Annotated in this window: 50 protein-coding genes (1 of these 50 running past the window's edge); 37 read left to right on the top strand and 13 right to left on the bottom strand. The window is 52.1% G+C overall.

From position 1 onward, the window contains the following. Window positions 1–93: 93 nt before the first annotated feature. Window positions 94–567 carry a thioredoxin family protein gene (locus ACYVHB_RS18450; protein WP_461053245.1) on the bottom strand — a complete coding sequence of 158 codons (474 nt, stop codon included), beginning with the start codon at window positions 565–567 and terminating at the stop codon, window positions 94–96. A gap of 173 nt (window positions 568–740) precedes the next feature. On the opposite strand from ACYVHB_RS18450, the gene yihA reads away from it, so the two are divergent. Together yihA and ACYVHB_RS18440 are read left to right on the top strand one after the other, a co-directional pair. Further along, window positions 741–1,355 (top strand): ribosome biogenesis GTP-binding protein YihA/YsxC, encoded by a 615-nt coding sequence (gene yihA, locus ACYVHB_RS18445; RefSeq protein WP_461053244.1) that lies wholly within the window; start codon window positions 741–743, stop codon window positions 1,353–1,355. Window positions 1,356–1,473: 118 nt separating this feature from the next. Beyond that, the gene (locus ACYVHB_RS18440; RefSeq protein WP_461053243.1) at window positions 1,474–2,001 is read left to right on the top strand and encodes a DUF5606 family protein; all 528 of its coding nucleotides are present in this window, start codon (window positions 1,474–1,476) and stop codon (window positions 1,999–2,001) included. A 118-nt stretch (window positions 2,002–2,119) separates the two neighbouring features. Here ACYVHB_RS18440 and pyk read toward each other — a convergent pair whose 3' ends face one another. Further along, window positions 2,120–3,556 (bottom strand): pyruvate kinase, encoded by a 1,437-nt coding sequence (gene pyk, locus ACYVHB_RS18435; protein WP_461053242.1) that lies wholly within the window; start codon window positions 3,554–3,556, stop codon window positions 2,120–2,122. 162 nt (window positions 3,557–3,718) lie between these two features. Here pyk and ACYVHB_RS18430 point away from each other — a divergent pair, with 162 nt between their 5' ends. From ACYVHB_RS18430 to ACYVHB_RS18285, 30 genes are all read left to right on the top strand, one after another. Beyond that, complete coding sequence (locus tag ACYVHB_RS18430; protein WP_461053254.1) at window positions 3,719–5,203, top strand: UDP-N-acetylmuramoyl-L-alanyl-D-glutamate--2,6-diaminopimelate ligase; 1,485 nt, start codon at window positions 3,719–3,721, stop codon at window positions 5,201–5,203. 109 nt (window positions 5,204–5,312) lie between these two features. Continuing rightward, window positions 5,313–6,521 (top strand): phospho-N-acetylmuramoyl-pentapeptide-transferase, encoded by a 1,209-nt coding sequence (gene mraY / locus ACYVHB_RS18425; protein WP_461053241.1) that lies wholly within the window; start codon window positions 5,313–5,315, stop codon window positions 6,519–6,521. Window positions 6,522–6,549: 28 nt separating this feature from the next. Continuing rightward, entirely contained in the window at window positions 6,550–6,741 is a 192-nt protein-coding gene (locus ACYVHB_RS18420; protein WP_461053240.1) for a hypothetical protein, read from the top strand. Beyond that, the gene (locus tag ACYVHB_RS18415) at window positions 6,719–6,958 is read left to right on the top strand and encodes a hypothetical protein (RefSeq protein WP_461053239.1); all 240 of its coding nucleotides are present in this window, start codon (window positions 6,719–6,721) and stop codon (window positions 6,956–6,958) included. The genes ACYVHB_RS18420 and ACYVHB_RS18415 overlap by 23 nt, the downstream gene beginning before the upstream one ends. 147 nt (window positions 6,959–7,105) lie before the next feature. Continuing rightward, window positions 7,106–7,549 (top strand): 50S ribosomal protein L13, encoded by a 444-nt coding sequence (gene rplM / locus ACYVHB_RS18410; RefSeq protein ID WP_461053238.1) that lies wholly within the window; start codon window positions 7,106–7,108, stop codon window positions 7,547–7,549. Window positions 7,550–7,560: 11 nt separating this feature from the next. Beyond that, a complete protein-coding gene (gene rpsI / locus ACYVHB_RS18405; protein WP_461053237.1) occupies window positions 7,561–7,947 on the top strand; it encodes a 30S ribosomal protein S9 in 387 nt (128 codons plus the stop codon). A gap of 171 nt (window positions 7,948–8,118) precedes the next feature. Further along, a complete protein-coding gene (rpsB, locus tag ACYVHB_RS18400) occupies window positions 8,119–8,961 on the top strand; it encodes a 30S ribosomal protein S2 (RefSeq protein WP_461053236.1) in 843 nt (280 codons plus the stop codon). Window positions 8,962–9,114: 153 nt separating this feature from the next. Continuing rightward, a complete protein-coding gene (tsf, locus tag ACYVHB_RS18395; protein WP_461053235.1) occupies window positions 9,115–9,948 on the top strand; it encodes a translation elongation factor Ts in 834 nt (277 codons plus the stop codon). Window positions 9,949–10,090: 142 nt separating this feature from the next. Then, a complete protein-coding gene (locus ACYVHB_RS18390) occupies window positions 10,091–10,642 on the top strand; it encodes an RNA polymerase sigma factor (RefSeq protein ID WP_461053234.1) in 552 nt (183 codons plus the stop codon). Window positions 10,643–10,797: 155 nt separating this feature from the next. Beyond that, window positions 10,798–11,409, top strand: a complete 612-nt coding sequence (locus tag ACYVHB_RS18385) for an RNA polymerase sigma factor (RefSeq protein ID WP_461053233.1) — start codon at window positions 10,798–10,800, stop codon at window positions 11,407–11,409. Window positions 11,410–11,418: 9 nt separating this feature from the next. Then, complete coding sequence (locus tag ACYVHB_RS18380) at window positions 11,419–11,613, top strand: hypothetical protein (RefSeq protein ID WP_461053232.1); 195 nt, start codon at window positions 11,419–11,421, stop codon at window positions 11,611–11,613. A gap of 15 nt (window positions 11,614–11,628) precedes the next feature. Further along, window positions 11,629–12,453, top strand: coding sequence for a mechanosensitive ion channel family protein (locus ACYVHB_RS18375; RefSeq protein WP_461053231.1), 825 nt, complete (start codon window positions 11,629–11,631; stop codon window positions 12,451–12,453). Window positions 12,454–12,499: 46 nt separating this feature from the next. Then, complete coding sequence (locus ACYVHB_RS18370; RefSeq protein WP_461053230.1) at window positions 12,500–13,450, top strand: DUF3078 domain-containing protein; 951 nt, start codon at window positions 12,500–12,502, stop codon at window positions 13,448–13,450. Between the two features lie 108 nt (window positions 13,451–13,558). After that, entirely contained in the window at window positions 13,559–13,891 is a 333-nt protein-coding gene (gene mscL / locus ACYVHB_RS18365; protein ID WP_461053229.1) for a large conductance mechanosensitive channel protein MscL, read from the top strand. 90 nt (window positions 13,892–13,981) lie between these two features. Beyond that, window positions 13,982–15,334: a UDP-N-acetylmuramoyl-L-alanine--D-glutamate ligase gene (murD, locus tag ACYVHB_RS18360; RefSeq protein ID WP_461053228.1), complete on the top strand. Its 1,353-nt coding sequence runs from the start codon at window positions 13,982–13,984 to the stop codon at window positions 15,332–15,334. A gap of 56 nt (window positions 15,335–15,390) precedes the next feature. Further along, window positions 15,391–16,512 carry an FtsW/RodA/SpoVE family cell cycle protein gene (locus ACYVHB_RS18355; protein ID WP_461053253.1) on the top strand — a complete coding sequence of 374 codons (1,122 nt, stop codon included), beginning with the start codon at window positions 15,391–15,393 and terminating at the stop codon, window positions 16,510–16,512. An 85-nt stretch (window positions 16,513–16,597) separates the two neighbouring features. Beyond that, entirely contained in the window at window positions 16,598–17,689 is a 1,092-nt protein-coding gene (gene murG / locus ACYVHB_RS18350) for an undecaprenyldiphospho-muramoylpentapeptide beta-N-acetylglucosaminyltransferase (RefSeq protein ID WP_461053227.1), read from the top strand. Window positions 17,690–17,759: 70 nt separating this feature from the next. Beyond that, a complete protein-coding gene (gene murC / locus ACYVHB_RS18345) occupies window positions 17,760–19,145 on the top strand; it encodes a UDP-N-acetylmuramate--L-alanine ligase (protein WP_461053226.1) in 1,386 nt (461 codons plus the stop codon). A 37-nt stretch (window positions 19,146–19,182) separates the two neighbouring features. After that, window positions 19,183–19,956, top strand: a complete 774-nt coding sequence (locus ACYVHB_RS18340; RefSeq protein WP_461053225.1) for a cell division protein FtsQ/DivIB — start codon at window positions 19,183–19,185, stop codon at window positions 19,954–19,956. After that, window positions 19,953–21,347 carry a cell division protein FtsA gene (ftsA, locus tag ACYVHB_RS18335; protein ID WP_461053224.1) on the top strand — a complete coding sequence of 465 codons (1,395 nt, stop codon included), beginning with the start codon at window positions 19,953–19,955 and terminating at the stop codon, window positions 21,345–21,347. The genes ACYVHB_RS18340 and ftsA overlap by 4 nt, the downstream gene beginning before the upstream one ends. Window positions 21,348–21,433: 86 nt before the next feature. Further along, complete coding sequence (gene ftsZ, locus ACYVHB_RS18330) at window positions 21,434–22,864, top strand: cell division protein FtsZ (RefSeq protein WP_461053223.1); 1,431 nt, start codon at window positions 21,434–21,436, stop codon at window positions 22,862–22,864. A 378-nt stretch (window positions 22,865–23,242) separates the two neighbouring features. Beyond that, the gene (locus ACYVHB_RS18325) at window positions 23,243–25,207 is read left to right on the top strand and encodes a response regulator (RefSeq protein ID WP_461053222.1); all 1,965 of its coding nucleotides are present in this window, start codon (window positions 23,243–23,245) and stop codon (window positions 25,205–25,207) included. A 415-nt stretch (window positions 25,208–25,622) separates the two neighbouring features. Beyond that, complete coding sequence (locus tag ACYVHB_RS18320; protein ID WP_461053221.1) at window positions 25,623–26,828, top strand: alpha/beta hydrolase family protein; 1,206 nt, start codon at window positions 25,623–25,625, stop codon at window positions 26,826–26,828. A gap of 273 nt (window positions 26,829–27,101) precedes the next feature. After that, on the top strand, window positions 27,102–27,962 hold the full coding sequence (locus tag ACYVHB_RS18315; protein ID WP_461053220.1) for an STAS domain-containing protein: 861 nt from the start codon (window positions 27,102–27,104) through the stop codon (window positions 27,960–27,962). Between the two features lie 12 nt (window positions 27,963–27,974). Beyond that, window positions 27,975–28,373: an STAS domain-containing protein gene (locus ACYVHB_RS18310; RefSeq protein ID WP_461053219.1), complete on the top strand. Its 399-nt coding sequence runs from the start codon at window positions 27,975–27,977 to the stop codon at window positions 28,371–28,373. Beyond that, window positions 28,351–28,779 carry an ATP-binding protein gene (locus ACYVHB_RS18305; RefSeq protein ID WP_461053218.1) on the top strand — a complete coding sequence of 143 codons (429 nt, stop codon included), beginning with the start codon at window positions 28,351–28,353 and terminating at the stop codon, window positions 28,777–28,779. The genes ACYVHB_RS18310 and ACYVHB_RS18305 overlap by 23 nt, the downstream gene beginning before the upstream one ends. Next, window positions 28,772–29,785, top strand: a complete 1,014-nt coding sequence (locus ACYVHB_RS18300; protein ID WP_461053217.1) for a SpoIIE family protein phosphatase — start codon at window positions 28,772–28,774, stop codon at window positions 29,783–29,785. Before ACYVHB_RS18305 ends, ACYVHB_RS18300 begins: the two co-directional genes overlap by 8 nt. 4 nt (window positions 29,786–29,789) lie before the next feature. After that, window positions 29,790–31,460 carry a sensor histidine kinase gene (locus ACYVHB_RS18295; protein WP_461053216.1) on the top strand — a complete coding sequence of 557 codons (1,671 nt, stop codon included), beginning with the start codon at window positions 29,790–29,792 and terminating at the stop codon, window positions 31,458–31,460. 321 nt (window positions 31,461–31,781) lie between these two features. Next, on the top strand, window positions 31,782–32,351 hold the full coding sequence (locus tag ACYVHB_RS18290) for a DUF4136 domain-containing protein (RefSeq protein ID WP_461053215.1): 570 nt from the start codon (window positions 31,782–31,784) through the stop codon (window positions 32,349–32,351). Window positions 32,352–32,516: 165 nt separating this feature from the next. Continuing rightward, entirely contained in the window at window positions 32,517–32,747 is a 231-nt protein-coding gene (locus ACYVHB_RS18285; RefSeq protein WP_461053214.1) for a hypothetical protein, read from the top strand. A 16-nt stretch (window positions 32,748–32,763) separates the two neighbouring features. On the opposite strand, the gene ACYVHB_RS18280 is transcribed toward ACYVHB_RS18285, so the two are convergent. Continuing rightward, a complete protein-coding gene (locus ACYVHB_RS18280) occupies window positions 32,764–34,128 on the bottom strand; it encodes a peptidoglycan DD-metalloendopeptidase family protein (protein ID WP_461053213.1) in 1,365 nt (454 codons plus the stop codon). Between the two features lie 11 nt (window positions 34,129–34,139). Then, complete coding sequence (locus ACYVHB_RS18275) at window positions 34,140–34,733, bottom strand: TMEM175 family protein (protein ID WP_461053212.1); 594 nt, start codon at window positions 34,731–34,733, stop codon at window positions 34,140–34,142. 116 nt (window positions 34,734–34,849) lie between these two features. On the opposite strand from ACYVHB_RS18275, the gene ACYVHB_RS18270 reads away from it, so the two are divergent. From ACYVHB_RS18270 to ACYVHB_RS18260, 3 genes are all read left to right on the top strand, one after another. Next, the gene (locus tag ACYVHB_RS18270) at window positions 34,850–35,608 is read left to right on the top strand and encodes a ZIP family metal transporter (RefSeq protein WP_461053211.1); all 759 of its coding nucleotides are present in this window, start codon (window positions 34,850–34,852) and stop codon (window positions 35,606–35,608) included. Window positions 35,609–35,679: 71 nt separating this feature from the next. After that, the gene (locus ACYVHB_RS18265; RefSeq protein ID WP_461053210.1) at window positions 35,680–36,228 is read left to right on the top strand and encodes a DUF2231 domain-containing protein; all 549 of its coding nucleotides are present in this window, start codon (window positions 35,680–35,682) and stop codon (window positions 36,226–36,228) included. Window positions 36,229–36,323: 95 nt separating this feature from the next. Then, window positions 36,324–37,280 carry a hypothetical protein gene (locus ACYVHB_RS18260; protein ID WP_461053209.1) on the top strand — a complete coding sequence of 319 codons (957 nt, stop codon included), beginning with the start codon at window positions 36,324–36,326 and terminating at the stop codon, window positions 37,278–37,280. 110 nt (window positions 37,281–37,390) lie between these two features. Here ACYVHB_RS18260 and ACYVHB_RS18255 read toward each other — a convergent pair whose 3' ends face one another. The 8 genes from ACYVHB_RS18255 to ACYVHB_RS18220 form a co-directional block, all read right to left on the bottom strand. Beyond that, window positions 37,391–38,842 carry an APC family permease gene (locus ACYVHB_RS18255; RefSeq protein ID WP_461053208.1) on the bottom strand — a complete coding sequence of 484 codons (1,452 nt, stop codon included), beginning with the start codon at window positions 38,840–38,842 and terminating at the stop codon, window positions 37,391–37,393. A gap of 205 nt (window positions 38,843–39,047) precedes the next feature. Beyond that, window positions 39,048–39,401 carry a hypothetical protein gene (locus ACYVHB_RS18250; protein WP_461053207.1) on the bottom strand — a complete coding sequence of 118 codons (354 nt, stop codon included), beginning with the start codon at window positions 39,399–39,401 and terminating at the stop codon, window positions 39,048–39,050. Between the two features lie 64 nt (window positions 39,402–39,465). Then, window positions 39,466–40,023 carry a hypothetical protein gene (locus tag ACYVHB_RS18245; protein WP_461053206.1) on the bottom strand — a complete coding sequence of 186 codons (558 nt, stop codon included), beginning with the start codon at window positions 40,021–40,023 and terminating at the stop codon, window positions 39,466–39,468. 30 nt (window positions 40,024–40,053) lie between these two features. Continuing rightward, a complete protein-coding gene (locus ACYVHB_RS18240) occupies window positions 40,054–40,236 on the bottom strand; it encodes a hypothetical protein (RefSeq protein WP_461053205.1) in 183 nt (60 codons plus the stop codon). A gap of 29 nt (window positions 40,237–40,265) precedes the next feature. Next, window positions 40,266–41,108 (bottom strand): hypothetical protein, encoded by an 843-nt coding sequence (locus ACYVHB_RS18235; RefSeq protein WP_461053204.1) that lies wholly within the window; start codon window positions 41,106–41,108, stop codon window positions 40,266–40,268. 53 nt (window positions 41,109–41,161) lie between these two features. Beyond that, window positions 41,162–41,764 carry a hypothetical protein gene (locus ACYVHB_RS18230; RefSeq protein WP_461053203.1) on the bottom strand — a complete coding sequence of 201 codons (603 nt, stop codon included), beginning with the start codon at window positions 41,762–41,764 and terminating at the stop codon, window positions 41,162–41,164. Between the two features lie 22 nt (window positions 41,765–41,786). Next, window positions 41,787–42,755, bottom strand: a complete 969-nt coding sequence (locus ACYVHB_RS18225; RefSeq protein WP_461053202.1) for a hypothetical protein — start codon at window positions 42,753–42,755, stop codon at window positions 41,787–41,789. Window positions 42,756–42,876: 121 nt separating this feature from the next. Then, on the bottom strand, window positions 42,877–44,367 hold the full coding sequence (locus ACYVHB_RS18220; protein ID WP_461053201.1) for a hypothetical protein: 1,491 nt from the start codon (window positions 44,365–44,367) through the stop codon (window positions 42,877–42,879). A gap of 202 nt (window positions 44,368–44,569) precedes the next feature. Between ACYVHB_RS18220 and ubiG the strand changes: the two genes are divergently transcribed. Next, complete coding sequence (gene ubiG / locus ACYVHB_RS18215; protein WP_461053200.1) at window positions 44,570–45,385, top strand: bifunctional 2-polyprenyl-6-hydroxyphenol methylase/3-demethylubiquinol 3-O-methyltransferase UbiG; 816 nt, start codon at window positions 44,570–44,572, stop codon at window positions 45,383–45,385. Here the strand turns inward: ubiG and ACYVHB_RS18210 are convergent. Next, entirely contained in the window at window positions 45,352–47,712 is a 2,361-nt protein-coding gene (locus ACYVHB_RS18210) for a glycoside hydrolase family 20 protein (RefSeq protein ID WP_461053199.1), read from the bottom strand. The genes ubiG and ACYVHB_RS18210 overlap by 34 nt on opposite strands. A gap of 119 nt (window positions 47,713–47,831) precedes the next feature. Here ACYVHB_RS18210 and ACYVHB_RS18205 point away from each other — a divergent pair, with 119 nt between their 5' ends. Next, a protein-coding gene (locus ACYVHB_RS18205; RefSeq protein ID WP_461053198.1) for a DUF6134 family protein crosses the window boundary here: on the top strand, window positions 47,832–48,127 show its 5' end (the start). Its footprint extends 304 nt past the window's final position; only the first 296 of its 600 coding nucleotides appear in the window; the start codon lies at window positions 47,832–47,834; its stop codon lies off the right edge, out of view.

Genomic DNA, 48,127 nt, shown 5'->3' with positions numbered 1-48,127 from the left:
AGGTAATCAGCTCGGCTTCAACAAGATCAATATGCTTTTCTTTGCGGCTCATGCCGCTAAAATAGTTGATCTATTCTAAATTTGCCTAATTACTTACAAGCTCCGGCGTTGGGGCTGCTTCACACTTTTTCCGATGGCAATCAGGTCTTCGGGTGTGTGCAGGCCAATGATTTTTTTCAGGACCCGGCCGTCGCTGTCGATGTAGAGCATGGTTGGATACGCTTCGAGTGGGTAAAGTTGCGACAGGGCCGGGCCTTCGCCTTTCTCCATGTCCATTTTTACGTTGATAAACCGCGCGTTGTACAGATCACCAACTGCTTTTTGAGTGAATACTTTTTTCTGAAGCGTTTTGCAGGGGCCGCACCAACTCGCATACGCATCTAAGAAGATGATTTTCTTTTCAGCTTTTGCCTTTTTCAAAATGTCCTTCCAGGCAGCGTCGGTAAATTGAATGCCGTTATCGTCGCCTTTTGTTGTTGGTTTTATGTCGCCAAAGGGAACCGCCTGAGTTGATGCAGTGGTGAATCCAACAAAGAGAATTGTCAGTAGCCAAATTGCTTTTTTCATGAGTAAACCGGCTTACCGGTGATCTTGTAGTTTTAGAGCTATAACGTATTGATAAGCCGCTTTCGTTTCTTAGCCCGGCAAGTTAGTCAACGGCTTCACGATTCACAATGGGCAGACGTGCGCCATTCTCCCGAATCTTTCCGACCTTTGCACCCGCTTTAGCCAACCATACCATGCCTGTTAAGCAAGCCGAATTTATCGTCAGCAACGCCGACCCTGCTCTTTGCCCGCGTCCCGACCGGCCTGAGTACGCCTTCATTGGCCGTTCTAACGTGGGGAAGTCATCGCTGATTAACATGCTTACCGGGCGTCATTCACTGGCCAAAATATCGGGAAAACCGGGGAAAACGCAACTTATTAACCACTTCATCATCGACAACGAATGGTATTTGGTTGATTTGCCTGGTTACGGTTATGCACAGGTGAGCAAAACTGAACGAGAAAAATTTGCGGATCTCATCAACGGCTACCTCACCAGCCGCCCTAATCTGCTTTGCATTTTCGTGCTGGTTGACTCGCGTATTCCTCCGCAAAAGATTGATCTCGACTTCATGACCAACCTCAGCGAACGGGGCCTTCCGTTCGTCATTGCCTTTACTAAAACCGAAAAACTCGGTCCAACCAAACTCCAGGCCATGCTCGACGTGTATCAGGCAACGCTGCTCGAAACGTGGGAGGAGATTCCGCAGTGGTTTATTACGTCGGCTATTACGGCAACCGGCCGCGAGGAGATTCTGGACTTCATCGGGCCGCTGAATGAAGGATTCAAGAAAAGAGCGAAAGAGTAAATGAGTGAAAGAGCGAAAACTGAAGTAGCCAGTTCGCTCTTTCACTCATTTACTCTTTCGCTTCTTAAAAGAGCAATACGTCGGCCAAAACAGGCGTTACCAATTTACTGAATTACCTATGGAAGCATTGAAACAGATTGCCAATATTGCGGGCTACAGTGGTCTATACCGAATTTTGAAACCTAGCCGAAATGGCGTTATCGTTGAATCGCTGGACGAAAAAAAGGCCAAAACCATGATGGGTCCAACGGCCCGCGTGTCGGTATTGAACGACATTTCGATTTATGTCGATGCTGAAGAGCAGTCCAAGCCGCTCGGTGATGTGCTGCTGGCCGTCAACGAAAAATACGGTGAAACGCTGACCGTCGATCCCAAAGGCTCGAACAACGAACTGGCCGATTTTATGGCCTCGGTCGTGCCCGATTATGACCGCGACCGCGTTCGACCTACCGATATAAAGAAGCTCATTGTCTGGTATGGTATCCTGCGTCAGTACGCACCAGAAGCGTTTGAAACAGCAGCTGACGATACTGTAGAACCAGCGGAAGAATTAACAAGCGACGCGCCGGTAGCTGACACGTTGGTTGATGAAGTGCCCAGCAAGCCGAAAGACGAAACGCCCGCCGACGCTTCCTCACCCGCCTAAAGTTTTTATTTTCAGTGAGAACGGAAAAGTCGCGATGACCTTTGGTTTCGCGGCTTTTTAGTATTTATCAGTTGGTCAGTTACCAATTACTCACTAACTGACCAACTCACTAACTGGATTAGTCGACCGTACTCAATTTCACTGTGTTGGTTCGGCGGGACTGCGTCAGGGGCATACTGAGCGTGTTGATGAAAATGTCGCCCGACGCTAATTTACCCTGTCCAATCAACGTCAGCTTGATATTATCAACAGTTTGGTCTACGGTCAGTTCCGGGTTTGGCTCGTAGGGCAACACCTGAACGCCCCAGTACAATCCCAGCGTATTGCGTAGTTGGGCGTCGTTCGAAAACACAAATAAATCAGCTTTGGGGCGGTGGTGCGACAGCCGAACGGCCGTGTAACCCGAGTTGGTGATGCCAATTACGGCTTTTGCTCTGGTGTCGCGGGCCAGTCGGCAGGCACTCATCACCACGTTGTCGTTGATGGCGTTTTCAGTTGGCTGCTCATTCACCTGCGCATGGTAGCGGTAATAAATTTTGTCGGTAGTGGTTTCAACCTGCCGGATGGTGTTGGCCATCGCTTCGACGGCTAAGATCGGGTATTTGCCCGACGCGGTTTCGGCGCTGAGCATCACGGCGTCGGCCCCGTCCATGACGGAGTTGGCAATGTCGTTGATTTCAGCGCGGGTAGGACGGGGGGCGTCGATCATACTTTCGAGCATCTGCGTGGCAACGATCACGGGCTTGGCCGCCCGGTTGCACTTCTCTACGAGCATTTTCTGAATCATGGGCACCTCTTCGGCGGGTAGTTCGACGCCGAGGTCGCCCCGCGCCACCATCAGCCCGTCGGTAGCGGCAATGATTTCGTCGATGTTAACGATGGCTTCGGGTTTTTCAATTTTAGCGATCACCCGGCATTTTTTGCCTTTCGATTTAATGTATTCTTTAATTTCGAGAATTTCGGAGGCTTCGCGCACGAACGACAGCGCAATCCATTCGGCGTCGTGCTCAAGCCCAAATTCGAGGTCAGCCCAGTCTTTCTCGGTTACGGCGGGCATGGATACCCTTGTGTTGGGCAGGTTGACGCCCTTCTTGGATTTCATCAGTCCGCCATAAACAACTTCCGTAACGACGTCGGTGCCTTCTTTGCCCGTTACCCGCACTTCGAGTTTACCATCGTCCATCAGAATGCGTTCGCCTGGATGCACATCGCGGTACATATCTTTATAGGGCGTACTGACGCGTTCGGCCGTACCGACGATGTCGTCGTTGGTGAATATGAGCTGGTTGCCCGCTTCCAGCAGCACCCCGTCTTTCTCGGCCACGTTACCAATTCTGATCTTGGGTCCTTGTAAATCCTGAAGGACGCACAGGTTCAGGTTAAATTCTTTATTGATTTCACGGATACGGGTGAGCCGCATCAGATGGTCTTCGTGGGTGCCGTGGGAGAAATTAAGCCGAAAGACGTTCACGCCCGCTTTGGCTAATGCCAGCAATTGCTCTTTCGTTTCGGAAGCCGGGCCAATGGTGGCCACGATCTTGGTTTTCTTGGACATGAGGGACGGGAAAAATTGGGCAAATGGCTATAGCCGGTGCAAAAATAACCGGCACGCCAAATAAACAGCGGTGTTCATGGAAAATTCACGGGGTATTAGTTAAACCCATCGCCAACCTGTTTTTTTGCGGCTACAAAAAGGTAAATGGCTGACGTGTCTGGTATGCAACTTAAAGACCTTCTCTACAAAATTCCGTTGCTGGCTACGTCCGGTAATATGGATACCGACGTCACAAACCTGACGATGGATTCGCGCAGCGCAGGACCTGGCAGTTTGTTTGTGGCCGTGCGCGGTACCGTCACCGATGGACACAGCTATATCGAAGCGGCCGTTCGGCAGGGTACAACGGCGGTTTTGTGTGAGGAGATACCTGAAAATAGGGCTAACGATGTCGCCTACGTGCAGGTGCAGGACTCGGCGCGGGCTATGGGATTGGTAGCAGCCAACTTCTACAGTCAGCCGTCGCAAAAGCTCAAACTTATCGGTGTGACGGGCACCAACGGCAAAACCTCGGTCGCGACGCTGCTGTTTCGCCTGTTTCGAATGCTCGGCTACCGCTGTGGGCTGCTCTCGACGGTGCAGAATCAGATTAACGATCAGGTCATTGCGGCTACGCACACCACGCCCGACGCTATTACGACCAACCAATTACTCGTTCAGATGCTGGCAAAGGGCTGTTCGCACGTGTTCATGGAGGTTAGTTCGCACGCGGTTGTGCAGGAGCGGATCGCGGGGCTGACGTTTGCGGGGGGCATTTTCACCAACATCACCCACGACCACCTCGATTTTCACGGCACGTTCGATAACTACATCCGGGCCAAAAAAGGATTCTTCGACCAACTCCCGGCGTCGGCTTTCGCGCTGACTAACGTGGACGATAAACGCGGCTTAGTTATGCTTCAGAATACGCCCGCCCGCAAGGAAAGCTACTCTATTCAAACGCTGGCGACCTTCAAAGGCAAGATCATTGCCGACAGTTTGTTTGGCCTGAACATGCTCGTGGACGGGCAGGAGGTGTGGTTCAAACTCATTGGCCGCTTCAATGGCTATAACCTGCTCAGCGTGTATGGCGCGGCCGTGTTGCTGGGCGAAGAACCCGCCGAGGTGCTCACGCTGCTGTCGGGTATTACGCCCCCGCCGGGTCGTTTCGAGCAGGTCGTTTCCGACAATCGGATCGTTGGCATTGTCGATTATGCCCACACGCCCGACGCCCTGCAAAATGTGCTTGAGACTATCAACGGACTGCGGCAGGCCGATGAGCAGGACCGGATGCCGCAGGTGATTACGGTCGTTGGCTGCGGGGGCAACCGCGACGCGGCCAAGCGACCCATTATGGCCGACATTGCGTGCCGGTTCAGCGACCGCGTGATGCTGACTTCGGATAACCCCCGTCATGAAGATCCGATGGTTATTCTGGAGCAGATGCAGGCCGGAGTCTCGCCCGTCGACGTTAAAAAAACGCTGGTAATCGAAGACCGGCGCGAAGCTATTCAGCGAGCGGTGTTGATGGCGCGGCCCAACGACATTATTCTGGTGGCAGGCAAAGGCCACGAGACCTACCAAGACGTTAAGGGCATTAAGTCCAGCTTTGACGACCGGGCAGTATTGCGGGAAGCGTTTTTGACAAGCAAAAGAGTGAAAGAATGACAGAGCGAATACTTTTGCGTAAACATCGTTCTTTCACTCCTGTTCTCTGCATCAACCAATACGCCGGTGCGGGTTTGATTTCGCTCATTCACTCTTTCGCTTTCTACTAATGCTCTATTACCTGTTCCAGTTTCTTGACGAACGCTACAACTTCCCCGGTGCGGGAGTTTTTCAATACATTTCATTCCGGGCACTCGGGGCGGTCGTGACCTCACTTTTAGTAGCGGCTATCTTCGGTCGGCGGATTATCGACCGGCTTCGCGCGCTTCAGATTGGCGAATCTATCCGTGATCTTGGGCTGGAAGGGCAAATGCAAAAGCGCGGTACGCCAACCATGGGCGGGTTCATCATCCTGGCGTCGTTGCTGATTCCGGCGCTGCTCTTTGCCAAACTATCCAACGTCTACGTCATTCTGGCGCTCGTCTCGACCGTTTGGACGGGCTTGATTGGGTTCTTGGACGACTACATCAAAGTCTTCAAGAAAAACAAAGAAGGGCTGGCGGGCAAATTTAAAGTCGTCGGGCAAGTCGGACTGGGGCTAATTGTCGGGCTGACTCTGTATTTTAATGAGTACGTTAAAATTCGGGTTTACGCGCCCCGCCTGCTCAACACGTCGACCGTGCCGGATGTGTATACCGACATAAAATCGACGCTAACGACGGTGCCGTTCATTAAAAACAACGACTTCGATTACAGTTCGCTGCTGTTTGGGGTTCTGCCCGACAGCTACACCTGGATTGTATACGTACTGGTTTGTATTTTCATTATCACTGCCGTCTCGAACGGGGCCAACATCACCGACGGCATCGACGGGCTGGCGGCTGGTACGTCGGTCATTATCGGTCTGACAATCGCCGTGCTGGCTTATCTGTCGAACAACAAGGTTTTCTCGCAGTACCTTAACATCATGTACATTCCTAATGCAGGCGAGCTGGTAATTTTCTGTGCCGCTTTCGTGGGGGCTTGCGTGGGATTTTTGTGGTACAATTCCTACCCGGCGCAGGTATTCATGGGAGACACGGGTAGCCTGATGCTGGGGGGCGTTATCGCCGTGCTGTCGCTGGCGATTCGCAAGGAACTGCTGATTCCGGTCATGTGCGGTATTTTTCTGATCGAGTTGGTGTCGGTCATTATGCAGGTTAGCTACTTTAAATACACCAAACGCAAGTACGGTGAGGGCAGGCGAATTTTCCTGATGTCGCCCCTGCACCACCATTTTCAGAAAAAAGGTTACCACGAAGCCAAACTCGTTACGCGCTTCTGGATCATCGGGATCATTCTGGCCGTGCTGACGCTGGCCACGCTAAAGCTGCGGTAACTGTAGTGCCTAATTTTTAGTAACTTAGATGACCGAACGTAAGAAGGCTTTATTGCTGCACCGGCAAGGATTGGTAACAATACTTGATTTTTACAACAAGCGTCGCACTGAGGAAGGACCCATCGAGCAAATCGTGAGTGCAACCGATCAGTTACTGGAATTACTACTGGAAATCGACAAGCAAATACGGGAAGAAGATGAACAAGCAACAGATGAGTGAGCAGATTCAGCGTGAACTGGCTGAGTATCAGACATTGACAAATGAGGATGAAAAAGTTCTTTTCTGGGAGCGCGTTCGTGCTTCGGATGCGCGGCTAAGTAAAGAAGATCGTTCACTTATCAATCAAGTCATTGCCGACGATGTCGAACAGATAAAACTACGAGTACTTGATTTGAAAAAGCGGGTCGATGATGAAATGTTAGTTGTAAAGTCGTAATCCCTGCGCCGACCTTACCTGCCCAAATTCCTGCCATACCGTTGCTTTTCAGGCGCATACCCCCTATATTTGCACTCCCGTTTGAGGATGGGTGCGTTTTTGCGCAGATAAAAAAGTGAAAATCAACTAATTAGTCTCCTTAATATAGTGAACACGCTCAGTTACAAAACCATCTCTGCCAACAAGGAAACGGTGCAGAAGGAATGGGTTGTGGTTGACGCACAGGGCGAAGTGCTTGGTCGGTTAGCCAGCCAGATTGCAGCCCTGATTCGCGGCAAACACAAAACCAACTTCACCCCGCACGTTGATTGCGGAGACAATGTGATCGTCATCAACGCCGACAAGATTCGCTTCACCGGCAAGAAAATGACTGACAAGATTTACGTCCGCCACACGGGATACCCCGGCGGTCAGCGCTTTACCACGCCCCGCGAGATGCTCGACAAGCACCCTGAGCGCGTTATCGAACATGCCGTGAAAGGAATGTTACCCAAGAACCGGCTCGGTCGGCGGTTGTTTACCAACCTGCACGTTTATACGGGAGACAATCACCCCCACGCGGCTCAGCAACCCACTGTTGTTAAATTTTAAGTCCCAGACGAATGGATCGTATTAATACCATTGGCCGCCGTAAAACTGCCATCTCCCGCATCTACATGTCGGCGGGCAGCGGGGCCATCACGGTAAACGGAAAAGACTACAAACAGTATTTCCCAACGGAAGTCCTGCAGATCATCTTGAACCAGCCTTTCTCGACCATCAACGGTGTGGGTGGCTACGACGTAAAAGTCAACGTTCGCGGGGGTGGGGTTGCCGGTCAGGCCGAAGCCACGCGTATGGCCATTGCCCGTGCGCTGGTTGAAATGAACGCTGAGTTCCGTCCGGCCCTCAAGAAAGAAGGATTCCTGACGCGGGATTCGCGGATGGTCGAACGCAAAAAATACGGCCGCGCGAAAGCCCGTCGGCGGTTCCAGTTCTCGAAACGCTAATCTTTATCAATGTGTAATGCACAATGGAGAATGAATAATGTCACCTAACCCCATTATTCATTTTACATTAATCATTATTCATTAAAATAGTCCAGACCGCGCTTAGATGATGCCGATGCGGGGTGCTGCATACTTGTTCATTCAAAATTTTGCATTATTCATTTTTCAAAAATGGCACAAATCGAATATAAAGACCTCCTCGACGCGGGTGTGCATTTTGGCCACCTTACGCGCAAGTGGGACCCCCGGATGGCTCCGTATATTTTCATGGAAAAGAACGGCATCCACATCATCGACCTCAACAAAACGCTGGCCTCGCTGGACGAAGCCGCCAACGCGCTCAAAGGTATTGTTCGCTCTGGCCGGAAAGTGATGTTCGTAGCCACGAAGAAACAGGCACAGGAGATCGTTTCGGAAGAAGCACGTCGCCTGAAAATGCCGTACGTCACCGACCGCTGGCAGGGTGGAATGCTGACGAACTTCGCCACGATCCGCAAGTCGCTGAAGAAAATGCAAACGCTGGACAAAATGCTGAAAGACGAGGAGACCGTCAAAAGCATTGCCAAGCGGGAGCGTTTGACCCGGAGCCGCGACAAAGAGAAGTTAGAGCGCGTTTTAGGCGGTATTGCCGACCTGACGCGTTTACCGGCCGCTCTGTTTGTGGTCGACGTGAAGCGCGAGCACATTGCTGTTTCCGAAGCACACCGCTTAGGTATCCCTGTGTTTGCCATGTGCGACACGAACTCGAATCCCGAAGAGGTTGATTTTGCTATTCCAGCCAACGATGACGCTTACAAGTCGATTGCGTTAATTACACTCGCCATCGGCAAGGCCATTGAAGAAGGCCTGATGGAGCGGAAGCAGGATAAAGACGATCAGCGCGTTCAGGAAGAGGAGGAAGCCAAGCGCGGGGTAGACCTTGTTCAATCCCGTGCCGAAGACGAAGCGAAGCTTGATGAACAGCCTGAAGCGACCGGCTCACCAGCCGCCGTTGCTGAAGATGAACAAGCGTAGTATTCGGTTTGTAGTTTGAGGGTTTTTGGCTGACGCGCAAAGGCGTTAGCCAACCACAAACCCTCAAATTACAAACCAGATTGATAGCCCGTAGCAACTGCTATGGGCTATTGTTTGATCGAGAAAATTTAACAACTGAAAACAGGTACAAACATGACAATTACTGCTGCTGATGTAAACAAACTTCGGCAAGAGACCGGAGCGGGCATGATGGACTGTAAGAAAGCCCTGACCGAAGCCGATGGTGATTTTGAAAAAGCAAAAGAGGTGCTGCGGAAGCAGGGCCAGAAAATAGCCGACAAACGGGCTGACAATGCAACGGCCGAAGGTATCGTGCTGGCGCACGTAAGCGAAGACGGAAAGAGCGGTAAGGTGATTGCACTCGCCTGCGAAACGGAGCCAGTATCAAAAGTGGCTGATTTTCAAAATATGGCGATGGCTGTCATGAGCACCGCCGTTGCCAGCAATGCCACCGATAAAGCGACATTGCTGGCAACACCCCAGGCCGATGGTCGTACCCTCCAGGACCACGTCACCGACCTGATTGGCAAAATCGGCGAAAAAGTTGAAGTGGCTTCGTTCGAGACGGTGTCCGGCGACAAAGTTGTTTCTTACATACACTCGAATGGCAAATTAGGCGTTCTGGTTGGCTTGACGAACACGAATGGCTCCGACGTAACGGAAGTAGGCCGGGACATCGCCATGCAAATTGCGGCCATGAAGCCCGTTGCGCTGGACAAGGACGGCGTTGATGCAACCATCGTAGAGCGCGAGATTGAGATTGGTAAAGAGCAGGCCCGCCAAGAAGGGAAACCCGAAGCGATGCTCGAAAAAATTGCCCTGGGTAAGCTCAATAAATTCTACAAAGAGAACACACTGCTGAACCAAGAGTTTGTTAAAGATAACTCGATGACGATTGCGCAGTTATTGAATAAAACCAGTAAAGGTCTGACAGTGTCTGCGTTCAAACGGGTTTCAATTGGATAAATCGATGTAAGTAACCTACCGCTCAGTAAATACCCGGCCTTACAGTCGGGTATTTTTATTTTGTTTAAATCGGCAACAATTATATGTTCGTACATTTAACATATAGGATCACAGTTAATGGTTTTGTCGAATATACTTTATTATGCAGAATTTTACTGACGAAGAGTTAGTCAGCCACTACCTCGAAACACGGCAAAACGACTATTTCGAACAACTCTACACCCGTTATTGTAATAAGGTCCACCGGAAGTGCCTGTCGTTTACAAAAGATACCATGCAGGCCGAAGATTTAACCCAGGACATATTCGTACGCCTGATCGCTAAATTAGACGGGTATAAGAGACAAGCTAAATTCTCTACCTGGCTCTATTCGGTCACCCGCAACTATTGTGCAGATCAGATAAAGTTACCTTACCATCGTAAAGAGGTGACGTCGGATGGAAACTGGGAAGGTTTAATCAGCCCCGTTGATGACTCCGCCGAACGGGAGGAGACGGAAGCCCGGTCGATTCAGTTTGCAATGAGTAAGCTGAGCATAGATGAGCAGGGGATACTACGTCAGAAGTATCAAAGTGAATTGACTATAAAAGAGTTGGCAACTTATTACTCAGTAAGTGAGAGTGCCGTGAAAATGCGGTTGAAACGGTCGCGGGATCATTTGCGCTATCATTACCAGCAAATACTCGCTCAGTAGCATAAACTGCGATAGTGTTTCCATAGACAGTAAACGTCCTTAATTTTACCAAAAGCCTGACCAGATCGTCAGGCTTTTTGCTTGCTTACAAAAACTGCAGCGCTTTACCGTTACTTTCTTCTTTATTTGAGTCTTATTGGCCGCTACTCCATCACATGAATAATTTCTCGGACGAAGAATTAGTCAACTTGTATATCGAAACGCAGCAGAATGCCTATTTCGAGCGGTTATACGAGCGCTATTGCGATAAAGTCTACCGAAAATGCCTGTCATTTACAAAGGACCCCGTTCGGGCTGAAGACCTGACGCACGACGTCTTTTTGAAGTTAGTGGTCAAACTGGGTAGTTTTCGGGGACAGGCTAAGTTCTCGACCTGGTTGTATTCAATAACGTATAACTACTGCACCGATCAGTTGCGATCTGCCCATGTGCACCGGGAAATGTACATGAACGAAGGCTGGGAGCGTCTGGATATCAAGGCCGATGAGGACAAGGAACTGACTGAACTTGCTGAGCTGGAATCTCAACAATTACAACGGGCGTTGGAGCAGCTCCCCGCCGATGAGCAAGCAATGCTTCTGATGAAATATCAGGACGACATAAGCATTCGTGAGATAGCCCAGTTCAATGGAATGACCGAAAGCGCCGTGAAGATGCGCCTGAAACGGTCACGCGACAAACTACGCAAATATTACCTCGAAGGTGCCGTGTTCTGGCTGTTACTCGCTATCAAGGCTGCTTTATCGTTCCGATGGCCCTTTCGATGACACAAACCTATGGAATCAACTAACCCGTTTAAACAACTGGAACCGGACGTTCCCTGTCCGCCTAATCTGAAAGGCGAAATTGTGTCGGAGATTGACCTGATCAGGAACTCGCTGCAAGTTGTCGAGGTGTATGCGTACGACATTTTTTCGGTTTTTGTCACTTTCATCAGCGAACTGATTCCCAACGAAGAAAACCGGCTTTGATTCTCGGTACACCCTATGAACAATTTACCCAACCTACAGGAAATTCTGACCAATATCGTCACTGGTCTCATCAATCAGTTAGTTAACTTCATTCCCCGGCTTATTACCGCCCTTGTTATCCTGATAGTGGGCTTACTTATCGCCAAACTTATCCGGACGATAATTAAAACGGTGCTGAGTAAAATTGGTGTTGATAAAGTTGGCGAAAAACTGAATGAAATTGACTTCGTCAAAAAGCTGAACACCGACATAAAGATCAGTTCGATACTGGCGCAGGTGATTTATTTTTTTATCGCACTTGTTTTTGCCACGGCGGCTGCTGAGATGCTGGGCGTAGCTGCCCTCACCGATCTAATGCTGGGAATCACCAACTTAATTCCTAAGCTCATAGTGGCCGGTGTGATGCTGATTGTCGGGCTGTTTATCTCCGAAGGCCTGAAGCAGTTTGTCATTAGTATCTGCAACTCATTCAACATCAGCGCGGGCCGGATGCTGGGAACGCTCGTGTTTTTCTTTTTCCTGATTATTTCGCTGATTAACGCCCTTCGTCAGGCAGGTTTGAATACGGGGCTGCTCGAATCCAGTTTCAACCTGATTATTGGTGGTGTCATCTTTGCCTTTGCCGTCGGGTATGGGATTGCCTCCCGCGATGTGATGGCCAACATGTTATCGTCTTTCTACTCCAAAAACAAGTACCAAGAGGGACAAACCATTCAGATTGATGATACGAAGGGGCAGATTTTAAAAATTGACAGCACATCGCTGACGCTGCAAACTGGCGAGACAACGACTGTTTTTCCACTTCAGGTTCTGCAAACGAAAAAAGTGGAGGTGTTTTAATTAAGTGAATGCTTTTCAAAAGGTTGGCTATTTTCCCCCATACATTATGAAAAGAATTGTGTGTATAGTGCTTTGCTGGAATAGTTTCAGTACTCTGCTGGCGCAGGATTCGACAGTAGTCACCAACTTTAAAGATACGGTTGCCGTCAAACCCGATACGTCATACTGGCAACGGTCGTTCAGCGGGGGTATTAACTTCAACCAAGCGTCGTTTAGCAACTGGACGGGTGGGGGCGTTAACTCGGTAGCACTGGGAGCAGTCATTGCCGCACGGGGTTTGTACGAGAAAGACAAGTGGTCGTGGGACAACACGGCCGACCTACAGTTGGGTTTTGTCACGCAAGGCGGCACGACCCGGAAAGCGGCCGACCAGATCCTGCTAAATTCAGTGGCTGGGTATAAAATCGCGCCGAAATTCGATTTGTTCGGGTCTGCTACATTCACGTCATTCTTTGCAACAGGCTATCGGTATGAAGGACTTGGCACGGGCCAGACTCAGTTTAAAGTATCTAATTTTCTGGCACTGGGGCAGTTGACGTTTGCCTGGGGTGTCGCCTACAAACCGACTGACTGGTTTGCGGTACGTATCAGCCCATTCGCACCCCGCTTCACGTTCCTGAGCGATCAGGGCGTTCGTTTCAGCGAAAACGCGGCCGGTATTCCCGTGCGAAATCCTGACGCAACCGCCTATGGCGTGGAACCGGGCAAACGGGTGCGGACCGAGTGGCTGGCTCTTCAGCTACAGGCTGCCCTAACCCGTAACCTGAGCGAGAACGTCAGCATCAATGCCAAGTACCTCATGTATGCCAATTATCAAACGCTCGACGCCATCGACCACCGCATCGACCTGATTCTAACGGCTAAAGTGAGCCGATACTTAAGCACGACGTTTGGCGTGATTGCCCTGTTCGACAAGGACTTTATCGACGTTTGGCAGCTTCAACAAACGCTGGCCATTGGGCTGGTGTATAACGTGAGCACGTTTCGCAAAAAATAACGGGTCACGCTTTGTTCGTGTCTGGTGCCTGTTTAGTTACCACATGCCTTTCAAAGCTTACCCACATCTTACCCAAATGTATTTTCTTACTTAAACCAAACCATTTTTATGTTGAATGAATTTAAAGCCTTCATTGCCCAAGGAAATGTACTCGACCTGGCCGTTGGCATCATCATTGGTGCCGCGTTTACTAAAATCGTAAACTCGTTGGTTGAGGACATTCTCAATCCAATCATCGGACTGGCGCTGGGCGGAGTAGATCTTACCCAATGGAGGGTGGTGCTGAAAGAGGCCGTTGGCACGGCACCCGAAGTAGCCATTCGTTATGGTAATTTTCTGAACAACATCATTCAGTTTCTGATTGTTGCGTGGGTAATTTTTCTGCTTGTGAAAGCCGCTAACCGCGCTCGCCTGTCGAATTCCCTGGCTCCCAAAGAATAAACCAGATTGCAGAAAGTTATCGAGAAAAGCTCTGGCTCATGGTCGGGGCTTCTTTATTTATGCGTTATTTTGCGATGACACCGGTTGACAATGGCAGCGACAATAGTAATTCTTGGCGGGGGCGAAAGTGGCGTAGGCGCGGCTTTGCTGGCACAAGCCAAAGGCTACGACGTCTTCCTCTCCGACAAAGGAACGTTGACTGACACCTACCGGACAACGTTACAGGCCGCCGGTATTCCGTTTGAAGAACGACAGCATACTGAAGAGCAGATTCTGGCGGCAACCGAAGTAATCAAAAGTCCGGGTATTTCGGAAACGGTGCCGCTGGTTCAGCAACTCCGGGCGCAGGGTACGTCGGTCATCTCCGAAATTGAGTTTGCCGCCCGCCACACAAAAGCCAAACTTATTGGCATAACGGGTAGCAACGGAAAAACAACGACTACGCTATTAATTTACCACCTACTCAAAACAGCGGGCTTGAATGTGGGGCTGGCGGGTAATATAGGCCATAGCTTTGCCGAACAGGTTATCGACGACACATTCGATTATTTTGCCCTCGAACTAAGCAGTTTTCAATTGGATGATCTGTACGACACGCACCTCGACGTAATGGTGTTGCTCAACATAACGCCCGACCACCTCGACCGGTACGAGTACAATTTTCAGCAGTACATAAACTCTAAATTCCGGATTCTGCAAAACGCCCGGCCTACCGACGACTTCATTTATTTCGCCGAAAGTGGGCCGATCCGCGATGAGCTGGCAACGCGAAATCCGACCGTGAATCGCCTGCCCATTTCGCTCGAAACCACCGTTTCAGAAGGAGCATACTTTACTGGCGGGCAGCTATGGGCTAACAACCGGGGACAGACTTTTCAACTACCACAAACCGAAACCCCGTTGCGCGGCCCGCATAACGCCATTAACATGCTGGCGGCCGTGCTGGCGGCTCAATCCGTAGGCGTCTCGAGCGAAGCGATTATTGAAGGGTTGAAGACGTTTGAGAACGCTCCCCATCGGCTCGAACCGGCCGGAATAATAAATGGCGTTCAGTTTATCAACGACTCAAAAGCAACCAACGTCGATTCGGTGTTCTACGCCCTGTCGAGCATGGACGCCCCCGTCATCTGGATAGCCGGGGGCCAGGATAAAGGCAACGATTACGCCCAGCTTGATGAACTGGTGCGCCAGAAAGTAAAGGCGCTCATTTGTTTAGGCGTCGACAACCACAAATTAGTCAATTACTTTGGTGGCATTCCATCAACTATACGTGAAACGCAGGATATTCGGGAGGCCGTAGCTATGGGGCTGATATTGGGTCAGCCGGGCGATGTGGTGCTGCTGTCACCCGCCTGCGCGAGTTTTGACCTGTTCAAAAACTACGAGGACCGGGGCAATCAGTTCAAGGAAGCCCTTAGAAACCTAATGATGAATGATGAATAATGAATGCGCAGCTACCGCATTCATCATTCATCATTCATCATTCATCATTAGAAATCATGTTCCTGCGCAACTGGATTCAAACGCATTTGAAAGGCGACCGCCAAATCTGGTGGATCGTGCTGTACTTATCCATCATGAGTGTGCTGGTTGTGTACAGCGCAGTAGGCACGAAAGCCTTTCGTGAACTCGATGGTAACACCGAGGCTTTCCTGTTTAAGCACGGCTCATTGCTGCTGCTGGGATTAGCCTGCACGTATTTCGCCCACCGAATCAACTACGTTTATTACGCCCGGTTGTCGAAGTTTGGGCTGTGGCTGTCGATTCCGTTGCTGCTGTGGGCATTTTTTAAGGGAACGAACCTGAACGATGCGTCGCGCTGGGTCACGATCCCGATTATCAATCAAACGTTTCAACCGTCAGATCTGGCTAAACTGGCTCTGATCTCAAATCTGGCGGCCATGCTGGCTAAACGGCAGCGGATCATGAGCGATCCCAGTGTGCTGTTCAATCTGATTATCTGGATTGGTCTCATCTGTTCGCTCATCATTCTCTCTAACACGTCGACGGCGTTGCTACTGGCCGCAACCTGCTTCCTGCTGATGTACATTGGTCGGGTACCAGTGCGGTACTTAGCTTACATGATTGGGGTTTGCGTGTTGTTCGGCGGTATGGCGTTGATGGTGGGCCAGCGCTTTGGCACGGCTACCAATCGGGTGAAAAGTTTCATGGACTCCGACACGATTCTGTACCAGGTTGAGCAGTCTTACATTGCCTTAGCCAACGGCGGCTTGCAGGGACAGGGACCGGGCAACAGCCACCAGCGAAATACCTTGCCGAACCCTTTCTCCGATTTTATCTACGCCATTATCGTTGAAGAGTACGGGTTGCTGTTCGGTGGTATTCCCGTGGTGCTGGCGTATATTCTGTTTCTTTGGCGAGGCATGAAAACCCTCCAGAAAGCGACCCGGCCCTTTGGTGGACTGTTGTCGGCAGGATTAACATTCAGCATTGTTTTTCAGGCGTTTGCCAGTATCTGTGTCGCCATTGGTCTGGCTCCGGTAACCGGGCAACCGTTACCGCTGCTCAGTATGGGCGGCACATCGCTAATATTCACCGGCTTAGCCATTGGAATTGTATTAAGCGTTAGTCGCGACGAGGTGGATGAAAGTAAGATTTAAGTTCGTGGTTTGTGGTTTGTAGTTAGCTGACGCGTATGCAATGCGTCAGCTAACTACAAACCACAAACTACAAACCATAAACTGAATGAATGTAATCATCAGCGGAGGAGGAACTGGCGGGCACATCTACCCGGCTATTGCCATTGCCAATGAGTTGAAGGTGCTGGACCCGGCTACCGAGATTCTGTTCGTTGGCGCTGAGGGCAAGATGGAGATGGAAAAAGTGCCCAGAGCAGGCTACAAAATCGTTGGCCTTCCGGTGGTAGGTATCAAACGCGAACTAAGCCTGTCCAACCTGTCTTTCCCCCTCAAACTGGGGCTGAGCTTCCTGAAAGCGCAGGGCATTGTGCGTGACTTCCGGCCCAATGCCGCTGTGGGCGTGGGCGGCTACGCCAGTGGCCCCTTGCTGCTGGCCGCGTCGCTCCGGGGTATTCCAACGCTCATTCAGGAACAGAACTCCTACGCGGGGCTGACCAATAAAGTGCTGGCCCGCTGGGCTACCCGCATCTGCGTGGCGTATCCAAGAATGGACGCGTTCTTTCCGGCCGACAAAATCAAATTAACCGGCAATCCCGTCCGCAGCGATATTCAATTTGCCGATCAGCAGGTGGAGGCCGGGCAGACGTTTTTCGGATTAGAGTCCAGCCGACCCACGCTCTTGATTATTGGCGGCAGTCAGGGTGCGCGAACGCTGAATGAGAGCTTAGAAATGGGTCTGAAGCGGTTTGTGGATGCGGGCGTTCAGGTGATCTGGCAAACTGGCCCTGCGTTTATCGAGCGGGCGCGAACGGCCGTAGCCGCCGTCGGTTCCCCGTTGATAAAGGCGTATGATTTCATTTACGATATGGACAAAGCCTACGCCGTTGCCGATGTTGTGGTGTCGCGGGCGGGGGCATTGTCCGTTTCAGAACTGTGTTTGGTAGGCCGTCCCGCCATTCTGGTCCCGTTTCCAGCCGCTACGGAAGATCATCAGACCAAAAATGCAATGAGCTTAGTCGACCGTGACGCGGCTATTTTAGTGCGTGACCAGGACGCCCGCAACGAACTCATAACGATTGCGCTGAACCTACTTGATAATGGCCCGCAGCAGCAACGGCTAAGCACACAAATCAAAGCATTAGCGAAACCCGATGCCGCCCGCGACATTGCGCAAGAGGTACTGAAATTAGGTCAGTAACAGCATCCTGCTGTTACCCCAAAATGCGCAAAATAGAAACGTAACAGCCAAAGGCTGGCACTGACCGACTATGACGTTAGATCAATTCAAACACATTTACTTTCTGGGCATCGGCGGCATTGGTATGAGCGCCCTGGCCCGCTGGTTTGGGGTGAACGGCTATGCGGTTGCGGGGTATGACAAAACGCCCACTGCCCTGACCGACGCGCTGCAAGCCGAGGGCATGGCCATTCACTTTAGGGACGATGTAACCCATATTCCGGCTCAGTTCCGCCAAAATCCCGACCAGACACTCGTCATTTATACCCCCGCCGTACCCAAAACCCACGCCGAATACATTTATTTTACCGAAGCGGGGTTTGTGCTGCAAAAGCGGTCGCAGGTGCTGGGCCTGCTGGCCGGGCAGATGCGAACGGTAGCCGTAGCCGGTACGCACGGCAAAACAACCACCTCATCGATGGTGGCGCACATCCTGCGCGATGCGGGCGTTAACTGTGCCGCTTTTTTGGGGGGCATCACCAACAACTACGGCACCAACTTCCTGCTCAACGAACCCGCTCAGGACCTGCGGTCGGTGGTGTGCGTGGTCGAAGCCGACGAGTTCGACCGGTCGTTTCTGACGCTGTTTCCCCAAATTGCTATTGTGACCTCGACCGATGCCGATCACCTCGACATCTACGGTGCTCACGATGCCGTTCTGGAATCGTTCGGTTTGTTCGTCAGTCAAATTGAGCCGGGGGGCGTTCTGTTCATGAAAAAAGGATTGGCACTGGCCGGGCAAACAAAAGCCGTCGTTCGGGAGTATGCGTTGCAGGAAGGGGACTTCTACAGTCGAAACCTGCGCATTGAGGACGCCACGTTTGTTTTTGACTTAGTGTATGGAAATGACACCGTTGCTGATATAAAATTAGCCGTTCCTGGATTTCATAATGTAGAAAATGCCGTGGTAGCGGGAGCCGTTGCCCTCGAACTTGGGGTATCGCCAACCGCCATTCGGTCGGCCCTGAACAGCTACCGGGGGGTGCGTCGTCGGTTTGAGTACGTGCTTAAAACGGACCGTGCCGTGCTAATCGACGATTACGCGCACCACCCGGCGGAGGTAACGGCCTTTCTGTCGTCGGTAAAAGCACTGTATCCCGACCGGGAACTGACAGCAATCTTTCAGCCTCACTTGTTCAGCCGGACGCGCGACTTCGCCGATGGCTTCGCCGAAAGTCTTTCTCTTGCCGACCATGTGTTGCTGCTGGATATCTACCCGGCCCGCGAATTACCCATGGAAGGCGTTACTTCAGAATTAATTTTCAGGTCTATTAAATCAAAAACAAAGCAGCAGTGTACCAGAGCTGAACTACCCGGCGTTGTGCGAAAAATGAGGCCTTCGTTGCTTGTAACCATTGGAGCGGGCGATATTGACCAACTGCTTCCAACATTAAAAGACGCATTAAAATACCAATAGATAAAAATATCTGTACATTCACTCAGCTTATTTACGGATGTTCTCTACCTTTAAATTAATCAGAAACTGGCTGTTCGCGATTGGTGGGCTATTTGGCTTGTTAAGTCTGATTGCTTTCACCGAAATACGCCACGGTCAGAAGCGGGTTCGGGCGGTAGTCGTCCGGCTCAGTCAGGTGGACGGACACCAGTTTTTGACGAAGCGCGATGTGTCGGGGTATCTGACCAACGAAGGTGCCGACCCAGTTATCGGTAAGGCCTACACGGAGGTGGATTTTCGTCGGCTCGAAACGCGGTTACGCCAGCATGGCTTAGTGCAAACGTGTCAGGTATCGCGTGACTTGTCGGGTAATTTACTCGTCACAATCGAGCAGCCGCGTCCGGTGGCCCGGCTGCTTGCTTCGGGCGATGGCGTGCGGTCGGTAAAAGGGCAATATGTGGGTGAAAAAGGAGTATTTTTTCCAATTTCGATGAATTATTCGGCTCGGGTTCCGATTCTGACGGGTCGTTATTTTGCGGTAAACCGGTCGCTGGCGAGTGCCCGCAATCAACCGTTGCTGACGCTGCTGAAACAGATTCAGGACGATCCGTTCTGGCGGGCGCAAATTACCGAGTTGTCGGTTGATGAGCAGGGAGATGTGACCATGTGGCCCCAGTTAGGCAACCATCGGATCGAGTTTGGGCCACCGGTCGATCTGGAGGCTAAGTTTAGGAAGTTGAAACTGTTTTATACGGACGTTTTACCGGCGAAAAATTGGAGCCGATACAGCCGGGTGAGCGTCCAATATCGAAATCAAATCGTGTGCGAATGACGACTGTAGGAGTTGACGATAAAATTGTGGTTGGTTTAGACATCGGCAGCACGAAAGTGTGTGCGGTGGCGGGCCGGGTGGTCCGAAATAGCAAGGATCAGGAAACGCTCGAAGTGCTGGGCGTGGGCGAAACGCAACTGACCGACGGCGTTGCCAAAGGGTCCGTTGTCAACGTTAATAACACGGTCAATGCCATCCGGCGGGCCGTGACGGAAGCGGCAAATCAGTCGAATACGAACATTCATTTAGTCAACGTCAGCTTCAGCGGATCGCACGTGCTGTCGATCAAAGCGAGCGGTAATATCACGCGCTCGTCGTCGGGCGATGAGGTGCAGATCGAAGACATTGACCAGTTGGTGAGCGATATGTACCGAAATCGCTCGTCCATCCCGGCCGACAAGGAGATTGTGCACGCCCTGCCCATGGATTTCGTGGTCGACAATGAAACCAATGTACAGCAGCCCGTTGGTCGAAACGGCGTTAAACTGGGGGCTGATTTTCAATTGATTACGGCTCAGTCGAACGCGACCCGTAACGTCCGTAAGTGCATTGACCGCAACAACTTACAGCAGGAAACTATGATGCTGTCGGCCCTGGCATCCGGGTTGGCCGTACTAACCGACGAAGAAAAATACGCGGGGGTTACCATTGTGGATATTGGCGGTGGCACGACCGAAATGGCCATCTATTACCGCAACGTTCTGCGGCACGTGGCCGTGTTTCCGTGGGCGGGTAATAGCCTGACGGCTGACATTCAGGCGGGGTGTAAAATCCTGCCGAATCAGGCCGAGCAGTTGAAAAAACGGTTTGGCAGTGCTAATCCCGCCGAGTTTAACCTCAACGTTGTTGTGGCAGTGCCAGGATTGAGCAACCGCAAGCCCAAAGATGTATTGTTGAAAAACGTGGCGCTCATTATGGAGGACCGCCTGCGCGAAATAGCTGCTTTAGTGCAGGCTGAAATTATTCGGTCGGGCTACGAAGGTAAACTGCTGGGTGGCCTGGTGCTGACGGGTGGAACGGCCCTCGTTCCGGGAGTGGAGCAGATTTTTGGGCGCGTAACGGGCGTAGAAGAGGTACGCGTAGGGTATCCTGAGCACCTCGAACCCAATGGCCGCGCCGACTTAGTGGGCGACCCGGCCTACGCCACGGCCGTGGGACTGGTTTGGGCCGGTTACAAGACCATCGACAACCGGATATCATTCATCAGCGACCCCACCCGCACTACCGTTGACGAAGGCCAAAGCCCACCGGTTACTCGTCCGGCCTACAGCCCACCGGCATCGGGTACCCGCCATAAAACCCCTGAAAAAGAACCCGAAGAAAACGGATTAATGGGATGGCTCCGGCGTGTAACCAAACCCATTCGCGGCAATGAAACCGACCCTTATTAATGACCCGTGAGGGGAGACCGGCCCCGTGCCGGTTTACTTGCATTTAGACGTTATTGGACAACAAACAGACATCACAGACTTACACAATGCTTAGTCAGGGCTACCGATTCGAGGTACAGGATAAAAATCCAATTATAATTAAGGTTGTCGGTGTGGGTGGCATGGGCGGCAATGCCGTCAAGCACATGCACAACATGCAGATGAAGGATGTGGACTTCGCCGTCTGCAACACCGACCGGCAGGCCCTGATGAGCAACCCCGTGCCTAACAAGCTTCAGTTGGGCGATGGATTAGGGGCAGGCACCGAAGCCAAAGCGGGTGAGGATGCCGCCCGCGCCAGCATCGACGAGATTCGGGATCTGCTGGCTCCACCTACCAAAATGGTGTTTATTACGGCCGGTATGGGCGGTGGTACCGGCACCGGGGCGGCCCCGGTCGTGGCAGAGGTAGCCCGCGAAATGGGATTGCTGACCGTGGCCGTTGTAACGGCCCCGTACTGGTACGAAGGCACGGACAAAAAAGAGCAGGCCCGCGAAGGTATTGAGAAACTAAAGAAGAGCTGCGATACAGTGCTGGTTGTGCTAAACGACAAATTAGCCGAACTGTATAGTGAGTTGACATGGACGGAAGCCTACGCCCACGCCGACGACGTGCTGGCCAATGCCGTGAAAAGCATTGCCGAAATTATTACGACGCAGGGTGACATCAACGCTGACTTTGCCGACGTCAAAAAAGTACTCGAGCAGGCGGGTCAATCGGTGATGGGATCGGCCGAGGCTGCGGGTGAAGACCGTGCACTTCGGGCCATTGAAGCTGCCCTGAACTCTCCGCTGCTCAACGACCACGACATTCGGGGCGCCAAACGCATCCTGCTCACGATTTCGTCGAGCAAGGAGCACGCTATGCTGTTGAAAGAACAGATGTCCATTTCGGAACACGTCGCCAAAAAAATTCAGGCCGAAGCCCGGATGTTTAAATTTGGTGCCATCACCGACGAAGGACTGAAGGACAGCCTACGGGTTACGATCATTGCGGCCGGCTTTGACGGAACCAGCACGTTGATGGATCAACTCAAACGAACGATCGATCCAGAAGACAACGTGGACATTGGCTTATCAATAGACTTGCCGAAGGATGAGCTCAGTGAGGAAGAGCCGACCGATGAACCGGTACTGGATGGCGTTGATACCCTGCCGGATGGGATAACGGATCAGGTTCAGGAAAAGGAAACAACCATGACCGGTCCCAGTAGCAACATTACGATTATCCGGCCGGATTCGACGCCAGGCTCGGGCGTGCGGCCAGAGCCAACGGACGACGGCGATACGCTGGTTATGGACTATGAGGAGCGCCCCAGCGACATGGACTTAATCAGGCGCACGGTAGAAGCCTTCGTTAAGGCACCTCACATACCGGCGGAACTTGACCGACCGACGTTTGAGCGAAACAAAACGCTGCTCTATGCGCTGCCGATGCTTCCCGAACAAGAATTTGTTCGCTCTCGGCTAAACGATTAGTTACAGAACCTGATAGGTACTACGCAAATAAGAAGGGGCTTTCATTACGAAAGCCCCTTCTTATTTGCGTAGTAAGCTTCATAGAATCATGTACGCTGCGATAACTTCGATTGGCGTCATATCCGGTCTGCCCCAACCAAAGGAACATGTCTATGAGTACAGTTGAATTTTGCAGGTTGATGAATTTAAAGGGGAGGTAGCTAACAAAAATAACGTTACTGTCCCGTAAATCTTACACGCCGTTTAACTCTTAGGAAATAAATCAGGAGCGTAGGTAACCAATTTGCAGAATCAAATACTCTGTTCATTTATAATGTGACCTGCTACATAATTATTCTTTTATTGCGTATAATCGCCTGCCCCAATGCACATAGGCTGATGAAGACAAAAATTTTACTGGTTGATGATGAAGTTGATTTAGAAGAACTGTTCCGGAGACGATTCAGGCACCAAATTCAAGCCAATACCTACGAATTTGTCTTTGTTCGTGACGGTCTCGAAGCGCTGACCGTTATGGAGCAGCAACCGGACATCGACCTTGTGCTGAGCGACATTAATATGCCGGGAATGGATGGACTTACCCTGCTGTCCCGACTGCCCGACATTAATCCCATTGTGCGCACGGTGATGGTAACGGCGTATGGAGACATGGCCAACATCCGAACGGCAATGAACCGGGGCGCGTTCGACTTCATCACCAAGCCAATCAACTTTGGAGACCTCGAAGTTACCATCGAAAAGACGAAGCGCTACGTGAGCCAGTTGCGGGAAACGGTGGAACTGAAGGCGGTTGACGAAATGAAGACGCGCTTTTTTGCGAACATCACCCATGAACTGCGAACACCCCTGTCTCTGATCGTTTCGCCGGTTGATAAACTGCTGGAAATTGCCGACCTGCCCCCGCGCTATCAACAGCAGTTGGACACCGTTCGCCGGAATGCCCGACAACTGCTGCGGCTGATTAATCAATTGCTGGATATTAATAAACTGGAAGCCAAGCAAATGAGTCTCGTTAATGAAGTGGGTGACTTGCCGGGCTTCGTTGGGCAGATTGTCGATTTGTTCAGACCCTCGGCCGACATCAAAAGCTTAGTGCTGACGTATCAAACCGATTTGCTACCGGGCAACTACCTGTTCGATGCCGGTAAATGGGAGAAGATCCTTTACAATTTGCTGGCTAACGCCATCAAGTTTACGCCCGCTGGAGCCATTAGTGTCGACCTTTATCAAACACCGGTGGGTGCTCAGTTGGCCGTAGCCGACACCGGTATTGGTATCTCGCCCGATAAACTGCCGCACATTTTTGACCGGTTCTACCAGGTCGACAACGCCCGGACCCGGCCCTACGAGGGTAGTGGTATTGGGCTGGCGCTGGTGAGGGAGTTAACGACCCGGCTGGGCGGCAGCATCCGGGTAGAGAGTCAGGCGGAGGAAGGCACCGGGCCGTCTGGCACCCGTTTTTTACTCGATATTCCGGTTGAGCGGATAAGCGGCTACGTTGAGGTGCAGTTGGTGGTTGCTCCGGCTTTGGTCATCGACCCTCCGCTGCGGCCCAACGAATTGGCGAACGCCCTGCAGCCGGGCCTGTCCAGCAGTACACCTTTAGTGCTGGTGGTGGAAGACAATGCCGAACTCCGGGAGTTTATCGTTGCCGAACTGGCCACGCTCTACCGCGTTCGGGCGGCTGCCAACGGCTACGAAGGATGGGTGCTGGCTAAAGAAGAACTGCCGGATGTGATTATCTCGGATCTGATGATGCCCCGCATGGACGGCTACGCGCTGATTGAGCAGTTAAGAACGGACCCCGTCACGGACCATATTGCCATCATTCTGTTAACGGCCAGCGTTGAGCAGGATAGCCGGTTAAAAGGCATCTCCTACGGCGCTGATGACTACCTGACCAAGCCCTTCAACGTCGGCGAATTACACCTGCGCCTGCGCAACCTGTTCAACCGGCAGCAGCGCCTGCGCGACCAGTACCGGCAACAGTTGGCCCAGCCCGACGCAGTTGCCCCGCTGCAATCCCTGCCCGATCAGTTCCTGCGTCGGTTTTATCAGCTTGTCGACCAGCGCTTAGACGACTCTTCGCTAAGCGTGGAATGGGTGGCCGAACAACTGGCTGTGAGCCGCAAAACACTCTACCTGAAAGTGCATACCCTAACGCACCTGTCGCCGGTGGAACTCATTCGCCAGTACCGGCTCCGCAAAGCGATTGACCTGTTGCGATTAGGTCATAATGCCTCCGAAACGGCTTATTTGGTCGGTTTTGAGTCACCATCTTATTTCAGCAAAGTCTTTCGGGAGTTCTACCAGCAGACTCCAACGGACTACATAAAAAGCTAACCGGGGTGCCCTTCACACCCGATTACCCATAAGTGATAGCCTTGGTAACAATAGTAATAGTCCCTGAGGGAAAATCCATCAACCTTTGTCTACCTCAAACGGTAAGCAGATTGGTCATGAGTTGATGGGTTGGCGACGGGTCCGGCAGGGCATATTCATTAATCACACCAACAACGAACCAAGTCGGCTATTGTGAACAGGTCAACCTTCCTCTTTTTTAAGTTTTGTTGTTGCCGGGTTCGTTGACGCTTTACTGGCCAGTATCATCACATATAAATTCGGTGATACTGGCCGTAAGAACCCAACTCCTGCGGCTTTTCGCTTTTTACCCACGCACCAGCCACTTTAACCAATTTGTCCATTCACCATAACGTGCCCATAGTCAGAGTTCTCCCACCTTCACTACGCTAAATCAATGATTACCCGGAACTTCATTACTGTACGGCGCTGGTTACCCATCGCTTTTTTTATTGTTTTCTATGTAGCGGGCTGTACATCCAAAACTACTGACCTCCGGCCTAATGCTGATAAATACTTAGTTAGCAGCACCAACGTAGCCACACTCACCAAAGATCAGCTGGCGGCTCAGGCCAGTGCCGTGAATCCAATTTATGCGGTGCTGTTACGTCAGGGCATATCGGTGGTCAGGCTGGTCTACAACACAACGAACTGGGATGGGGCTGCTATTCAGGCATCGGGTCTGCTGCTGGTGCCCAACACGACGACTGCGGTTCCCATGATTAGTCAGCAACACGGCACCATCTTCGATGATGCCGACGCGCCTTCCAACTTTGGTCCGGGCAGTGAGGCCTACCAGTATTCAACCATATTCGCTTCTGTCGGCTACATCATTGCCTGCCCGGACTACATTGGGTTTGGGGCTTCCAAAAATTTGTCCCATACCTACGAACACCGGGCAAGTCTGGCTCAGGCCAGCTTAGACATGCTGCGGGCCGCACGGGAGTACATCAGCAGCCATAAAGACATTCAATGGGATTCGCGTTTGTATTTGACCGGCTACTCCGAGGGTGGGTATGCGACCATGTCGCTGTACAAAAAGATGCAGGATGATGTGCCAACCGAGTTTAACATCCGGGCGGTGTCCTGCGGAGCCGGGGCTTACGACAAAACCAGGTTTATGAAAGCACTGCTCACTCAAAAATCGGCCGGTGTGGCGCAGTGGAACCGGGCGTTTTTGTGGGTGCTCCTGACCTACGACCAGCTTTATAAACTTAACCGACCACTGTCGAGCTACTTTAAAGAACCGTATTTGACCGAAATTCAGACCAAACGGCACTTGGCGACGCTCGACGTCAGCTTCGATCAGGTGCTCACCGATTCGTTCAAAACGGGAATCCTGAACGGTACGGATACGGCATTCCTGAAGGCGGTAGCCGACAACGACATCTACGACTGGAAGCCGATGACGCCCCTGCACCTCTACCATGGAGACGCCGATCCGCAGGTGTACTACCTGAACTCGAAGAATGCCTACGAGGCCATGCAGACGCGGGGTGTGGGCCAAACTGTGCAGTTATTTACCAGTACCGGTAAGACGCACGCGCAAACGATTCCCGACTGGTTAATTGGCACCTATACGCTGTTCACAACCGTGCAGTAATTGTTTCTTTCAACACCGTTTTTCTCATGCTATGTTAAACAAACTCCGTTGGCAGCGCTGCTGGTTTAGCCTGAGTTGAGTAGGACAAAGTACAGCCTGTAGATGGTGTTTCGGCATCATTTACAGGCTGGTCCGTTTTGGGCGGGTTCGCTCAATTCGCTGGTGGGTCCGTTTGGTGTAATGTGAATTTGGACGTGTTCAGATTACCGGTGCTCATGGATTGGCATAAATGAGGGCTATTGCCTACATTTGGAAAGCAATAAAACAACATTAATGGCTAATTCGATCACTGGCACACTGCGCCAAAAGAAAGATCAAATCCTCACCCTCTGGATGCGAAATCAGTTGGCCGACGGCAGTCTGCGTGATGATCTGATGAGCAACGATGACCTCCGGGTGCAGTCGGCTGAATTCCTCGACTGCCTGTTCGATACAATTACCGACGACACCCTGAGCACGCCCGATGCGCCGTCGCTGAGTCCCCTCATCGACCAGCTTACGGGCGTTTCCATGTCACGCGCCCGGCAGGGTTTCACCCCCCGCGAAACAGGCACCTACATTTTCAGCCTCAAAGATGCCTTACTGGAGGTACTCCAGCACGAGCGCCGGGATCAGCCCGAACAATTATTGAGCGGCATATTACAGGTCAGTAAATTCGTTGATAGCCTCGGCATCGTTACGTTCGAGACGTTTATTCAGGGACGCGAGGAGGTTATCATGCGGCAGACCGACGAAATGACCGACATATCGACGCCGGTGGTGCAGATCTGGGATGGCATTCTGGCCATGCCCCTGATTGGCACACTGGATAGTTCCCGGGCGCTGGTGGTGATGGAAAACCTGCTTCAGGAAATCGTTCGGACGGGCAGCGGCATCGCGATCTTAGACATATCGGGCGTGCCAACGGTGGATTCGATGGTGGCCCAGCACCTGATCAAGACTGTAAACGCGACCCGCCTGATGGGCGCTGAGTGCATTATCAGCGGCATCCGGCCCGAAATTGCGCAAACAATCGTGCATCTCGGTATTGACCTGTCGCACGTCGTTACCAAAGCAACGCTGGCCAGCGCCCTTAAGCACGCGTTCAAAACACTACGCATCGAGGTGGGTAAAGCCGGTGTTCCTTCGTTTTAAACGCACGGACCTATGGATCGCATTCCAATATTGAAAATGGGCCAGTATTTACTGGTCACCATTCAGGTCGATTTGTATGACCGGCTGGCGCTCGATCTCGAAGCCGACCTCATCAATCAGATCACCCAAACCGGTGCTCGGGGCGTCCTGATCGACATTTCTGCCGTCTCCATCGTGGATTCATTCATGGGGCGCATCTTCAGTAACATTGCCAGCATGGCCCGGATTCTGGATGCCGAAACCGTTGTGGTTGGGATGCAGCCCGCCGTAGCTATCACCTTAGTTGAACTCGGTTTGCCCCTGACGGGGGTCCACACGGCGCTGAATATGGAAAAAGGCATCGACCTGTTACGCACTAAAACAGGAGCCGCCTACGCGGTCAGCGACGATGCCAAACCAACCGACGATTGACGTAACGGCCAGCGAAGATCTCCCAATTCGGCAGCAGAGCGATGTGATTCAACTCACAAATCGTATTCGTCAGCAGGCGTTACTAATCCGTATGAGCGTCCTCAACCAAACTAAACTCAGCACGGCCGCCAGCGAACTGGCCCGCAACGTACTCCTGCACGGGGGCGGAGGCATGGCGCAGCTCGAAAGCATTCGGCAGGGTTTGAAAAACGGAATCCGGCTCACCTTCACCGACAAGGGGCCGGGTATCACCGATGTTGATCAGGCGTTACAATCCGGCTACTCAACCGGGGGGGGCATGGGGTTAGGTTTGCCCGGTGCCAAACGATTGTCCGATGCATTCTGCCTGACCAGTACGGTGGGCGAAGGAACAACGGTCACTATACTTAAATGGGCCAATGGCTAATTCTCTCCATCGTTCGTATCCCGTTGTTGATCGCAGCTACGTGTCCATCATAAAACGCGATGTTCGGGCGCTGGCGGGTGGCCTGGGGTTTTCGTCGGCCCGGCTGAGTGAACTCGACATTATCATCGCTGAATTGACATCCAACCTGGTAAAGTACGCCCAGGCGGGTGAACTGCTGGTGCGGGTAATACCGAATCCCGTTAACGCCGGTATCGAACTTATCAGTGCCGACAGCGGACCCGGTATGGTCGATCCGGCCCGGATGATGATAGACGGCATGTCGACGGGTGGATCGCTGGGACAGGGGCTGGGGGCCATTGGGCGGCTGGCGGATCTGTTTCAGCTCTACTCGCTGCCGGGCCGGGGAACCATTGGTCTGGTACGGGTATTTCCCGTGCCTCCTAAGCGACTCCTCGTGGCACCGGCGGCAACGGCTCAGGCACTGCTCGTATCGAAGGTGGATCAGATGCCCTGTGGCGACGGATTTTACTGCAAGCTAACCACTACGTCCCTGCGTATGTTTCTGGGCGATGGCTTGGGCCACGGCCTCCCGGCGCATCAGGCGGTTAGGCAGGCCATTCAGGCCATGGCACAGCAGCGCGACGATAGCCCGGCTGCGTGGCTAACGGCCATTCATCGGGCGGCTATTGGCACGCGTGGTTTAGTGGGCACGGCCGCCGTTTTTAATTTCGCCACCCGCAAATGGATGTTGTGTGGCGTGGGTAATATCCGAACACAACTGTGCGGAGGCAGTTACATCAAAAGCTACGCGGCCCAAAACGGTATTCTGGGGTATAATATGCCCCGAGTCCTTCAGGAACACGAATTGCCTTACGAACCGGGTCAGTGTCTGGTGATGGCATCGGATGGCATTCAGACCCGCTGGAACCCCACCCGGTATCCAAACGCAGGCCGTTATGACCCCATGGTGCTGGCAGCCGCTATATATAAAGAGTACGGTCGCCAAACCGACGATATGTCGGTTGCCGTTGCCCGGATTTATTGATGGTATGCAAGAACTGACGAAGCTCAACTTAGATAACGAAATGGACCTGATTCTGGTCCATAAACGCAGTATGAAGCTGGCCGAAGTCACCGGTTTATCATTAGCTGCCCAAACGACCTTCGCCACGGCCGTGTCGGAAGTGGCGCGGCTGGCACTCGCCGACGGCGGGCGGGGTTCGCTGGTGTTGGGTATCAATACGGATGATGAACGCGGCTGGCAGCTAATGGCGCAACTTAAAGACCGCCGTCGCTACCGGCCCGAGGTGTCGGACGGCGCTCTCAGCTACGCCCGTCGGTTAGTTGATGACCTAACGGTGTCGGTGACGGATCAGGGCACCAGCATTAGTTTGTTCTGCACACTGTCCGACTTTAAATCGGTCAGTACAGTTCGTATCGACGGCTGGAAGCGGCAATTCAACCGCGAACCCCCCGCTACGCCCTACGACGATATAAAGCGCAAGAACAGCCAATTGCAGGAGTTAGCCGAGCGCCTGCGGCTGAGTGAGCAGCAGTATCGGCAGGTGACCAACTCACTCCCCCTGCTGATTTTTTCGCTGACTCCCAACAATCAATTGCTGTACGTTAACCAGGGCTTCACGGCATTTACGGGCAAAACACTGGTGGAACTGAACCGCGAAGGATGGTTCAGCATCTACCACGACGAGGACCGATCAGCCGTGCGGATGGCCTGGGCCGACAGTGTAGCAACGGGCTTGCCATTTCAGGGCGAATGGCGCATCCGGCGCGGGCAAACCGATGAGTACGTATGGCATCTGGTGTCGGCCACGCCCCTGCGCGACGCGGCCCAGCAACTGCTGCACTGGAATGGATTCATGGCCGACATCAACGTGCAGAAAGTAATCGCACAGACCATGCGCGACAACGAAGAACTACGCCAGACCCAAAATCAGTTAGAAAGTAACTGGCAGCAATTAACTGTCAACAACGACGAACTTAGCCGCAGTAATACCGAACTATCGCAGTTTGCCTACGTAGCCAGTCACGATTTGCAGGAGCCGCTGCGTAAAATACAGGCGTTCAGCACCATGCTGGCCGATCAATATGGTCCGGCTCTTGACCCGGCTGCGCAGGATATCATTCGGCGGATGCAGGGCGCTACGGGGCGGATGCAGGAGCTGATTCGGGGGTTGCTGGCCTACTCGCGACTCAATACCGAAAAGCCCTCATTTCGGCCGGTGCCGTTGAACCCCTTGCTGAACGAGGTACTGAGTGATCTGGAAACGGCCATTAGTGACCGGCAGGCAACGATTGATGTGGGGCCACTGCCCGCCGTTCGGGGCAACGCCATTCAACTCCGGCAGTTGTTTCAAAATCTGCTTAGCAATGCCCTTAAATTTACCCCGCCCGACCGCATTCCGTCCGTTCAGATTAGTGCGTCGCTGCTGACGCCGGGGCAAATGCAGACCTTGTATCCCAATGCGCTGGGCAATTATCTGAGCATCAGCATACAGGACAATGGGGTTGGTTTTGAGCAGAAGTACGTCGACCGGATTTTTAATTTGTTCCAGCGGCTGCACAGCCGTACCGAATTTGCGGGTACCGGCATCGGGCTGGCGGTTTGCAAGAAAGTTGTTGATAATCACGGCGGTTACCTGACTGCTCAGAGTCAGCCCGGCCGGGGAGCTACGTTCCGGGTGTATCTGCCAGTGGAGTAAATAAGCCGAACCGAACCCCAAATTCCTGTATCCACAACTGAAGTTGTGAACTGATAAATGCGTTCGCCGACGACGTTTTCAGCCCATCTTCTCCGGCTTCAATCGAGAGCCAGAATCCTGCCCTGGACGTACGCAGGTCGTTCGCTTCGCTTTAAAGTAGATGTTTGATAGTCAAAGACTTATGATAATAGATTGGCTTTAAAAGACGAATCAGATCCCGAACTAATAATTGGCTATTTTAGTTATTCAAGTGTCCTATACGAAGGGACTATTTGACAGCGTTATGTAGTCGGTTAACAAGCCAGCTAACAATAAACCAACATGAAAATCAAAGCCATAATCACCAGTTTGTTTGTCGCCGGTACGCTGGCGTCCTGCGCCCCGGCCATTACGGTCAAGTATGACTATGACCCGAAGGTAAACGTCCGGCAGTTCACGACGTATCGTATCGAAGCCGACCGTTCGCGCAACGCTGACCCCATTGTGGGCAGCAATCTCAACCAGCGCCGGATTGCCGACGCCCTCGATCAGTCGCTCAAATCACGCGGGTACAAACCCGTAACGCAGGGCGAAGCGGACCTCGTTGTTCGGTTCTTTATGGATTCGAAAGACAAGCAGCAGATTCAGTCCAACAATATGTACTCGCCCTACTCGTGGTGGTACGGTGGCATGAACAACAACGTGTACTCGCGGCAGTACGAAGAAAACCGCGTGGTCATTAACGTATCGGACGCCCGCACCAACGACATCGTGTGGCAGGGTTGGGCCACCGGTCAGTTGAACAGCCGCAACAAGGAGCGCGACCGTGACCAGGCTTTCCGCGAAACGGTGGCCAGCATCATGAAGAACTTCCCGGAGAGTGCGGGACAGGACTACGGCGCAGCCCGCTAATTAGCAGGTTAATTTAAGTGTAAGCCTGCCGCCCATTACGGGTGGCAGGCTTTTTTGTTGATGTAACTTTTCGTTTATTTACGCTTTCACTGCCCCACCGTGTTACCCATAAGCCGACTTGTTGTTCACTCACTTCTGACCGTTATACTCGTGCTGCTGTTGGGCATGATAACGCTGCTCAGTGTAGCCTATCAGCGACACCGGCATCTCGATGATCTACGGATCGATCTTCAGCGTAATTTTCACCGGCAGGAGAGTCAGATAAAAGACCTGAAAGTGCGGCTTGAAGACTGTGATACAGTGCAGAATGGTGTACCAACCGATACGTCCTGGGCGTTGCCCGTTGCCGATTCAATGCGGGTGCCCGGCCGGGTTGAGTCATCCGGCTCACGCTGAACGCTCCCACGATTGGTCACCGGCGCGTTTGGCTCTCCGGCGCTGCCTTGCTCACCAACCAGCCCGTTTGCCCGTTTTGTTTTCTCACCAACAGAAATGGCCCGGACCCGGCCAGCACCTCCACCGTCGATTTAGTGGGGAGTGTGTCAATAGTTGGAGCCGCCGGGTCGGCCGCATCCAGCAAATTGCCGGGCGAAGGCAGCAACAGTGATCGGAGGGGGCGGGTGGCCGCTTCAGTGGCGGCACTGGCTACGTAGCCAGTTAAGCCATCGGGCAGTTCAACGCGCAGCCAGGTAGCGGTGCCACCAACAAGGGTCAGGGCTGACGATTTAGGTAACTGGCGCAAAATGGGCGCGTCGCCAGTGGGAGCGGACCGAACCGCCGTTCGCCCCACCGATACGCGGGCAAGATCACCCAAGCGGTCGGCCGGTACGAGGGCCTGTTTGGCCGGGCCTCGTCCTAAACGGATAAACGGCAATGGGTCCGTAGCGCCTTCGCTGACGCCGTAAATGCCGAAGTGCAGGTGCGGACCGGTAGTGCGGGCGTTACCCGTATTGCCCACAAACCCAATGGTGTCACCCACCGATACGCGTTGCCCGTTCTGCACATTCCAGCGGTCGAGGTGGGCGTAATACAGGCGTATGTTGCGGTCGTTATCGGCTAAGAACGCGACATTGCCGCCCAGCTTACTCGTGCCGACGCCCATAATGGTGCCCTCGACTGCGGCTAAGGCGGGTGTTCCTTTCGGCGCAAAAATATCTACGCCCTCGTGCCGCCGACGCCCCCCATCGCGCGGTACGCCAAAGAAACTGCTAATCTGTCGGCTGTCGCGACCCTGCACCGGGAAGCTCAGCGCAGGTTCGCGCGTGATTGAAATGGTGTAGCGACCACTGCGGAGCAATTCGGGCTGAATGCGGATCAGATAAGTTTGGGTTCGGCGCGGCTCCCACGCCAGCACGTTCGTGTCGGCTTTTGAAGTTGCAACCAAGCTGGTTCGGTTGCGACTCTCCAACGCCAGTACGTCGATAAATACCTGCACTGTTTTCTGGCTCTGGGTTTCAACCCGCACCAGAAAACGGTCGCCCCGCTGGGCATCCATCCGGTAGCCAACGGCAAACGCTTTGTTGGCGGAGAAATAACCACTCTCGCGATACGGAACGGTAATTTTAAGCGAGTCGCGCAGGGCGCGTTCACCGGCCGCCAACCAGTCGGCACCGAGCGCTGTCTGGTCGAGTTTGGCCGATTTGAGCGACTGCCCGTACTGTTCGTGGGGCGACGACGAACGGAACAAACTTGTGGATGGGCCAACGCCCGTGCAGGCGCTTACCCAGGTAGCCAGCAGACCAATGGAAACGAAACGAAGGAGGGGGGTATTTGCCATAATACTACCGTTTAAACGACTTTGTCGCGGTGGTATTTTAACTGAGATAGATAAACGACCATGAGTAAGCCAATTAAAATACTGACTAAGGGCAGTACGGTTGCCAACAGCGCCGAGGCACCGTAAATAGCCATGCTGATGATGAAACCACTCCTGACCGTTCGCACCCGTACGCCGGCAGCGGGGCGTTTGAGCAGGTGGTAATTGTCGGTGGCGTGGTTCCACATCAAATAAAACACACCGACAATGGCCCCAAAAAGCAGCATAGTCAGGCCAGCAGCCAGCTCGGTGGCGGACGTAGAGATGTACTTGGCCAGCACGTTGTTCATAAACGGGATTATGCTGGTTAGAAACAATAACAGTCCATTGAGGTATAAGAACCTGGAATCGCTCCGCCGAATGACATTAAACATCCGGTGGTGATTCACCCAGATCACGAAAATAGTGGCGAAACTAAGCACAAACGCTAAATAGGCTGGCCACTGACGCGCCATCGTCAGCAAGAGCGAGACACTCGTGTAGGATTCTTTGAACGCGGGCGCTTTAAGCTCAAAGGACAGCAGCGTGATGTTGATTGCCAGAACCCCATCGCTGAACGCTTCCATTCGTACGGTTTCATTTTCCTGAAAATTTGCTGGCCCCATACTACTCGCTACGTTGACGGTTTTAACAAAACCATTGCCGGATGGTTCAAGCGGGTAACTCAATACCACTCTTTCTTATGGTTCCATACTGGCTACAGGCGGGTTTATGGGGTTTGCTTTCGGGTGGTGCGTTGCTGATCGGTGCGGCCATTGGCTATTTTGTGGGTGTGCCGCAACGGCTCATCGCGGGTATAATGGCTTTCGGTAGTGGCGTCTTGTTTTCGGCGTTATCGTTCGAGTTGATGGACGAAGCGTACCGCGTTGGTGGGTTCGATGCAACCGCTATCGGATTTCTGGGTGGTGCTCTTGTCTACACGATAGCCAACTATTTTCTTTCGCACCGGGGTGCTAAACACCGCAAACGTTCGGGCGGTCAGCAGTCGTCCGAAAGCGAACAGGGCGGAAGTGGCCTGGCCATTGCGGTTGGAGCGCTCTTAGATGGTATTCCTGAGTCCATTGTTATTGGACTTAGCCTGCTCGGTGGCAAAGGAGTGAGTTTAGTCGCCGTGATTGCGGTGTTTTTGTCCAACATCCCCGAAGGTCTGTCGAGCGCATCGGGCATGAAAAAGGCGGGCCGGTCGATGGGGTACGTGGTGGGTATTTGGGCAGGCATTGCTCTGATTTCTGGCGTAGCGTCGGTCGTTGGTTATACGGTATTTCGCCATTACTCCAACGATGTGATTGCCGCGACAACGGCGGTTGCAGCCGGGGCAATTCTGGCAATGCTGGTAGACACGATGGTGCCCGAAGCGTTTGACGAAGCGCATGAATTTACGGGCCTGATTACCGTTGTTGGTTTTCTATTAGCTTTTATGTTATCAAAATTAGATGCCTGATCTATTCCCTAACAACCAGAAACATTGCCAGCGGGTGGGCGTTACTACCGCCGTAAATAGATTCAACGACTATGGAAAGCAGAGCAAAAGTGGCGGGTCATGCGGCCCATGCCATCCTGATTGTGTTTCCGCTGGGTCTGCTGGCCACGGCGGTTATTTTCGATGCTGTTTACCTCCTGACTGATAATTCAACCTTCGCGCTGGTGTCCTACTGGATGATGGTTGCCGGGCTGCTGGGTGGACTGGCGGCTGCCGTTCCGGGCTGGATCGACTGGTTTGCCATTCCGGGCGGTACACGGGCCAAGCGGGTTGGACTGGTACATGGTCTGGGAAACGTAGCGGTGTTGCTGCTATTTGCCCTAAGCTGGCTGTTCCGGCGCGACGAAGCCGGTTATGTGCCTTCCATAATTGCGTTGGCGGTCTCGTTTGCTGGTTTTGTCTTGGCGGGTATTATGGGCTGGCTGGGCAGCGAACTGGTTCACCGGCTGGGCGTTGGCGTAGACAATGGCGCTCACCTGAATTCAACTATCTCCCTGTCGAAACGGCCCACCACGGAGATTGATGTCAACTATGACCACGGTCGAATTAAAGACAAACTGGGTCGGGAGCGGTTTGCGTAGTCAATGTGGGGCCGTTTGCTAAATAGTACTACCCGGTTGGATGAATTACTGTGGATATTTGACCGATAACCGATCACACTTCAACCAATTCGGTCATGCCATTCACGCTCATCAAGGGAACGTATCACGTTCTGAACTACTCGCCCGACGGCGACTCAATCCGGTTTATGCCAACAAACCCGGCGTTAATTCGGACCCTGAGCGGCCCGGCCCCCAAAATGAACGCCCGCGGGCACGTTCAACTGCGAATCGAAGCCATGGACACGCTCGAAACGCACTACAGCCCACCCAGCGGGGGCGGGGCGCTCAACCAGCCATTAGCGTTAGCCCACGCAGCCCGAACGGCGCTGCTGGACTTCGTAGAAATTAAAAACGTTGTCTGGAGTCAGAACGGCAACACCGTTGTATCGGCTACCGATGGAACGCCAGGCTACATTATGGCGCGTTCGGTGGAGAAGTACGGTCGGCCAATCGCGTTCGTCTTCGCAGGCAGCGCACCCGAAGCCGATGGCGCATCGGTGATACTGGATGAGCAGCGGATGAAGCAAAGTTTCAATTACCAGGCGCTGGCGCAGGGGCTGGCCTATCCGACCTATTACAAGGGCTTGTTTTTCGACTTGCGCACCGCCCTGACAACGGCCGTGGTGCAGGCCCGAAAGCAGAAGCTTGGAGTGCATCGCGACGATATTACCACCACTACGGGCGTGGTGGTCAGTTCATTGTCCGTGATTACGACCGACCGGCCGATTATGCCGAAGCTCTTCCGGCGAATGAGCGAGTACTTAGTGAATGTCGGCTCGATTAAGGGCTTCAAGCAGAAACTGGCGATGGCCAGAGAGCCGGTGTACGATTTGCGGCAACAGAATTTCACGCATTTCGACACCTTCATCGAGCAAAAAGGCGAACGCATCAAACTTACCCGCCGACCCGAAGAACTGATCTTCGACGACATGCCGACCCTCCTGGCTCCGCCCTTCTCGCTGCTCATGAGCGATCCGGAACTGCTACTGCTGCCCGATGATGAGGGTGATGAGAGTTTAGCCGTTGACTGAGAACGGTGTCGGCAATGTCGGCCTGTTCTGACGGGCCAGCTTAGACGGTAATGACAGCCGACATGAGCTTGTTGTTTTTGGTCAAACTTGATGAACAAAGTTAATGGACATCAACCCCGTTGCCCCCGCTTCGTCAGGAAATAAATGGGTATGCCCAACCCGGCAATGAGCAGTCCCATGCCCGTGTTGAACGTTTTAGTGTACAACAAAATAAAGCAAATAGCGGTACCGGTCAGGATGTAGAGCGCCGGAACGAGCGGATAGCCAAACGCCCGGTAAGGCCGCTCGGTGTTGGGTTCGCTGCGCCGGAGCAGGAAGACCCCGCCAATGGTGACCATGTAAAAAATCAGCGATGTGAAAGTGCAGTAGTCCAGCAAATCACCATACGTGCCCGATAAACACAGCACCGACGCCCAGGCGCACTGGAGCCACAACGCCCGCTCCGGTACGGCATTCTCATTGAGGTGTGAGGCCTGCTCAAAAAACAAGCCGTCTTTCGCCATCGCGTAGTAGAGACGTGCCCCGGCCAGAATCAGCCCGTTGTTACAGCCAAATGTCGAAATCATAATTAAAACGGCCATAATACCGACGCCCAGATTACCGAAAACGACCGACGCGGCAGCCGTGCCCACCCGGTCGGCGGTGGCGAACTGAATACCCCGGCCCACCACGTCGGACGCGGTAGGGGAGCCGTTCAGGGGCAGCAAACTCAGATAGGCGACGTTGGCTAACAGGTAGATAAGCGTAACTGTGAGTGTACCAAAGAAAAGGGCCAGCGGAATATTCCGGCGCGGATTTTTGATTTCGCCCGCAATGAACGTGACATTATTCCAGGCGTCGGCCGAGAAAATTGACCCCACCATCGACGTACCGAACGCCAGCAGCAGAGCCATTCCTGCCAGCGGCAGTGTCTCGCCCGTTGCCGAGGTGCTATTGGCATCCCAGGCGTTGGCGAGGTTGGCCGATAGCAGTCCACTGCTCAGCCCCAGCGCAATACCCACCACAATCAGCCCCAGTAGCGCCAGCAGTTTGGCCGACGTGAAAATATTCTGAATAAGCTTGCCGCTTTGTACACCCCGGCTGTTGAGCCACGTCAGCAATACCAGACTGCCAATGGCGTAGAGCGACCCCAGCGTAACCTTAATGGGACCGAGTGCGAGCAGCACATTCTCCGGGCCAAGTGCGGGAATAAACACGGCGGAGAATTTAGCAAAAGCCACCGCCACGGCCGCAATTACCCCCGACTGGATGACGGTGAAGACCGTCCAGCCGTAGACGAAGCCCGTCAGTTTGCCGTAAGCCCGCTGAATGTAGATGTATTGACCACCCGCTTTGGGCATCATACCCGCCAGTTCACCGTAGCTGAGCGCGGCTGCCACCGTCATCACGCCCGTCAGCACCCACAGCATGAGCAGCCAGCCCGACGAGCCGAGGTTACGGGCCATGTCGGCGGTGACGATGAAGACGCCGGAGCCGATCATGGAGCCGGAGACGATGAGGGTGGAGTCGAGCAGACTCAGCGAGCGGTTAAATTCGGTTTTTTCGTCGGCGACTGCTTGCACGGTACGGGGCGGGTTTGGGTGATTTACCCCACAAGAAGCACGGGAATGACCGAAATTGCAAATGAGTCGAGTACTGGATGTAGAAACGCCTGATCGGTGTTAACGGTCAGGCGTTCGTATGGTTGCGGTTTGTGCCTTTCGGGTGACCAATTGACCGACATTAGTAGGGTTGTTGACGTAGTCGTAGATGCCCCAATACGTTGGTTTACTCGGAATTGCTACCCTTCTCTCTGCCTGGTGTAAGCAAGCCTGATAAGGCACCCGCAGCACCAGAGCCTAAGGCAATCAGACCATCTGGAATCGTAATCTTACCTTGACCTTGGTAAGTGAGCCACCAAATTGCAATAATTACGAGAATGACAATTAAGCCCAATATCCATATGGCCCATCGGAAAGTCCATCGATCGCTGGTAGGCGAGTTTTTTCTTAGTTCGTCGAGTAGTTTTTGCTTTTCATCCGCCGAGAGATTTGGGTCGGTAACGACATCCCTTAGCAGATCGTAGTAACTTGTAGAGCCGGTTGACATTGGTTGAGCAGGTTGTGGATTTGGAGGTACCATATTGTGTAGGTAGCTTGGTTTAAATTGAACAAACTTGTTAAAAGGCGTCTTGTGGAGCCAAACCTCACTTAATCACCACCAACCCCGGCTCCTTAGTGGCCTGATAGATACCCAGACACTTTCCGCTGGCATCCGAAATGACGAACGGGTGAGTCAAATACGTATACAGTGGAAAAGATGCTCCGGGTTGCACTGTAACTTTTTGCATCGGAAGAGAACTTCGCTTTCCCTCCCGATCAATCCAGTAGGAGGTAATCGGCTGTTTGGGGGCATTTGTCAATTTGATAAAAGCCTGAGTCTCCGAATTGAGCGTTCGAAGCGACGATTCCTGAGTGCAGTCCTGTGAGTTTAGATTGGTCAATTCCTTATCATCCATTGGACGTACTCGCCACACCGGAGTGCGAATGCGCTGAGAGGCTACTAACTGCCACTTGTTTTGCCGCCTTACGAATGTATCTGTGTAGCGATAGTAAATGGTTTCTGCTCCACCTACTTTTGGCGTGACGATCATAATGCCAGTTGCCACAGCCGTATTGTCCCATACATTGGCTTTTGCATCTGTAATGTCAAATTTGTCGGCATCATAGGGCTTCTTATACGATAGCATGATTGGCTTGCTCATACCCGTATTAACCATGTCATCGGCCAGAATTCATTCGATGTTTTTAGTATCACCCGTATTATAAGCACTGACCAGATCGCGTTCGAGCTGGAGAATGGTTTGCTCGTCGGGCGAGGGTTGGCTGGAAGATATGGGCGGGGTTGCGTTCTGGCCGAAAACGGGCGTCATGGCCAGAAAAAGGGCAGAAAGAACAATTAGGAAGTGAGTTCTCATATTCATCAAAATCAGTTTTATCAAGTAGTCTACATTCGTTGTACAGTTAAAGTCCTCAGACGGTCAGCCAATGTTTCTGCCTCAATAATAGCCTTCGATTTTTCTACTATATCATCTTTTAAAAGGATTTCCATGCCTTCAATTCCGTCCGAAATCCATGAAGGCACTGGATTAATTCCATCGGCTATCTCTTCGGGAATAAGTGACCCCCAATCAAAATTGATTGCATTTGCTAACTCTTCAGGAATACCAAAAATCATTAATTTTAAATTTTGATCCTCTTTAAAGAAGACATAGATAAGAGCTTCCATATGAATAGTTTTACTGGAATAGTTTCTGCCAAGTGCCTTGCCAAGACTATTCACAAGTATATCTTCAACCCATTGTTCAAATTTCTCTACTGAGGCTTTTCGTACATCGTTACTTTCTATCGAAATAATTGATTCATTATTAATTATTGCAATTATTCCATTCAAATCATCTAAATTATCTAAAATTGCAGTGCTAAAATCTTTTTCTAACATTAGAGACTTTTCACATTTGTAAAAATGCAAACTGTTAGTTGAAACTAAGCACAATGAGTACTCTAAGCTATCACTTGCTTTAATTTTTTTCAATTCATTGTTCAAAACTTCGTAAAGTCCCATAAAACAAAACGTAGGAAATGTTGACGATAAGTCAATTCTTTTTTGATTAAACTCTTTACCCTTATTGAACTTCTGTAAATCTGTCAATAATGACGCAATAGGTGAGATGCCTATAAGAAAGCTAATTAAATCAATCCAGATGTTGTCCCAAAAATATCTGATAATCAAAATGAAAGCTAATGCGCATGCTGCGTATAACAGGTTGTCTAATAAAATCTTCTTCATGTTAATCATTATTTAATACATTGCCAAAACCATATTTTTAATTCTTATTTCTTTTAAACTTTGCTTGGCGAGTATTCTCTCAAAGCTGTAAGAGTATTTTTGGCTAATTTCCTTACAATAGGTTCTGGGTCTGTATTTGCTATCTTTGTTAACTCCTCTTTGACTAGAAACCAAAGTTCTTTTTCATTCTTATTAATTCGCCAAGGTTTTACGTACATTTCTTTATATTTAAATGCGGCAAGTATATTTCCTATTCCTGTCGCACGGTTTTCATAGTTATCCTCTTTCAGAAATGCGAATGAAGCCCATACAACGTACTTAGTAGATACTGCAGATGATTCATATTTTTGTCTTTTGCAAATTTCTATCACACCATCAGCAGCCTTAAAACGTACGTATTTTGAATTATCATTAGAAGATAATAGTGCCAGTTCAGCAACCACCGCTTCTCTGCCCATGATATTGTCATTATCTAGTTTGATCAAACTGTCAATTACTGATATACGCTTTTCTGGATCAGAATTATTTAATCCTGTCGAAATATTCTTTATTTTATCTGTCGCTTCTGTAGTGCATTTCTCGTGCCATTGCCCAAACCAATACAACAAGAATATCCAAAATACTATGCCGAGAATGACTTTAAGAATTTTTTCCATGATCAAGTTGATAATAAATTCACTATAACTTTTTCAACGTAACAATCATGTTCTGCCCGTCCTGACGTTGCGAGAGTGAAAGCCCCAATCCGGTTGCGATTTCGCCCATCACGCCTTCGTTCCAGGCTTCCATGTCCTGAGCGGTAACGCCCAGGCTGGTAAACAGGCCAGCCATTTGGGGCGCTTGAAGCAACATCCCCCGCTTAACAACGGCTTCGGTTGCCGACCGATTGACGAGTTCAAAGGAAGTACCGAAGCCCTGCGCCATAGCATTTAGGTGTTCGACAATGCTCTCCAATTCTTTACCCTGAGCCGTTGTCTGCTTCCAACTTGGTCCAATTAGCTTGCCGAAATCACGTCCATATTCCTTCGGATTTTTACCAATTGATTTTGCATAGGCGATATTAATGGCATCGGTAACCGTGCTATGAGCAGCTAAAAACTGGACTTTCTGGGCGTCAGTTAATTTGGGCAAATCAGAATTATTGGTCGTACCGGCCGTTACTGACTCCTTACTGGGTGCCATGAGTTCGGACCAGGGCAGAAAGACGTTCGAGTGAATCAATTTCCAATCCTGGCCTTTTTTCTCCAAGACTCGGCTTTCGCGGAAACGCGGAGAGCGTCCGTTTGCTCTGACTTCAAACTGATCGAACGTGACAAAGGCCATTGACCCGTTTTGCCGGATTACATAGTTCTCACGCTGAACAGTGGGCCTCGACCCGGCATTGCCCCCATTCTCGGCGATCATGTCTTTCATTTGCTTGCTCAAATCGTCCCAGCCGACCATTTTTCGGTATCCTCCATCGGGCTGATTGATGATCCAGAGAACGTAGGGTTCGTGTGCCCAATCGGTGGCCCACTGGTTGTAGTTGCCCGCGTGGTAGCTGTCGGTTTCGTGCTGAAGAACGCGCTTGACGGCCTCTTCTTCGTTAGTTTGAGCAAAAGCGGGCGATACAACGAGTAATAATAGAAGTAAGAACAGGTTTTTCATGGTGTGGAAGAATTTGGGGTCGCGGTAAGCACTGTGAGTGAAAATGATTACTAAGTTGAGCAAATCAACTTGTGACAGCCAAGACAAACACCGTGACAATCGTGACAAATGGAACAATAAGCTATTCGACAGCCGGGCCGCCGAAGTCATCGAAGTAGATAAGCCGCCCGGTGTAGGAGTTCGTAAGCCGGAAGGAATCGACTTTTCCCGATCCTTTGAATTTGACTTCCAGTTGCCGTAAGTTGCTGAACGAGTGGCGGTACGTGTTACGCGAGAACAACTTACCGTCGATATACGTCGTCGCGATGCCGTTGGTCAGAACGGTTTTCAGGATGTAGAACCGGTCCAGAATTTTAGGAACGCTTACGTCAAACGCCGTGCGGTCGGGGAGAGGCTGTGATTGCAGTGTGTCGCCCGATTGCGTAGTAAATTCGCGGCAGCCGGGACGTTGAAACTCGATGGCAAACTGGTTTACCTGCGTGTCGGCAAAGGTTAGCCGGGTATCGAAGCAGCTAATACCAAATGCATCCGGCTTGTTCTGCAACCGACACTCAACGGTCAGGCTGTCCATATCCACCGCCCATTGGCCCGTTCGGTACAAATGCGTCATGAAGTACGACCGGATCTGCGGGTCAATGATACTGATTTCGGGATTGACAAACAGGCAGTTATCGCGGTAGTATTGCCGGGGCATAAAATCGGGATGAATCCAGTTTGGTCCGGCCACGTAACACCCCCAGCCATCGCTCGGAATCATCACCACAATGCGCCTGACGATCTGGTCCCGGTGTCGCAGCGTGAGTAGTTTGATGCCACCTTTGTAGAAAGCCACGTTGAGCCGCCCTTTCGGTTGGCTGATGGTTCGCTGACTCTCTTCCTCCGCTCCCAATGAACCCCCGTAATGCAGGACCAGCGAATCGAGACCAAGCTTGGAGAAATTGTAGTCGAACGTTACCCAGCACGGGTTAGTCGGCGCGTTGCGGCTCACCTCCCGAAAGGTAACCGTTGCCGTTTCTGCGGGCGTCAGTCGGCGCGTCTGACGGTACTGCCAATAGCTCCAACCGCCCAACAGCAAGGCAAATGTTACTGACAAACTAATCCACAACGCTTTCTGCCGACGGGGGGTGAATTGCCTGACCTGATTAGGAGCAGAAAGCCGGGGTATGTGAAGCAGTTCGCGCCGAAACGGAACCGGAAGCAACGACAGAACCGTGACGGGTGACGGGGGTTCATGAACTTCCCGGTACTGCCGGACAAAATCCGCGTAATGCTGATACCCAACGTAGGAGGCAATTGTGTTGCGGGTTTTAACGGAAAACCCTTTGGCGTATGAATCGTTCAGAAACCGGGCCAGCGTACGTTCATGGTCGATCATAAAATCGTTGGCGGCTGCCCGGCTTCCGAATCGGCGCGTCAGTGTATCGTAAATGTCCTCAAACAGTTGATTGACAAAGCGCGTCTGACTCGGCAGATTATGTAGTCCCGAAAAAGACTCACCATGACCGAGGGGCTTCCAGCGGCTCTCCCAGTCTTCCTGTATCTTGGTAACCAGTTCCTGACGAAGTGCCCGCAACAGACTGGTTTCTTTATCGATCTGGGACGGTGAAGTCATACGACACGGGAACTACATATTTCTAATCAGAAAACAGCGGTTTTTCGCACGAATCAAAACTATACATTTTACCCAATTAAGTCAATCTAACTTATTAAGCGTAAAGAAGTTGAGTGAAGCAATGTCTTAAACAGAACTAAGCCGGGTACGATTGCGGAATAGTAAGTTTACGCTACCCGGTTCATGCCGTCTCCTATCAAAAATGCCTTCAGAAATCCGCACCAACAATACCGTTTACGACGCTGATCGTGACATTTGGTGGAATCCCGATGAGCTGTTTTTTCTGCTCAAAACATCCGTTAACCCAACGCGGGTGGGCTATTTTGAGCGCGTTTTACGGGAACAGAACGTTGACGCGCAAAACAGGACGCTGCTGGATGTGGGTTGCGGGGGTGGAATATTAGCCGAAGCCTTTGCCGAACTGGGTATGCGCGTAACGGGCATCGACCCGTCGGCTTCGTCGGTCGAAACGGCCCGCCATCATGCGCATCAACAGAAGCTCACTATTGATTACTGGGTTGGTTCGGGCGAGAAACTGCCCTTCGCCAATGCCAGTTTCGACCACGTCAGTTGCTGCGACGTACTCGAACACGTACAGGACGTTGATGCGGTGCTGGCCGAAATCAGCCGGGTGCTCAAGCCGGGTGGTTTGTTTTTGTATGATACCATCAACCGGACGTGGCTAAGCTGGCTGTTCCTGATTAAGATCGCGCAGGACTGGAAGCGGTGGGCGTTCATGGAACCTAATCAGCACGTTTATGGCCGGTTTGTCAAACCCGGCGAACTACGGGCGAAACTCGCACGGAGTGGTTTGACTAACCAGGATACGCGCGGTATGGTTGCTGACTACAACGTGTTGAAAACGCTCTACTATCTTCGCAAACGCACGTCCGGCGCGTGGACTTTCCGCGAGTTAGGTAGCCGCCTGACCATGCGCGAAGGCCGGGATACGAGTTTGTGTTACATGGGGTGGGCAAGAAAAGATCATCTTACCTCAATTTCATCCACCGCCAACTGAGCGGCCTTGCCGGGGTTGCGCAGGCCCGCAGGAACCGTGCCTGCGTTGCGGGCAATGATGCGCACGTAGCGGGCCGTTGTGGGCGTAAAGTCGAACGGGAGCCGGACAATGGCCCGCTTACCACCCTCGGCCGCGTTGTTCTTAGCCGTCCCCACGGGCCGGAACGTCTGCCCATCGTCCGAAACCGCAATCTCAATCTGTTTGGGCAAACACATATTTTTGGCCGTGTATTTCACAAATCCAATCCTGACGCTCTGTATGGACTGACTCTGACCAAGGTCGATAACGGCGTTGACATCGTTGGTAAACGACACGGCATTAGCCAGTTCATAGCCCCCCATTCCTCCCACAACGCCGTTGGTTAGGCTGTAATTTCTATCGGGTCGGCCGGTAGTTGGCGCACTTAGCAGCGTGTACGATTTTCCGGTTGCTTTCGAGACGAGGTATTCAGTCTGCACCCTGGCAAGCTGATTCAGGGGCTGGGTGCTCCGGAACGCTGCCACGCGAACGGTTGCCGAGTTAGCGAGCACCAGCGGTTGTTCGTGGCGCAACGATTCGCCGGATGGGACGCTGCCGTCGAGGGTGTAGCGAATGTCGCCCGGCGCTGCTGAGTTCGCGGTCATCGACACGCTTACTTTTCCATCGGGCGTGGACCGGGCTGTGAGTGTTGGGTCGAAAAACGTGCGGGCGTAATTGACATTCAGGTTGGCTAATCGCTCTAAGTGCGTGGGCAGTCGGCGGGCAAAATCGTCGTAGCTTTTCAGCGACAGTGGTGTCCAGACCACCTCGGAAAGGGCAGCCGCACGGGGCCAGACCATATACTCGGCCTGATCTGTCGTTGAAATGTACTCGGTCCAGACGTTGCCCTGCGCCCCCAAAATGTGCGTCGCTTCGGCGGGCGACAGTTCGGCGGGCGTGGGATTGTATGAATAGACCAGCGCCAGCGGCAGCACGCCCCCGAATCCCACCGGCTCCAGCGCGGGGTCTCCCTGGTAATGATCGAGGTAGCAAAACTGGCCGGGCGTCATAATCACGTCGTGCCGCTGACGGGCCGCGTCAATGCCGCCTTTAGTGCCGCGCCAGCTCATTACCGTCGCATTGGGTGACAGACCACCTTCCAGAATTTCGTCCCACCCAATGATTCGGCGACCTTTGCTGGTCACAAATTTGTCGATGCGGGTAATGAAGTAACTTTGTAGCCCGTGTTCATCCTTCAGTCCTTCGCGCTTGATGAGCTGCTGGCAGAACTCGCTTTTTCGCCATGCATCTTTGGGGCATTCGTCCCCGCCGATGTGAATGTATTTGCCCGGAAACAGGGCCATTACTTCGGTTAGCACATCCTGCAAAAAGCTGAATGTTTTTTCGGTCGGGCAAAATACGTCGGGGAAAACGCCCCACTTCGTAGCCACCTGGTAAGCTTTGGCCAATCCAGGCCGGGCTGGTTCGCAACTGAGTTCAGGATAGGCGGCTAACGCGGCCAAAGCGTGACCCGGCAGTTCAATTTCGGGCACGACGTTGATGTGCTTCGCAGCCGCGTACCGAACCACCTCGCGCATGTCGTCTTGGGTGTAAAAGCCGCCGTAGGGCTTGCCATCGAATACCTGCGGGTCGTAGTCGTCGTAGTGGCCCACGATGGTTTCGCGCCGGTTGGCACCAACCTGCGTGAGTTTCGGGTACTTTTTCAGCTCGATGCGCCAGCCCTGATCGTCGGTGAGATGCCAGTGGAAATTGTTAAATTTATGCAGGGCCATCAGGTCGAGGTAGTGCTTGATGAACGAAACCGGGAAAAAGTGCCGTGCCACGTCGAGGTGCAAACCGCGATACGGGTAGCGGGGCCGGTCCTGAATCCGGCAGGCGGGAATTTGTAGAGACGCAATACCTTGCGTCTGTGTCATGGCCAGCACAGCGGGCGGCAATAACTGGTACAGCGTTTGTACGGCGTAAAAAAAGCCGGTCGGTGCAGTGGCTGCCACAGTAATGAGTTTGTCGGTCACGTCAATGCGGTAGCCTTCCCTGCCCAGCGTCGTGTCGCGGGTGGGTAGAAATTGAATCAGATTTCCAGGTAATGCCATCCGGTTCACGTTGCGCACGGTAACACCAATCCCAGTGCAGCGGTTGATCTGGTTCGCAAACGAATCGGCAATGGCTTTTAATTCGGGTTGCGCAAACGGCACCATGATCGTGGTGGCGCGGCTAACGACGAATTCGCCAGCGCGGGGGTCGAGCTGCGCCGGGCGCGGAATGATGGTATAGCGATTGAGGCTTTGGCCGAAGCTGCTCAACGAAACCGTCCAGATTAAGAAGGTCAGAAAAGAAATTGTACGCATGGTAGCGGGAACAGGGTTTGTCGTCGTTTACTAAGTAGGCCTTCCGTGCCTGAAAATTAGTCGAATTCAGCCGATTCGCCCACCGTCACCGTCTGCATCAGCAGACCCAATTGCAACGAATGAGAAAAATAAGCCTGTTACTGTTGCTTAGCCTGTCCATTTCGGTCAGCGCTCAGGACATCAAAACGCATCATTACGCCATTGACATGGCCGGTGTCCGCGTTGGAGCCATAACCGCCGTGCGCGAACAACATGCCGATAACCGGAGTACTTATACGCTGATTAGCGACGTGAAAATGAAACTGCTGTTCTACACCGTCAAGGTTTATTATAAGGCCGTCAGTCAGTATGTAGGGAAGAAGTTAATGCTTTCGGTCGTTACCACCCAAACAAATCAGGGCCATTACACATCCAG

The organism is Spirosoma arcticum (assembly GCF_054779955.1).
The sequence above is the reverse complement of the archived record's forward strand: the minus strand, read 5'-3'. Positions and strand labels throughout refer to the sequence as shown.

Coding starts and splice junctions, on each gene's coding strand:
- ACYVHB_RS18450 (WP_461053245.1), bottom strand. CDS start 567: ATGAAAAAAGCAATTTGGCTACTGACAATTCTCTTTGTTGGATTCACC.
- yihA (WP_461053244.1), top strand. CDS start 741: ATGCCTGTTAAGCAAGCCGAATTTATCGTCAGCAACGCCGACCCTGCT.
- ACYVHB_RS18440 (WP_461053243.1), top strand. CDS start 1,474: ATGGAAGCATTGAAACAGATTGCCAATATTGCGGGCTACAGTGGTCTA.
- pyk (WP_461053242.1), bottom strand. CDS start 3,556: ATGTCCAAGAAAACCAAGATCGTGGCCACCATTGGCCCGGCTTCCGAA.
- ACYVHB_RS18430 (WP_461053254.1), top strand. CDS start 3,719: ATGCAACTTAAAGACCTTCTCTACAAAATTCCGTTGCTGGCTACGTCC.
- mraY (WP_461053241.1), top strand. CDS start 5,313: ATGCTCTATTACCTGTTCCAGTTTCTTGACGAACGCTACAACTTCCCC.
- ACYVHB_RS18420 (WP_461053240.1), top strand. CDS start 6,550: ATGACCGAACGTAAGAAGGCTTTATTGCTGCACCGGCAAGGATTGGTA.
- ACYVHB_RS18415 (WP_461053239.1), top strand. CDS start 6,719: ATGAACAAGCAACAGATGAGTGAGCAGATTCAGCGTGAACTGGCTGAG.
- rpsI (WP_461053237.1), top strand. CDS start 7,561: ATGGATCGTATTAATACCATTGGCCGCCGTAAAACTGCCATCTCCCGC.
- rpsB (WP_461053236.1), top strand. CDS start 8,119: ATGGCACAAATCGAATATAAAGACCTCCTCGACGCGGGTGTGCATTTT.
- tsf (WP_461053235.1), top strand. CDS start 9,115: ATGACAATTACTGCTGCTGATGTAAACAAACTTCGGCAAGAGACCGGA.
- ACYVHB_RS18390 (WP_461053234.1), top strand. CDS start 10,091: ATGCAGAATTTTACTGACGAAGAGTTAGTCAGCCACTACCTCGAAACA.
- ACYVHB_RS18385 (WP_461053233.1), top strand. CDS start 10,798: ATGAATAATTTCTCGGACGAAGAATTAGTCAACTTGTATATCGAAACG.
- ACYVHB_RS18380 (WP_461053232.1), top strand. CDS start 11,419: ATGGAATCAACTAACCCGTTTAAACAACTGGAACCGGACGTTCCCTGT.
- ACYVHB_RS18375 (WP_461053231.1), top strand. CDS start 11,629: ATGAACAATTTACCCAACCTACAGGAAATTCTGACCAATATCGTCACT.
- ACYVHB_RS18370 (WP_461053230.1), top strand. CDS start 12,500: ATGAAAAGAATTGTGTGTATAGTGCTTTGCTGGAATAGTTTCAGTACT.
- mscL (WP_461053229.1), top strand. CDS start 13,559: ATGTTGAATGAATTTAAAGCCTTCATTGCCCAAGGAAATGTACTCGAC.
- murD (WP_461053228.1), top strand. CDS start 13,982: ATGGCAGCGACAATAGTAATTCTTGGCGGGGGCGAAAGTGGCGTAGGC.
- ACYVHB_RS18355 (WP_461053253.1), top strand. CDS start 15,391: ATGTTCCTGCGCAACTGGATTCAAACGCATTTGAAAGGCGACCGCCAA.
- murG (WP_461053227.1), top strand. CDS start 16,598: ATGAATGTAATCATCAGCGGAGGAGGAACTGGCGGGCACATCTACCCG.
- murC (WP_461053226.1), top strand. CDS start 17,760: ATGACGTTAGATCAATTCAAACACATTTACTTTCTGGGCATCGGCGGC.
- ACYVHB_RS18340 (WP_461053225.1), top strand. CDS start 19,183: ATGTTCTCTACCTTTAAATTAATCAGAAACTGGCTGTTCGCGATTGGT.
- ftsA (WP_461053224.1), top strand. CDS start 19,953: ATGACGACTGTAGGAGTTGACGATAAAATTGTGGTTGGTTTAGACATC.
- ftsZ (WP_461053223.1), top strand. CDS start 21,434: ATGCTTAGTCAGGGCTACCGATTCGAGGTACAGGATAAAAATCCAATT.
- ACYVHB_RS18325 (WP_461053222.1), top strand. CDS start 23,243: ATGAAGACAAAAATTTTACTGGTTGATGATGAAGTTGATTTAGAAGAA.
- ACYVHB_RS18320 (WP_461053221.1), top strand. CDS start 25,623: ATGATTACCCGGAACTTCATTACTGTACGGCGCTGGTTACCCATCGCT.
- ACYVHB_RS18315 (WP_461053220.1), top strand. CDS start 27,102: ATGGCTAATTCGATCACTGGCACACTGCGCCAAAAGAAAGATCAAATC.
- ACYVHB_RS18310 (WP_461053219.1), top strand. CDS start 27,975: ATGGATCGCATTCCAATATTGAAAATGGGCCAGTATTTACTGGTCACC.
- ACYVHB_RS18305 (WP_461053218.1), top strand. CDS start 28,351: ATGCCAAACCAACCGACGATTGACGTAACGGCCAGCGAAGATCTCCCA.
- ACYVHB_RS18300 (WP_461053217.1), top strand. CDS start 28,772: ATGGCTAATTCTCTCCATCGTTCGTATCCCGTTGTTGATCGCAGCTAC.
- ACYVHB_RS18295 (WP_461053216.1), top strand. CDS start 29,790: ATGCAAGAACTGACGAAGCTCAACTTAGATAACGAAATGGACCTGATT.
- ACYVHB_RS18290 (WP_461053215.1), top strand. CDS start 31,782: ATGAAAATCAAAGCCATAATCACCAGTTTGTTTGTCGCCGGTACGCTG.
- ACYVHB_RS18285 (WP_461053214.1), top strand. CDS start 32,517: ATGATAACGCTGCTCAGTGTAGCCTATCAGCGACACCGGCATCTCGAT.
- ACYVHB_RS18280 (WP_461053213.1), bottom strand. CDS start 34,128: ATGGCAAATACCCCCCTCCTTCGTTTCGTTTCCATTGGTCTGCTGGCT.
- ACYVHB_RS18275 (WP_461053212.1), bottom strand. CDS start 34,733: ATGGAAGCGTTCAGCGATGGGGTTCTGGCAATCAACATCACGCTGCTG.
- ACYVHB_RS18270 (WP_461053211.1), top strand. CDS start 34,850: ATGGTTCCATACTGGCTACAGGCGGGTTTATGGGGTTTGCTTTCGGGT.
- ACYVHB_RS18265 (WP_461053210.1), top strand. CDS start 35,680: ATGGAAAGCAGAGCAAAAGTGGCGGGTCATGCGGCCCATGCCATCCTG.
- ACYVHB_RS18260 (WP_461053209.1), top strand. CDS start 36,324: ATGCCATTCACGCTCATCAAGGGAACGTATCACGTTCTGAACTACTCG.
- ACYVHB_RS18250 (WP_461053207.1), bottom strand. CDS start 39,401: ATGGTACCTCCAAATCCACAACCTGCTCAACCAATGTCAACCGGCTCT.
- ACYVHB_RS18245 (WP_461053206.1), bottom strand. CDS start 40,023: ATGAGCAAGCCAATCATGCTATCGTATAAGAAGCCCTATGATGCCGAC.
- ACYVHB_RS18240 (WP_461053205.1), bottom strand. CDS start 40,236: ATGAGAACTCACTTCCTAATTGTTCTTTCTGCCCTTTTTCTGGCCATG.
- ACYVHB_RS18235 (WP_461053204.1), bottom strand. CDS start 41,108: ATGAAGAAGATTTTATTAGACAACCTGTTATACGCAGCATGCGCATTA.
- ACYVHB_RS18230 (WP_461053203.1), bottom strand. CDS start 41,764: ATGGAAAAAATTCTTAAAGTCATTCTCGGCATAGTATTTTGGATATTC.
- ACYVHB_RS18225 (WP_461053202.1), bottom strand. CDS start 42,755: ATGAAAAACCTGTTCTTACTTCTATTATTACTCGTTGTATCGCCCGCT.
- ACYVHB_RS18220 (WP_461053201.1), bottom strand. CDS start 44,367: ATGACTTCACCGTCCCAGATCGATAAAGAAACCAGTCTGTTGCGGGCA.
- ubiG (WP_461053200.1), top strand. CDS start 44,570: ATGCCTTCAGAAATCCGCACCAACAATACCGTTTACGACGCTGATCGT.
- ACYVHB_RS18210 (WP_461053199.1), bottom strand. CDS start 47,712: ATGCGTACAATTTCTTTTCTGACCTTCTTAATCTGGACGGTTTCGTTG.